This window comes from Flavobacterium piscisymbiosum (assembly GCF_020905295.1).
Lineage (GTDB): Bacteria > Bacteroidota > Bacteroidia > Flavobacteriales > Flavobacteriaceae > Flavobacterium > Flavobacterium piscisymbiosum.
The window spans coordinates 5,651,200-5,708,870 of record NZ_JAJJMM010000001.1 but is presented as its reverse complement, the minus strand read 5'-3'; the positions used below and the strand labels follow the sequence as shown (position 1 = coordinate 5,708,870).

Here is a 57,671-nt window from a genome sequence, read left to right as displayed (position 1 = left end):
AAATAGAACCACAATTTTGAAGTTCACGAGTATTTACAATCTGAAGACAATCAGCTCCGTTTGCACCTTTTTTAATTTCATCAATACTATCAAGCGGAAAGTTATTGGCCAGCCATTCTTCAATCGCCAATTCCATCACTTCGCCTTGCAATTGCATAGAACCTTGTTCCTGCTTGCGTTTCATTTCTTCAATCAGCTTTTTTTGATCGTCAGATTGTTTTTGGTATTCTTTTATTTTAAGCTCGTTTTTTTCTTCTTCCTGTTTACGAATTTTGTCACGTTCTAAAACTAAAGTCTCATTCAACTGTTTTTGAGCTTGAGCTTCGATGGCGTCCTTCATCTCCAGTTTTTCACGTTGGAGTTTCGCAATTTCGCCTTCCATTTTATTTAATTCACGAAGTTTTTCTGATTTTTCAGAAAGTTCTTTTTCCATTGCAACCAAACGATCTTTGTTTTCTTCGTCGAGTTTAGTTTTTACTTTTTCGGTTATTTCTTTTTCGGCAACCTTTTTTTCACGTTCTAAACGTTCTGCAAAAAGTTCATTTTCCTGTTTCTTTTTGGCTTCAAATTCGGTTTTTGCTTTTTCGAATTGCTCGTTTTTAAGTTCCAGCTCTTTGGCTTGAGCATTTGCTTTTTGTTGAAATTCTTTACGAATACTATCTTCCAATTGATGTTTTAGAATATCATTTACATCGATTGTAGTTCCGCAATTTGGGCACTGAATTGAAGATTGCTCTGCCATTTTTATTGATTTTATTTAGGTAATGTAATAATCTGCTAAGGTATTTAAAAGTTCGTTCTTTTTAGAAGATTTATCTGTGATAAATTGTAACTTTTTTGTACTAATTGCTTAGTGTTTTGTGTATTTGTTGTGTGCAATTTAATTCCTTTAAGTTTTTATTTTTTACGGATTTCCACAATTTAAATTAATCTCGCAAAGTCACAGAGTCGCAAAGTTTATTTTAAAGTACTGGTTAATCCTGCTGTTTGTTATTTCTAATTCCTCAAAATGACAAGATTGGGGTTACTTTGCGTTTCAAGAGATTAAAATCCCTAGCTACAAAATAAATCATTCCTACGGAATTTTATAAAGAGTTCGGGAGGAACGGATCATATTTTAGGGATGGATTTTAATCTATTCTACACATGCTAAATCGCCAATCTTTGTCGAGTTTCTCGCGAAGATTTCTCCTTCGATGAAATGACATAAAATGAGAAAAAACTTTGCGACTCTGCGACTTTGCGAGATTATTTTTAAACCAAACTTAGCGCGAAACTCTTGTGATTACTTTTTAAAATTCAATAAAAAAGCCACCGCAGATTTCGTGATTTCTGAATCGTCTTCTTTTGAAGTAATCAATGAAACATCAGTATATAAATTAACTTTTTTTAATTCGATAAAACCAATTTCCGGATCTTGATTATTTCTGGCAATATTAGATGGGACAATCGAAATTCCCAAACCGTTTTTGACCAGTTGTACAATTGAGTTAATATTGTTCGATTCGTGAACAACTTTTGGCGTAAAACCATAAAAGGCACAAAGTTCCAGTAAAACTTCATGATAATGCGGCGCGTAATCTTTATTAAAAAACACAAAAGTTTCGTCTTTTAAATTCGGAATATCTTTCTCAGAATTAATTTGGATTAAACTCTTATTGTAAACTACCGAAAATCCGTCCTGAAACCACAATTGCGATTTTATTTTGGGAGATTTTATCGGCGAACGAATAATGCCTAATTCGATTTTTCCTTGTTCTAAAGCATCGATTTGTTTGGTTGTAGAAACTTCAAAAAGCTTGAAACTGACGTACGGAAATTGCTCTTTGAGATGTTTTATTAATTCTGAAATTACAGAAGAATAAATCGAACTGATATAAGCGATTCTAAATTCGCCGGAAACATTCTCTGCTATTTTTTTTGTTTTAATTGTAATGCGTTCCAGATTCTGAAAAAGTGCTTTTACTTCTTTTTCGAAATATTTTCCGGCTTCGGTTAATTCGACTTTTTTATTATTTCTAATGAATAAGCGTGCCTGGATTTCTTCTTCTAATTCGATAATCTGGCGACTCAAAGGCGGTTGAGAAATAAAAAGCTTTTCGGCAGCTTTGGTAAAGTTTAATTCTTCGGCTACAGCCAAAAAATATTTCAAGTGACGTAATTCCATAAATACTTATTAGGTATTAATAATTGACAAAATAAGTATTTTTGAAGTATATATGAAAGAAATACTTTTACTAAAAAAATATATGCCCACAGGTTTTACGGATTAAGCGGGTTTACACGGATATTTTATTTTATTGAAGGGAAAAGGATTTATTGCCACAGATTAAAGGATTAAAAGGATTTTTAATTATGCTTGAAAATAATAATCTGTGTTAATCCTTTAATCTGTGGCAAAAAAAAGATACAGATTATTAAGATTTAAAAAGAAAAAATCCGTGCAAACCAGTTTAATCCGCGTCATCCGTGTGCCATAAAAAAAAACAAAAACTATGAAAAAATCAACTATTACAGAAATCAGAGAGCGTTTTGATAATGATGTCGAAAGATTCTCAAACTTAGAAACCGGACAAGTCGCGACAATCGACGCGACTATTTCTTTGGAATTAATTACAGAAGCTTCTAAAAGGATTGTTCCTAATGCGAAAAACGTTCTGGATATTGGCTGTGGAGCAGGAAATTACACTTTAAAAATGCTTTCGAAAGTTCCGAATTTGAATTGCACTTTAGTCGATTTGAGTTTGCCGATGTTAAACAGGGCTTTTGAAAGAGTATCAGAAGCAACGAATGGAAGTGTAGAAGTGAAGCAAGGTGATATTCGCGAAGTCGATTTGCCTGAGAATCATTTTGATATTATTTTGGCCAGCGCAGTTTTGCACCATTTGAGAGATGATCAGGATTGGGAAACAACTTTTGCTAAGATTTTCAAGTTACTGAAACCCGGAGGATGTTTTATGATTTCAGATTTGATTACGCAGGATACCGAATTGTTGAACGAATATACCTGGCAGCGTTATGGTGATTATTTAGAAGGAATTGGCGGGGCAGAATATCGCCAGAAAGTTTTGGATTATGTAGAAAAAGAAGACACGCCAAGATCTATGAATTACCAATTGGATTTAATGAAAAAAGTGGGTTTTACAAGTGTTGAAATTTTACACAAGAATATGTGTTTTGGTGCTTTTGGCGGAATTAAATAATAGTTTGCCACGAATTTCACGAATTTGCACTAATTTTAAAGCGTCAAGAGTAAATAAATTCGTGTAATTCGTGGCAAAAAAAACTTAAACGATTTCTACAACAATTTTACCAATTGCAGAACCATCGCTTACGGCATTATGTGCTTCTATAGCATTGTCTAAAGTGAATTTTCTTGGGTCAATTAAAGGTTTTAATTTTCCTTCTTCGATTAGTTTTGTGGTTTGTTTTAGAATATCTCCGTGGTGTTTTCTTCCTTCATTTTCATTACCAATCATGGCGCGTAAAACAAAAACACCATGAATACTGGCAGAACGAAGCGAACTTGTTGCTAAAGTATGTGTCCCGAAAGCGTAACAACTCGCAATTTGCCCGTAATGACGAATGGCTTTGAAAGAATTATCAAGTGATTGACCACCAAGTGTATCGTAAATAAGATCAAATCCTTTTCCGTCTGTATATTGATTTACATAATCCTCAACGGGAGTGTTTTTATCAATTGGCGTTGCTCCGAATCCTTTTACAATAGCTGATTTTTGCTCAGAAACGGTTGCATAAACATCGGCACCAACAATTTTAGCAAGCTGAACTACCATATGACCAACTCCGCCAGCTCCGGCATGCACCAAAACTTTGTCGCCTTTTTGTACTTTGGCTCTGTCAATCAAACCTTCCCAAGCGGTAAGCAATACTAACGGAATTGCAGCGGCTTCTTTCATGCTTAGGTTTTTTGGTTTTATGGCCAATAAATCTGCATCGACAGCGGTGTATTCGGCTAAAGTTCCCTGAACTCCTAAAACTCCTCCGGCAAGTCCATAAACTTCATCGCCAACTTTAAAATTAGTAATGCCTTCGCCAATTGCTTCGATAACGCCGGCAAGATCTGTTCCTAAAATAGCTGGTAAAACAGGAGATGCGTAAGGAGAAAGTCCTAATCTGATTTTGTTATCGATAGGGTTTACGCCGCTTGCGTGGATTTTTATTAAAACTTCTCCTTTTTTAGGAGTTGGTTTTGCTGTTTCTGTGGTTACAAAATCAGATTCGTATGTGTTTGTGAAAAGTGCTTTCATTTTTTGAATTATAATATTTGAACCGTTTTGTAAACCTGAATAGGTGATGAAACTAAACTTTCGCTTTTGGCGATAAAATCTAATAAATAGGGTTGATTATTATGAATGTCTAATCCTGGTTGATCCTGCCATTCTTCCCAAATGATAAAAACATTTTCAGAATGATGAAGGTCGTATCGTACACAAGCATCTTCTTTTCTGGTTTCGGTCACCAAATGATTTAGCATGCTTTGTAATTGTTCTTTATTTTCTGGTTTACTTTTGAATAGTGCTGTAATTGAGATCATAATAGTGAAAGTTAAAGGTTAGAAGTTAAAAGTTTTTTCTAAGTGTTTGGTGTAATTTTCTTTAAAGATGTCAATGTTTTCTGCAGTTGCACCTTTTTCAACGTCATGAAAATGGAAGCCGTCTAATTTTTCCATACCTGTAAATTTATTCATTTTATGGAAACCAAACATCGCTCCATCATCTACAGATGTTTCTTCGAAGAATTCTCCCGGAAGTGTAAAGGCTGTTGCAGGTGCATTCCAGCTTGTGGTAAGCATGTATTTACGACCGTGTAATTGTCCGCCGGTTCCGTAATTGATGTCCGGATTTGTTCTGGTTCTTCCGTCGCTTTTGTAGATTCCTTTGTTGTGTCCGGCTGTAAAAACGTCGTCGATGTATTTTTTGAAAAGGTTTGGTAACTGAAACCACCAAACTGGCGTGTGATAAATGATAACATCTGCCCAAACGAATTTTTCGACTTCTTCGTCAAGATCAAAATCTTGTTTGATGTCGGTTGTTTTTATTTCGAATTGTTTGGTGTTGGTTAAGTATTCGATTGTCCAGTCGGTAACGGTTTCGTTGAATTTCCCGCCTGAATGCGCGAAATTTTGACTTCCGTTGATGATAAATATTTTTTTCATTTTTCTTGTTTTCTTATGAATTCGTGAGTGTGAGGGATAGCAGTGGAAATCCTTTTGTGCCGGGGTTCGGCATAAAAGATTGTAACGAATAGCCCGGCCCGCTTTTTCTGCGGGTCACACCCTAATTATTTTTATTGATTGAGTGTAATTTTTTTAAACACATAGAAACATTGGTTTTGAACTGATTTCTCAAACACTGTCCTCACAGTTTGTCATTCCGAGGAACGAGGAATCTTCGCAAGTAACTCCGCATAGTGAATTGCCAATCTTTGTAGAGTTTCTCGCGAAGATTCCTCGTTCCTCGGAATGACAATATTGCGCAAACTATGTTTGTTTAAACAAGTGAAACGCCTTTATGCATTCCTTTTGGCTATGTTTCTATCTGTTTAAAATTTTAAAGAATGCTATTGTTTTACTTTCGCAATAGCCTGATTAATAAAATCTAGTTCTGAAAGTGATAAATCAAAATCCAATGCTTTTGCGTTTGAAATGGCTTGTTCTGCGTTTCTTGCTCCGGCTAAAACGATAGTGATTCCTTTTTGTAAAGTCGTCCAGCGTAAAACCAATTGTGAGATTGAAATGTGTTTTGTATTTGCCAGTGAGCTCAATTCTTCAACTAAAGTTTTTACTTTTTGAAGATCAAACTGACCGAAATATCCGTTTCTGTGGTCGTTGTCTTTTAGTTTGCTATCTGTGAAATATTTCCCGGTTAATAAGCCTCTTTCCATCGGGCTGTAAGCAATGATTCCGATGTTTTCTGCAGTTGTGTACGGTACTAAATCTGTTTCGATACTGCGATTCAACATACTGTACGGAACCTGGTTTGATGCTAATTGTATTGTTTTTTGTGCTTCCTGAATTTGTTCTGCGCTATAATTACTAACTCCTGCTGCTCTGATTTTTCCTTGTTTTATTAAGGTTTCCAAAGCTTCCATAGTTTCGTGAATTGGAGTAGTGGAGTCTGGCCAGTGAATTTGCAATAAGTCGATATAATCGGTTTGAAGGCGTTTTAAGCTATCTTCGACTTCTTTGATAATGTTGGCTTTTGAGGCGTATTTGTAAACCGGAATTTCTTTTCCGTTGTCTTCTGCATCAAAAAAAAATTCTCCTTTTTGGTTGTTGCTTCCGTCCCAAACCAAACCAAATTTGGTTAATAATTGAACTTTTGATCTATTTTGTGTTTTTAATGCTTCTCCAATCATTTCTTCGCTTAAACCGAATCCGTAAAAAGGAGCGGTGTCGATTGTGGTAACACCGTTGTCGATTGAAGCGTGAATAGAATCGATTGAATCTTTCTTTTCGTTTCCGCCCCACATGTTTCCGCCAATAGCAAATGCACCGTATGTAATAGTTGATAATTCAAGTTCAGTGTTACCTAATTTTCTATATTCCATAATATTATATTTTTGATCCTTAAAATTTGTTTGGCAAAATTATACCATTTTTAAGAGTGTTAAGTTGTATATATTTGTCTTTTTTATGTAAATTTGTAGCCGAATTAATAAAGACTATTATGAAAAAAGAAAATTTATACGAGCCGTTTACGGTTTCTTTTGAAACTCTGGATGAATATCCGGATGTTGGAGATCGTCATAATTTCTTTGAACTGGTGTATATTTTAGAGGGTACGGGAAGGCAATGTATCAACAAAAATATTTTTGAATATGATGCCGGTCATATGTTTTTATTGACGCCTGAGGATTGTCATAATTTTACGATTGAAACGGAAACAAAGTTTTTCTTTTTGAGGTTTAATGATATTTATTTGAAGAATTCGAGTTTGCAGAATGAGAATATTCAGCGTTTAGAATATATTCTACAAAATGCGAATCATCAGCCGGGTTGTATTTTAAAGAATCAAGCTGATAAATGTTTGGTAAAAGTGATGGTAGAAGCGATTATTCGCGAACGTCAGGATAAGGATGTTTATAATAAAGAATTGATTCAGCAATTGGTGAACACGCTGATTATTGTGGTTGCGCGAAATATTGCGAAGTATTTACCGGAACAGGTAAATATTGGCTGCGAGGCTAAGGCAATGGATATTTTGCAATACATTCAGAATAATATTTATTATCCGGAAAGGATTAAAGCGGAATCTCTTAGTGAGTATTTTGGTATTTCGAATACATATTTAGGCCGTTATTTTAAGAAACATGCTAATGAAACCATGCAGCAATATATAAGTAATTATAAAACGAAACTGATTGAACATCGTTTGCAGTTTAGCGATAAACGCATTAACGAAATCGCCTATGAATTTGGCTTTACAGATGAAAGTCACTTTAATAAATTCTTTAAGAAACAGAGAGGGAATAGTCCTTCTGAATTTAGGAAAGTGATTCGTGTTAGTGCGTGATGAATTGGCACGCGGATGGCGCGGATTCGCAAGCGAAAACACGGATTGTCGCGGATTTTTTTAGCCACTGATTCCACTGATTAACACAGATTTTAAAATCATTTTTAATCCTATAATCTGTGGCTAAAAAAAAAAAAAAAATTAATTTATTTCTTCTTTGCCGATTATAAAATCGAAATGTTGGTTTTTGCCGGTTTTTAGGTTGTTTATTTCGTTTTTTAGAAACTCTTCTAAAGATTCAGCTACTATGTTTCGTTCCCAGGATTCGTTTTGAAGTTCTATGATTTGGCCGAATTTTCCTTTTTCTGCCGGATCTGTATTGTAGAGTAAGTAATCTCCATTTCGTCCTGTTGCAAACGGAATCCATTTTGGATTTGCGTAATTGTCTGTCTTGATTTTTTCTAAGTCTATTTCTAATTCGGGAAGATCGTCTTCGTCAAATTGTAAATCTTGTATCGAATTCCATTCTTCTGCAATATCTTCAAACGGAATAAGATCATATGTCCAATCTCCTATCAAAAACTGAAAAGCAGAAGTTACGGCATCATATTCTACATTTTGAACTTTGTAAAAATTTTGAAGTGCGGGCGGAATTGTGATTTCATTTTCTAAGGCTGAATGTTGTTCTAATTCTTCTGGAGAAATACCATCTGTAAGATTGTAATAATCATTATCAGTTGCAACGATTTTATTAATTTCGGTAATCCATTCCTGCCATAAGGATTCAAATTGCTTAAATTCAGGATCAATAGGTGTTTTGGCTTTCTTTTCTTTTTCCTGATATGAAGAAATGTCAAGTGCAGTTATTTTACCATCTTCTTTATCAAACCAAACGCTGATTCCGTTAAGGATAAGAGCTCCGGTTTTGTCTCCTTTAAAAAGTTTTACTGATTGATTTTTGTTGGATTCGTAAAATTTAAAAAGTTCTTGTCCGTCAAAAAGAAATTCTCCGTTAAAAGGATTTTTCGAGCAATAATCATATTCATTGCACTTTAGCTCAAGCATTATGTTTTCTGCTTGTATTCCTTCTTTAGAAAATGCTATGATACCAAGATTATCCCAAGTATAAATATGGTTGTATTTTTTCTTTATATAACGATACTCTCCCAAAGCCTTTTTTAAATTATCTATATCAATTGGAAATTGAATATCAACATCGTTGATTGTGAAATCTGTTTTAGATAATGAAATCTTTGTCAAGGTGTTTTCTTTAAGGGTTGCTGAAAAGAATTATATTATTTTTTTAATCACACGTAATTTATGTGTGTGTTTGTTTAATTCAGGATTGTAAATTCCTAAGTGATCTAAACGGTCAATACGGACTTTTCCACTTGCGTGAATGATGTAATTGTTGTCCATAATGATGCCTACGTGAATGATGTTTCCTTCGTCATTGTCAAAAAAGGCTAAATCTCCCGGCTCGCTTTCTTCAATAAAACTTAAAGGTTCTCCTTCAAGCGCTTGCTGTGAGGCATCGCGGTGAATTTTATATCCGTTTAGTTTGTATACCATTTGAGTAAAACCGGAACAGTCGATTCCAAAAGGTGTTTTTCCGCCCCAAAGATAAGGTGCGTTTAAGTACATGAAAGCGGTGTTTATTAAAGCATTTTTAGGTTTTACGCCACTTGTTTTTGTGCCTTCAAATTCGAAATTAGCAGTATTGATTTCGTTATTATTCAAAAAAGATAAGGACGCACCAAGCGGAATTGGTAATAATAAATTTTCGGGTGCGCTGATATAATCAATCAAATCGGCATTCAAAATAATGGCTTCATTGCTTAATTGCTTATAATTTGCTTCTGAAATTACCTGATATTGTTTCGAATCTACCCAGCCTTCATAATCATCAAACTGAATTTTTATTCGGGCCCATTGATTTTGACGTTCTAAAATCTCGATGTGTTCGCCAAACAAAAGTTGTGTGACGATTTCACTTCTGTCACTTGGCTCAGATCGAACGGGTACTATGGCTAGATTGCAAATTCCGAACATTTAGGGTAATTTATTAGTTGAAAATTTGGAGTTGTTTCATTTGCAAACAACTCCAAATTTAATATTATTTAAGCTCTTTCGATAACAATTGCTGATGCACCGCCACCACCATTGCAAATTGCAGCAGCTCCGGTTTTGGCATTGTTTTGTTCTAAAACATTTAGCAAAGTTACGATGATTCTGGCTCCCGAACATCCTAGAGGGTGACCTAATGAAACAGCTCCACCATTTACGTTTACTTTATTGTTATCAAGACCAAGGATTTTTGAATTGGCTAATCCAACAACGGCAAATGCTTCGTTGAATTCGAAATAATCTACATCGCCAATTGCAATTCCTGCTTTGTCTAAGGCTTTTGGTAATGCTTTTGCCGGACTTGTTGTAAACCATTTTGGTTCTTGAGCAGCATCGGCATAACTTTTTATGTAGGCTAAGGGTTTAAGTCCTAACGCGATTGCTTTTTCTTCAGACATTAAAATTAAAGCTGCAGCTCCGTCATTGATTGTCGAGGCATTTGCGGCAGTAACAGTTCCGTCTTTTGTAAAAACAGCTGCTAACGAAGGGATTTTATCCAATTTTACGTTGGTGTATTCTTCATCTTTAGAAACAATAACTGGTTCACCGCGTCTTTGCGGAACTTCTACAGGAACAATTTCGTTGTCGAATTTTCCGGCATCCCAGGCTTTTGCGCTTCTTTCGTAAGACTGAATAGCAAAATTGTCTTGTTCTTCACGGCTAATGTTGTATTCAGATGCACATAAATCAGCGCAAACTCCCATTGCGTTGTTATCGTAAGCATCTGTCAAACCATCTTTTTGCATTCCGTCAAGCATTGTTGCAGGGCCAAATTTAGTTCCGTTACGCATTTGCACGTAATGCGGAATCAAACTCATGTTTTCCATTCCACCGGCAACGACAATTTCGGCATCGCCACAAGCGATAGCCTGAGCAGCAAACATTACTGCTTTCATTCCAGAGGCACAAACTTTGTTTACTGTTGTTGCAGCAACTTCTTCAGAGAGACCTGCGAAAAGTGCAGCCTGGCGTGCTGGAGCTTGTCCAACTCCTGCTTGTACCACATTCCCCATGAATACTTCATCAACTAATTTTGGGTCAAGGTTAATTTTTTGAAGTGCGCCTTTAATAGCGGCAGCACCTAATTTTGGTGCGGGTACGGTAGATAAACCTCCCATGAAACTTCCGATAGGTGTTCTAACGGCAGAAACGATAACAACTCTTTTGTTCATTTTCTGTTAATATTAGTTAATCAAGCAAATTTACTCTTTATTTGAATAAATTCAAATTTTGGTGCAATTCGATTGGATTTTAAATTTAATATGAAATTTTTGTTAATTCTATTTGTTTGATTGTTAAGTGTTTTAAAAAAAAGATTGAAAAAAGATTAAAAAAAGCGCAGAAATACTTGTGAGATATGGAATGTTGTCTTACATTTGCAACCGCAAAACAGAACACGTTTCTTGAGCTTGGAGAGGTGCCAGAGCGGTAATGGAGCAGATTGCTAATCTGTCGACGGGTAACCGTCGCCAGGGTTCGAGTCCCTGTCTCTCCGCTTAATAATTTGCTTATTGAGTATTGAAGAAATTCGATTATCGTGTTCCAATTAAAAATTGGGAAGAGCACAGAAAGAATTTTCGGGGTGTAGCGTAGCCCGGTTATCGCGCCTGCTTTGGGAGCAGGAGGCCGCAGGTTCGAATCCTGCCACCCCGACGAAAACTTTGCCATAAAGTTTTAAAACAAATGGACGCATAGCTCAGCTGGATAGAGCACCTGCCTTCTAAGCAGGCGGTCGAAGGTTCGAATCCTTCTGCGTTCACGAAAAGCCATTCAATCGAGTGGCTTTTTTGTTTTTATTAGCGTGGTTTTAGTTTAGGAAGTTAGTTATATAAAATTCTAACTTTGCCATAAAGTTTTAAAACAAATGGACGCATAGCTCAGCTGGATAGAGCATCCCGATTTCCAATCGGGACGGTCAGAAGGTTAAGTTTTAAAATAAATGGACGCATAGCTCAGCTGGATAGAGCACCTGCCTTCTAAGCAGGCGGTCGAAGGTTCGAATCCTTCTGCGTTCACGTAGAAAGCCACTCATCAATTTGAGTGGCTTTTTTTGTTTATTTTATTTGTTTTCAAAATTGCTGAAAAAAATGTGGCAAAACTGTGGCAAACGGTTTTTGAAATTACTGAAGTTAAGAAATGACGCGGGTTTGCGGCTATAGTTGCAATCCTTCTGGGATCACTGAAACCGATTTTTATAATTGGTTAATACATTGAAACCCGCACTTTACAAGGATGCGGGTTTTTTTATTCTTCTTTTTAGATTCAAAAACACTCATTCTTTCACTAATTTTTATGGCACATTCGTGGCAATTTATTTTGGTAAAAAAAACTGCCACAAAAAAAGGCGTAACAACTTGTTATTCAACATGTAAAGCTCGTTAACGACTTGATTTAGAGATATTATAATTCGACCTTTATTAACTTATTAAATTGTTGAATTATGTTAGAAAGCAGTTTTGGAATTACCTTCTTTTTGAAGAGTTCCGTAAAAAGTACCAATGAAAAATACATTTATCTAAGAATTACTGTAGATGGCGTTCCTAAAGAAACTTCCACAAAAAGAAAGTGGGATCTAAAACGATGGGAGCAAAAGACTGCAAGGGCTACAGGAAATAAGGAAGATGCCAAGACTCTGAATTTGTTTTTAAACTCACTTGAACTTAAAATAAGCCGGTACAGGGACGAACTTTCTGAAAAAGGTGAAACAGTTACCAGTATAAAGCTCATTAATTATGCTTTAGGTAAAACAACAGAAAAAAAATCTACAGTACTGCAGGAATTTCAGCTTCACAATGATCAAATGCTGGCTTTGGTAGAAAAAGAGGAGTATGCTATAGGAACCCATGAGCGTTACAAGATATCAAAAAACCATGTCAGAGAATTTATGCTTTATAAATACGGTGTTGAGGATATGGAATTTAATGAGCTTAATTTTGAATTTGTAAAAGATTATGAGTTCTATCTTAAGACAGTAAAAAATATCAGTAACAACACTGCCCTTAAGTACATTACTAATTTTAAGAAAATCGTCCTTAGTGCCGTTGATAAGGAAATTATTGCATCTGATCCATTTAAACGTTTCAAATCTAAAAAAACGAAAGTTCCTAAAAAGCCTTTGACTAATCATGAATTGGACTCACTGGAAAAACATCATTTTTCTACAGCCCGTCTAAGTGTGGTTAGAGATGTTTTTGTTTTTCAGTGCTACACTGGTCTAGCGTATGTTGATGTTTATAATCTGAAACAGTCTGATTTAAAAGTAGGTATTGATGGTGAAAAATGGATAATGGCAGGGCGGCAGAAAACCGGGAGCCCTATTAATATTCCACTATTGCCTAAAGCGGTTATGATAATGGAGAGATATCGAAATCATCCACTTTGCTTGGAAAGGAATTCAGTATTGCCTGTAAGTTCAAATCAGAAAATGAATGAATATCTTAAAGAAATAGCTGATTTATGTGGTATAACAACTGCTTTAAATACGCATAAGGCGAGAAGGACTTTTGCGAGCACTATAACGCTCAATAATGATGTGCCTATACATGTAGTAAAAGAAATGCTAGGGCACCAGTCTGTCAGCCAGACCGAACAGTATGCAATGACCGAGCAGCTGTCAATAGGTCGCGAGATGCAGGGACTAAAACACAGACTGGCAGATAAGGACGATGTTTCTGGTGAGTTAACTTTACAGACAATTGAGCGAATGGAGAACGAGTTAAATGAAATGAAAAAGAAGCTTGCTTTAATTAAAGCATAATCTAATATGAAGGTGTTTCTATTGAGATCAAGTGTAAAAAGGTGCTAGCAACATTGAATGCGATCTCGTAGATTATTCCAAAGGTTTTTTGTTTTTATAGTGCATAATAGGACGTGAATTGTTCCAATTATTATAGCGCCAGGTATAAGGTTAATAATGACTACATGAAATAATTCAAAGTTTTGATACTGATAAATGTTTGGAATGATAACTATATTCTTGTTTTCATACTTTAATTTTAGAGATAAAAATAATGCTATGGATGAAAAATGCAGTCCGTTGACAAAAAGATGAAGAATATATTCCCAGCGGGGAAGTCCTCCCATAAATTCCCTGCTGTCTTTTTCCATATATGCATCAATGGACATTACTAAAATGTCAAGAAAGACAATGATTATTCCAATTAAAAAGCTGATAGTGCAATCTTGTTTTAAAAATAAGAAATATAAAATTGCAGGAAAGAAGATTGCTCTTATTGTATGGATATAATGTTCTGTTTTACTTTCTGGATGATTGTGCAGTTTGTATTTGAAAATATGAAGATAAAATCCATCATACAATGCTAGAATAGAAAAAAGAATAAGTAAAATTGTGATGATAATAATAGCTGTTTCCATTTATTTTTGAATTTGTTATAAGGCAAAAATAATGGGAGGCTAGAATTTATCATAGGACAAATGTCCTCGAAATTATTGCGTGATTTCTTTTCGAATCCGGCTGAGTGTTCTACGGGTTACACCAAGATAGCTGGCGATATCATTTACGGAAGCTTTGTTTAGAATCGATGGCTCCTCTTTTAATAAACGGAGATATTTTTCTTTAGCTGTCTCATTGCAAAGAACACTGGCATACTGTTCCATTACCATGTATTGTCGCTCAGCAATTATCCTCCCGATATTCTGCCAAACTGAACTTTTTTGATAAAGATTTTGTAAATCACGGTAATCAATAACCAAAAGCTCAGTATCTTCGATAGCCTGAATAGATAGTTCTGAAGGCTGTTGGGAAACAAAACTTTTATAAGATGTTGTTAAGTTGTTTTGGGTACAGAAGCAAGAAGTTACTTCCTCAGATTTTTCATTAAGATAATAATTTCGGAGTGTTCCTTTTTTTATAAAAGCCACTTCATGACATATTTTGCCCTGCACTGCAAAATAACTGTTTTTAGGTAAACTACGGACTTTAAAATATTGGCTGTAATTTTCAAATTCCTGATCGCTGACAGGAGTAAGACTATTCAAAAATAATTTAAAATTTTCCATGAATGATTTTATTGCGGCAGTTTTTAATATGCTTTTCGAAGCATAAGTGCGTAAACGTTTGGTAGTGGACTTTCTTCAATAGCCATCGCAGTTTTTTCAACATCATAGTCTACTCTTATGAATTCTACCTGTACACCTTCTTTTTTTGAGAGATTACTGCTTTTGTCCATAGTCAGTACTGCATAACAGCATTTAGGATTTCCGTCCTTTGGTTTTCCTACTGATCCTGCATTAATAGCATGGAAATAACTGCCTTTTTTATTCGGGTTTTCTAAAACTCTATGATAAGGCTTGTGCGAATGGCCACAAATAATAATGTCAGCGATGGAGTCAAGAAAAATAGCAGTAAAATCATTTTCCTTTTTATCCTCAAGCAAATATTCGGTATTGCTGTAAGGACTGCCGTGTACCATTAAGATCTTGATTAGTTTATCCGTTGTCTGAAATTCTAGTTTAATATGGGCAGGAAGAGCAGAAAGATATTTAATCTGCTCTTTGCCCACTATTTGATATGCATAACTTTCTGAGTCATTAGAACCCTCATTATGTATTTCTACAGCTTTAACATCATGATTTCCTGCCAGAGTCGGAATATGTCTTTTACGAATTTCATTTATCACGGCGTTAGGACATAAATTATAACCTACCAAATCTCCTAGGCAGTAAACAGCGTCAATATTCTGCTGTTCGATACTTTTTAAGGTTTGTTCCAGTGCCGGAAAATTGGCATGTATATCCGATATTATTGCAATTCTCATCTTTTAGAAATTAGTATTGGAAACTATGCTGTTTTTAAATAATACTTCTTTCTGAACCAGAAAGCAACATTAACCAGTGCAATGAGCGCCGGAACTTCTACTAATGGCCCTATAACTCCTGCAAATGCCTGACCGCTGTTTATGCCAAAGACACCAATGGCTACTGCAATAGCAAGCTCAAAATTATTACCGGTAGCCGTAAAAGCTATAGCAGTCGCTTTCGAATAGTCAGCACCAAAATATTTTCCAACAAAGAAGCTGATGATAAACATGATGGTAAAATATATTACCAATGGAACTGCGATACGAACAACATCCATAGGAATATGGACAATAAGCTCCCCTTTAAGGCTGAACATCACTATGATTGTAAAAAGCAACGATATAAGTGTAATAGGAGAAATAAATGGTACGTATTTAGTTTCAAACCACTCAGAACCTTTCAGGGCAATAAGAGCATAACGGCTTATGATTCCAAGAGCAAAAGGAATTCCTAAATATATCCCCACGCTTTCGGCGATCTGGCCAATACTGATGTTAACTTCAAATCCATTATAGCCAAAGTAGGGAGGAAGAACAGTTATGAAGATATAAGCATATACACTATAAAGCAGAACCTGAAAAATGCTGTTAAGTGCAATAAGGCCTGCAGCATATTCCCTGTTTCCATCTGCCAAATCATTCCAAACGACAACCATTGCAATACAACGGGCCAAACCTATCAGAATGACACCGATCATATATTCAGGATAGCCATTTAAAAAAAGCAAGGCTAGTAAAAACATTAAAATTGGTCCAACAACCCAATTTAAAAATAAAGAGGCTCCCAGGATTTTTGTGTTTCTAAAAACTTGTCCCATTTGCTCGTATTTCACTTTGGCAAGAGGGGGGTACATCATAAGAATAAGTCCAATAGCCAAAGGAATATTAGTTGTCCCGCTTGAGAATGAATTTATAAAATTACCACTGGACGGAATGAAATATCCTATTGCTACGCCAAGAGCCATAGCCAGGAAAATCCAGAGGGTTAAAAATCTATCCAGGAAACCTAATTTTTTGCGTCCTGCGGCATGCGCACAGTTATTTACTGACATTTTTATTGTTTGATTTGTGAGAATACATAAAACATTTCAGTCCCAATCTGAAGGCTTCGCTCCAGATATACTTCTTTTTGCTGTGCTGTGCCGTCTGAAACTTTTGGATCTTCAAAAGTAATCGGTATACGCTTTTCGGCACCTGCAATAAAAGGACAGCCTCCATCAGCCTGTGAACAGGTCATTATAGCAACAAATTCACTCTCGGGATTAAAATCATCATCATAGGTTTTAGAAAAACCGATAACGGGTAGTTCATTTGCTGAAAATTTTATAGAGTAAACCGGGTTTTGACTTTCAGAAATAGTTTTAACTTTAAATCCATTGCGTTGCAGGGTTTCGGCTACCATTGGGAAAAGTGCAGTAGCTTCTGTACCTCCTGAATAGCAGGAAACATTCTGTACATTATAATGTGCAGCAGCAGTCTGTGCCCAGACCTGGGACAAGTGACTTCTTCTGGAATTATGTGTGCAGATCAGATTAAGTCTAATCGGCAGTTTGTTGTCGACTTTATTTTGAATATAGTCCACTAATGGCTGCAGTATAGTTTTACGATCTTCTGAAATCTGATTAAAATCAAATGAGTTTAGGGTGTTTTTTATTTCAGTAAATAACATAGTTTTTGTCTGGTATTTATAATAGATGTTTAATTGTCATTAAAAATTAACAACAGCCTGATCCAGGTGCGCATGAACTTGCAATATCAGCATTTAATTGAGATAATTTTACTTTTGATTTGTCGGACGGGATTCCACATTGCTCCTGAGCCAAACATGCAGTCTGTTTATTTAATAGAATAAAGTTTTTGCCATTAAAATCAAGATCATATTTACCGATTGTGGTATCCTGATATTCAACTTCAATTTCATGGTCTTCAATGCCTAAAACCTTTTCTGAAAGTTCAATTATATGAATCAATTTTTGTGGTTTAAGTCTGTGTTCATAATCATTAGCATCCCAAAGCTGAAAGTTTACAACAGTTTCTTTTCTTACTGTTCCGCCACAATCAATAAAGTTTTTAGTAATTAGACCAACTTCTGTTACATGGAAATATTCCGGAACAAAATTTCCGTTTGGCAATTCAAAATTTACAGCGTCAACTGTTTTTAATACTTCTTTAATTTCTGAAAGTTTCATAATTTATGTGTTTTAAAAATTTATAATATTTTTTTGCAGCGGTGGTAATAACTATGATTAAGCAATTATTGCTGCTATTGTATTTTTAAGTAAATATTTATTTAATTAATTAATTTGCTTCTTCTTTCCAAAAGGACGTTATCTCTCCAGATTCCATTTTGCTTCCCGATCTTTTCGCGAATGCCTAAGATCCTGAATCCGGCTTTTTCATGAATACGCAGACTTGCTGTATTTTCAGGAAATATACCAGCCTGAAGCGTCCATATGCCTTCAGCTTCACTTAAATGAACAAGCTCGTTTAAAAGTAAAAGACCAATTCCTTTGCCTGACTGTTCAGGATCAACATACACGCTGACTTCAGCTACGCCTGCATATACACACCGTGAAGAGACTGGTGTTAGTGCTGCCCAGCCTAGAAGCTGCTCATCTTTTTCTGCAACAACTCTGCAGGAGGCCAGATGTGATGCATTCCAATCTTCCCATGAAGGACTACTGGTCTGAAAAGTAGCATTGCCAGTATTTATGCCTTTTTCATATATCAAGCTAACCTGTTCCCAATCAACTGCTAACAAATTTCTTATTTCCATCTTTTTTCCATCTTTATAAAATTAACAGCACTCGTTTCTCTTTTTTTCCAAATGAGTGGTGATATGTTCGAAAAAGCCTTTTATTTTTTCTAATCCAGGTTCATTAATGCAATAACAAATAGAGTTACCATCAATGCTTCCTTTTATTAAACCAGCATTTTTAAGTTCCTTAAGATGCTGGGATACTGTAGGCTGGGATAGTGGTAATTCATTAACTATATCTCCGCAGATACAAGTGTCTACTTTTAATAAATATTCCATAATAGCAATTCGGGCTGGATGTCCTAATGCTTTAGCCAAAACAGCAAGTTCGTTTTGACTGTCTGTAAAATAATCTGTTTTTGTAGCTCCCATTGTTTTATATTTATATTGCAATATTACGATATTAATTTTATAAATAAAAATAATTCTAATTAAATAATTTGAGAACAATTAAAGAAGAAAGCCTTTAAACTCGTATGTTTAAAGGCTATATGAGGCTTTTTTGCAATTTTAGTTATGGATTTAAAAAGAGGTCAAGTCTAAATATCTAATATAGAAAACCTGTTTAAACCTAAATAGAGTCGCTGATTAAGCCTATCGTATTATGTTAATTTTAATATTTAAAGCCTCGTCCTACATTACAAAACGGGTATATAGATTAATATCATTACAGGAAGTGAATTAAGATCAATTACATAAGGTATTAATTTGCCATCGCTTCACAAGCTTCCGCACATTTGCGACAAGCTTCCGCACATTCCTTACAGTGACCCATGCCCATTGCGGCATGTTTTTCACATTCCTCGGCACAGGCCTTACAGATTTCTGCGCATTCAGCACATAAATGGGAGGCATGTTCGCCTCCAATACTCATAAGGTTTGCGGCGGCAAAACATACCACTGAACATTGCCTGTCGAGCTGTATGCATCTTGCAAGCATTTTTATATCGTCTTCATTCAGACATTCCGTTGCGCAGTTGTTGCACGCTATACCGCAAGCCAGACAGGCTTCGATACAATTTCTAAATTTCTGATCCATAATTTATTTATTTTGTATTAAAAGTTATTCATACTGAATTAATTTGCTACAAGCCAGTTGCCAAAATCAATTATTTCCTGGGTCTGCATTTCTACCATCATATTCGCCATTGCTTTGAGTTCTGCGTTTTTTCCATGATGTAGATAAGCCGATGCATTATCGAGTGCACTTTGGTGATGGACAATCATTAGTATGGCAAAATCATGGTCCGTATTTCCGGTGATTAATTGCGTGTCAGCAGTAATTCCCATTTTGTCCATTGATTTCATAAGCTCCATAGCAAAAGCATTATCGGTTTCATCAGCTGGCATGCCATTTATAATTGCTTTCATATGCTCTATTTCCTGCTGTTGGGTATCAATCACATCTTGTGCCATTGCCATAATCTGGGCATCAGTACCATTTTTCAGTTCATAATTAGCCATATCTATAGCACCTTGATGGTGCATAATCATCATATTGGCAAAATCCAGATCTGGATCTTTGCTCATGGTCATTGCGTCCATTTGATCCATCATTGTGTGCATTTTATTCATCAATATGTTTTTATCATGCTCCTGAGGATGTATTCCGTTATCTTCATCATTTGAACAAGAGCCAACTATTAGCCCAATTACTATCAAGGTTGTGAATGCTGCTTTTTTCATAATTTTCACAGTTATAAATTATACTAAAGCTAAAATAATTATACCATTTGTCCTTTATTTATAAAATTTAGCCCAAGTTTTACATTATTATTACTACTGCACTCAGGCATCGAGCGTTTGAATGATACTAGGCAACATAAACCGTTAATAATTCAAAGTGAATCCGGCCCCAAAACCCATATCGCTGTCATAATGTGAGGAAAGTGATCCCCATCTGGTTACTATGTAACGAAGCCCCGCCATATATTCCTTATCTGTATTCCACATTAAATTCATTCGAAGCCTTTTAGAAACTGGAATGTCCTTACGTTCAAACTGTAGTCTGACTTTACCGTCTGTGAAAACTTCAGCCTGTGCTACTATTAACATAGGAAGGGTATAGTTGACCCCTAGACTCGCCACTGCACGTTTATCTTTAGTATTTTTTTGTCCAAAGAGATTTCTTTCCTGTTCATCTTCTCCCATTTTTCTATATCTCCAGTCAAATCCTATAAATGGCATTAGCCATTGCATTTTTCCAATATAGCGTCCAATATGTGTTTCAGTTTCATAGCCATGCATATCATTGTAGCCTAATCTCCATTCGGTCCCTATACTCCAGCGTGTCCCCTGATACATTGCTTCGCCATCGTTTCCATTAGTAGCAAAATCGTTTTCAGCCATGAAATGGAATTCTCTATCATCAGCAAACAATTTTCGCTGAGCCAGTTTAGGGTCTGGTATTTCTGGATTTGGAGGTGAATCTTCATAAGAAAAAATTCTGCCCATACCAGCCATCATATGGTAGAGAATGTGACAGTGGAAAAACCAGTCGCCACCATCTTCGCTTGCGGCGAATTCAATAATATCTGTTTCCATTGGCATGATGTCGATGATGTTTTTCAATGGCGCAAAATCACCTTGCCCATTGATTACCCTGAAATCATGTCCATGCAAATGCATTGGATGCCGCATCATTGAATTATTATGCAGAATAATACGTAAAATTTCTCCCTTCTTGATCAGTATTTTATCAGCTTCGGAAACGACCTTGTTATCCAGGCTCCACACATAACGATTCATATTTCCCGTAAGCTCGAATTTGAGTTCTCTTACGGGAGCATCTTTTGACAATGCCGTGTTTGTAGGAGATCTTAGCATAGCATAATTTAATGTGACAATATCGGCAAGGGCATTGGCATTGTACTTATTTTCCATATTGTGCATATCGTGCATTTTATCTGGGGCATCCAATTTGGTTTCTTCTTTGTCCATCTCCATTGGCATGTCTTTGCTTCCTTTTGTTTGTGGGCCTGTAATTTCAGGGTACATTACCGAATTCATGTCCATCTGATTCAGCGACATCTTCATCCCCATATCATTTAGGTCTCCATTCATTTTCATCATACCGTTCATCATTTGCATCCCTTCAAAGTATTTCAGTTTTGGTAAAGGGGAGGCGAGCAGTTTAATGCCATTTCCAATGTAGAGAGAAGCCGATTTTGTCCGGTCTTCCGGTGTTGCCAAAAATTCATAAGATGTGTTTTCTGCCGGAATGCTCAGGACAACATCATAGGTTTCAGAAACTGCAATTAGCAGACGGTCTACTTCAACAGGCTCAACATCATTACCATCACTGGCCACTACTGTAATTTTGCCTCCGGCATAGGTAAGCCAAAAATTACTGGATGCACCGCCATTAGAGACGCGTAATCTTACCTTATCACCGGTTTTGAACTGCGAAAGCTGGCTTTCGTTTTTCCCGTTAATTAAAAATTTCTCATAATAGACATCGCTTACATCCATAGCGTTCATACGCTTCCACTCATTGAGGACCTTGGTTTTTAAATAGCCTTGTTTTATAGCTTCGCCATAACTTTGGGTCGTGCCTTTTTTTATCGCAAACCAATCGGAGGCATTATGGAGCATTCTATGAACGTTCTCCGGGTTGATATCGGTCCATTCGCTCAGCACAATCGGAATTGTGGGAAGATCGTCTATTCCCTGGCGGAAATTCGGATCGGAGTTTCGTTTGTTCATCACAAAAGATCCATACATTCCTATTTGTTCCTGCAATCCCGAGTGGCTATGATACCAATGGGTCCCATGCTGCCTGATGGGAAAAGAATATTTGTAGGTACTGTGCGCTTTTATCGGCATTTGGGTAAGGTTAGGCACTCCATCTTCTTTATTGGGTAGAAACAAACCATGCCAGTGTAATGAGGTTTCTTCGTCAAGTTCATTATGGACATAAATTTCTGCGGTATCACCTTCTGTAAAGGTTAACGTAGGCATTGGTATCTGGCCATTTACCGCTATTGCTCTTTTTGATTTCCCTGAAAAATTTACCACCGTATCGCGAACATATAAATCGTACCTTACAACTTTAGGTGGCTCATCATTTATCATCATTTTTTTTACTGGGGGATCTACTGTTTTCTTTTCCATGTTTGTCATGTCATGCGCCTGGTGACTGTCGACCTTATCCGTAGCGGAAGATTTACCCTTTTTAGGCATTTCCTCTTTAACAGGAGTTGCAGCTTTAGGTTTTGTGCCTGCTTTCGGCTGAGTTGTTTTAGCCTTTGCTTTTACTAATGTCATGCCGCATTTTGGGCATTTTCCCGGTTTGGATTCATGGATATCGGGATGCATTGGACAGGTATAGGTAGTGGGATTTGACTCTTCTTTTGCTGGCTTTTTATCCATTTGCATTGTTTTCATGTCCTGGGCCTGAATTAAAACAGGAAGCATGATAAATACGAGTATTGTCAGTATATTTTTCATATTGTTTTTTAATAAATATTACTGTATTATTTTTTTTTCATCTCTTTCAACTTGGCTTTCATCTGTGCAATTTCATTCTGTTGAGCTTTTATAATGTCTTGGGCAAGCTGGCTTACTTCCGGATCTTGAAGAGAAGCCTCTTTAGCCATCAGGATTGCTGCTGCATGGTGTGGTATCATTGATTTTAAGAATTGTTTATCATCAACAGTTGCCTGCTGTCTGATGCAGGAAAAAAAAAGGATTGCAGCAAGGCTGCCTGTGGTAAGTAATACCAGGTTCCATTTTTTATTCATATACATACTGCCCATTACAATAATCTCAATTATGAGCATTGGCATAGTCATTAGTGCTGCCATGTAAAATTGGTTTATATTAGGAATGACATTAGCAAAAATATCGACCATTGAATACATTAGGACGTACATAGAAATAAATGACAATACGATCATAAGAGCTAATTTTTTGTACATTTTGGAGTTTACCTCTTTTGAATGTTGCTGTGTTGCGTGTTCCATTTTCATATTTTTTAGCTTTAAAAATTATTTTGATTAATCGATTTCCCAGCAAAACAAGTCTAATGTGCTACAACATAGTATTGGCTTTAATGACAGGGATTCTTTCTGTGCCTGTATTTTTCAATAGGATATTGTAACAGCAGTTATTTATTTGCTTTTAAGTAATAATTCCCATTCTATGATTTGTTTTTTTAATTTTTCGGCACTTTTCATTTTTTTCTTCTCCGCGATGACTAGAGCTTTTTTTGCGGCTGCAATAGCATTGGGGTAATCCTTTAGGCCTACAGATAGTTTTTGTCTCAAGCTGGGATAATAAAAATTTTCCGGATCTAATTTTTCAGCTTCAATTAGCCAGGCTATGGCCTGATTACTATCTCGGTTGGTAGAGGAATAATAATTTGCAGCCTGAAATAATAAATTGGCATCGTGGCTCTTCTCTTTGATGATATAGGTATCAATTAGGGCTAAAATTTCTTTGTCAGCTTTGCTTTTCATTGGTATTTTAACCATGGTATTTTCCCATTCTATTTTAAGGAAACCTTCCCCTTTACTATTGATATCGTTTAATTCGATAGTAAAAGTTTCGTAAAAATTAGTCGTTTTTTCTGTGGGAACGCTAAAACGCATAACATCTTTTTTCTCATCATAGCCAGTTTCTCCATGTAAAGTAATATCACTATTTATGATGATAGTCCACTCATTTTCAGAAGGAATTGAAAATATAGAATAGGTTCCTGTTTTTAAAATATTTTCTCCAAAGGTGATGTCCTCATTAGTACTGATGGTCGTGCAGTCACTGGCACCTGTTCGCCATAGTTTACCAAAGGGCACCAATTCACCAAATATTTTTCGTTCTCTTGCCAAGGGTCTGCTATAGGCCATTTTAATTGTTGAACTTCCGATTTCTTGTTGAAATGATGCCGAAGGACTTGCAGGAGTGAGTTTAATTTGAACTTTTTCTTGTGCAAAAATTAATAATGATTGCATAATAATGAAGCTCAGTAGAATTATTTTTTTCATAATTTTTTAATTTTAATTTTAAATTGATTTTGATATTTTTTCCATTATTGAATGGTCTGTTCCAAACTTGCAAATCGCATCGCAATTAGCTCTTAGTTCAGAAAACAGGATGTATTTTATATTCATTTTAGAATTTTTTATAACAGGTCTATTTAGCTGCAGAACTACATCCTTTTCACGGTTATTTGGAATAATAATATAAAAAACTTCTTGACCGCTTGATAGGGTGAAGTATAGGTCAGATAACCGCAGTATGCCTGAGTAGATACTGGTGCTCTTTTCCACTTCAAAGGCTCCTATAATTTTATTTGTACCTTTTTTGAACCAGAGTACATCAATAAGCTTGATCGTATTTTGAGTATCCTTGTCTGTAGGCAGCTCAGGGAATTTTCCAAGTGAAATAAAGGAGAAATTTTGTCCATTAAATGATTTGTTTTTATCATTGCTTGCCGGGGTAACATCGAACCCCAGAGAAATGCCTATTTTTAGCAGATGGTATTGCATCTCACTATGCAGATTTTCCTCCAGTTTTTCTTCGAGTATTTCTTTTTGACGCTTGTGTACGTTTTTTTCGAATCTTGAACGTTCTGCCTCGCTTAAATACTCATCGTTACCGATTAGCATTTTCTGAGTTCCAATTTCAAAACACAATCCTGCAATGGCACCCAAATCATTTGACAGCTGAGATTTATGCAAAGTGTTAGTTTCCATCAAAGTTTCTCTTATTTTAAGATATTCTGTCCAACTTCCCAATTTTTTTTTGTCTTTAAAAAGAAAATTAAAACCATTGAGAATAGCAGTGTTGAATGGCGGGAACCAGGTTGGGTGTATAAAATATAAAATACTGGCAACCGCAGGTCCTAATCCTTTAATTTTTAATTCATCGAGTTTTATGATTTCTTTTACAACCTGTTCTTCAGACTTGGCATTGATACAATTTTCAAGGAATTGACCGAAAGCCAATTTATTGTTTTGATTTTCATAGATATCGGGAATGCGCAATTTGGGTTTCCAATAAAACGGATGGGAAACACCTGCAAAGACTTGTTTTTGTTCAGCAATGCAACTCAGAACAAATTCTAAGCTGCTTTCTTTAAAATCATTAGGAAAGGTTTTCTTTTTAATATCCTCAATGACTTGTAAAACACCTCGTCTTATAGTCCGAAATGCCTTTAACCGTTGGTTGTTATCTATAAACCAGGTATTATAGACACTTTCGTTATCGTTTTTATACTGCAGAATAATTTGTCCTAGATTGGTCATTTGTTTTTATAATAAATTATTATTCTTTAGAGTTTTAAGCTTCTCAATCGCAATGCATTGACAATAACAGATACCGAGCTAAAACTCATTGCCAGGGCAGCAATCATAGGAGAAAGTAATATTCCGAAAAACGGATATAAAACTCCCGCAGCAACTGGTACGCCTAAGACATTATAAATAAAAGCAAAGAATAGGTTTTGCTTGATGTTGCGCATTACAGCGTGGCTCAAATTTTTTGCTTTTACAATTCCTTGCAAATCTCCTTTTACCAAAGTAATCTTGGCACTTTCTATCGCAACATCTGTTCCTGTTCCCATCGCAATGCCAATGTCCGATTGTGCCAAAGCTGGCGCATCGTTTATACCATCTCCTGCCATAGCAACAACTTTTCCTTCAGCTTGTAATTTCTCTATTACTTTTAATTTGTCTTCTGGTAAACAACCTGCTTGGAAAGAGGTTAAATGCAAATCTTCGGCAACAGCTTTGGCAGTATTTGCATTATCTCCCGTCAGCATGATCACTTCAACTCCTTGACGCATTAATTCTTTTATAGCAGCAGCACTGGTTTCTTTTATAGCATCGGTTATCGTTACAAATCCCACTACGTTCTTATCTACAGCGATATAAGAAACTGTTTTTCCTAGTTTTTGTTCGGCAATAATTTTCTCTTCAATTGTGGCAGAAATAGATGCGCCTACTTGCTCCATTAATTTTTTATTCCCTAATGCGATCTTTTTATCAATAGCAGTTCCAATAACTCCTTTTCCTGCAATATTTTCAAAATCATCGACTTTCGTTAAAGAGACATTTTTAGCTTTTGCAAATTTCACCACGGCTTGTGCCAAAGGGTGTTCGCTATACTGATTTAAAGATGCAATGTATTGCAGCAGTTCATCTTCTGAATATTGTAATGCAACAATTTTTTCTACCGAAGGTTTCCCTTCTGTAATTGTTCCTGTTTTATCAGTAATCAGAACATTTACCTTATTCATTTTTTCTAAAGCTTCAGCATTTTTTATCAGAATTCCCGATTGAGCGCCTTTTCCAACTCCTACCATTACAGACATGGGCGTTGCCAATCCTAAAGCACAAGGACAGGCAATAATCAATACCGCAATGCCATTTATAAACCCATAGACCAATGCCGGTTCGGGACCAAATTTTGCCCAAATGAAAAAGGTAAGAATGGAAATTACAACAACAATTGGTACAAAATATTTAGCAATACTATCGGCTAGTTTTTGAATTGGTGCTCTGGAACGGCTTGCATTATTAACCATTTGTATAATTTGCGAAAGCAAGGTTTCCGAACCAACTTTTTCGGCAATCATTATAAATGATTTGTTTCCGTTTATAGTTCCGGAAGACACCATATCGCCTATTTTTTTATCTACAGGAATTGGTTCACCTGTAATCATCGATTCGTCTATTGTACTTTCACCATCGGTTATTTTCCCATCCACAGGAATTTTATCTCCGGGTTTTACCCGTAATAAATCACCTTTTTTTATATCATGGATTGAGATTACTTTATCACCGCCATCAATTACCAAAGTAGCTTCGGTAGGAGCCAATTTTAATAATTCTTTTATCGCACCACTGGTTTGACTGTGCGCCCTGGCTTCAAGCAATTGTCCTAACAAAACCAAAGTTAGAATGACTGTTGTGGCCTCGAAGTATAATAGTACTGTTCCGTGTTCGGTCTTAAATTCACTTGGAAAAATGTCTGGAAAAAACATTCCAACTAAACTAAATAAAAATGCCACTCCTGTACCAATTCCGATAAGGGTAAACATATTTAAATTCCATGTGATTATTGATTTCCATGCTCGTACAAAAAATACCCAGCAGGCATAAAAGACAACAGGCAGTGATAAAATAAGCTGTACCCAATTCCATTTAGCCGCATCCATTAGTTGAAGTAGAGGATTGTTGTGTGCCATTTCTATCATGGCAATGGCGAAAATAGGAACTGTAAATACAACCGCTATTTTCATTTTCTTAACCAAACGCTTATAAATCCTTTGCTCTTCGCTTTCGCTTGGCTGCATTGGTATTAGATCCATCCCGCAAATAGGACATGATCCAGGAGCATTGGTTATAATTTCCGGATGCATAGAGCATGTGTATTGCTGCACCTGCACAGCGGCGGGTTCTTGTACCAAATGCATTCCGCATACAGGACAATCTCCCGGTTTATCATACATTTTATCGCCTTCACAATGCATCGGGCAATAGTATTTTCCACCCGCATCATTATGAGGCACAGCTAACTTTTTATGATCATGATCGTTAGCAGTACTACAGCATGATTTCTCAGCTGTTTTTTCTTGCGAATGAGTAGTGTGGGTCATTTCAATAGTGTACTTTCCAACTGCAGCCAATGCTTCCTGCAGTTGCTCGGTCGCAATATGTTTTTCCATTATAATGGTTGCCAATGGGGGATCTAGTGTGACATTTGCCTTTACTCCCTCCACCGCATTTAATGTTTTTTCGACTTTTGTACGACATCCATCGCAAGTCATTCCCGATATTGTATAGGTGTGTGTCATAAGGTTGTTTTATTTATAGTTCAGAAGCGTTATTTGCTTAATATATAGAAAGTTAGTGTTTTTTTTTAGTAAACGTTTGATTTTAATTTACTTAAAATGACTTGTTGTTCATCAGCTGTTACAGCCTATTGTTAAACACTGAAAAATAATTACAAATAATTATGTATTTAGATTCTAATTATTTAATGATTTCTTTCACCTCACCACACTTGAGCATTTTTTCTCCAAAATAAGGATTACGCACTTCTTTGGTAGAACTAATCCATACGGCTCCTTTATTGTCGAAAGCCATTGGACAATATTCAACGTATAGTTCAGCCTCGGCCATTCCTGCTTTTTTTAGCAAGACAACCATTTCATTACTTAGTTTAGAATAAGCAGCCCGCTGCTTTTCGATATCAGGAGCTGAAACGATTGATGCAGCGCTTGCTGCAAGATTACTGTTGTTGCTGATTTTCCGTGCTCCCGCTTCAATCGCATTGGCCGCCAGTTTTGCTTCCGCGAGATTATCTTGGGTAAGGGCTACAGTTAAATGGGCATACTGGCCGTATATCGCGTTTAAGACATCATCGTTTATCCTGATTTCGGCTTCCTTTGAAATTGGGACAGAAGTTTCACTATCCTTAGGATTCTCTTGCTTTTTGTTTTCATTATTACCGCAGGCAATAAGTAAGAAGATTGATAATATTGGAATTCCTATTTTGATTATTTTTTTCATTGTCTGTTGTGAGATTGGTTATTACATTTTCATTCCTGACATTGGGTTTTTGCCCTTCTTTAATATAAATTCACTGTATAGGAGATAGGCACCAGATGCAACAACGACATCACCTTTTTTTAAGCCACTAGTAATTTCGACTTCATCGAAGTTTTCCGAACCAATCGCCACCATTCTAGGCTGATATTTGCCTTTTCCAATTTCAATCCAAACATGTGTGCCGCTTCCGTCTCTTATAACAGCATCCACAGGTATGGTCAATTTCATTTTCTGTTCTGAGGAAGGCAGTAAAACGATCGCCTGCTGACCTGCCTGCCATTGATTGTTTGGATTGGCAATAGTACCGCGCAGCTGTATTATCTGCTTGCTTGTTTGCAGGGCAGGATTTATAAAATCTACGGTCATTGTTTGGGGCTGATCTTCATAACCCGAGACTATAACTTTAACCTTTTGACCGGTTTTAATTTTACCTGCATCGGCTGGATAAACATCAGCTTCGACCCATAAACGATTGTAATCTTCTAATTTCATAATAGAGACTCCTTCTGCTACATATTGGCCTTCTGTAATGGAAAGTTCCGCAACTATTCCTGAATTTGGAGAATAATAAACAGCATAAGGCGATGCTTTTTGTTTTTTGAATAATTCATTAAGCTGGGCTTCGGACTGACCATACAATAATAGTTTTTGTTTTGCAGCATTTTTTATTTGGGCAAAGCGTCTATCCTCGGCAAAGCTTGTGGCCTGTGCTGTGGCGATGAGGTACTCCTGTTGCATGGCTGATAGCTGCTCTGAATATATCCTGTATAAAGGCTGGCCTTTTCGAACGGGAACACCGGTTTCCTTTACATATAACTCTTCAATCCTTCCTGCCACTCGGCTTGAAATGTAAATAGTTTGCTCAGGGTCTGTAACCAAACGTCCATTGAGACGGGACGCATTTGAAAATTCATTTTCTCCGGCAGTTATTGTCGTCAAATTGGCTAGTGCTTGCTGACTTGGCCCCAAGGTTAGAAAGTCCTGTGCGTTATTTTTTTCGAAGGGCACTAAATCCATTCCACAGATTGGGCATGAGCCAGGACCATCTTTCACAATTTGCGGATGCATGGGACAGGTGTAGGTTTGAGCTTTTTCCTGACTGACTTTTTTTTCTTCTTTTTGGGCACATGCTGTAAATAGAAGTGGAAAAACCATTGCAATGAGCAAAATAGTACGAATTATTGATTTACTGTTCATGACTTAATTTTTTAATTTATTTTCTGAAGCTATCTTGATAAAACTCTCACTGTCTATCATATAGGCCGCATTGCCGGCAATATCCCAATCACTGATGTCTTGATCTATTAGGACCATTCCATCAGCATTGTTTTTCGTTTTAACTTCTCTGGGAACAAACACGTCTTTTTCTTTTTTGAACACGATGGATTTATTTCCTAGGTTGACAACGGCGCTTTGCGGGAGCCACCATCCTTTACTTACAATAGGAATGGCTGCAGTTACTAATTTTCCAGTTTGAAATTTATTATCCTGCAAATAAACCCTTGCTATAGTAAAGTTGCTTCCCTCTTTAAAGACGGGCTGAATGAGTCCGATAGTACCAGTATATACGGTTTGCTTATCTGATGGTTCATAAAATACCAGCTTTTGTCCTTTTTTAATCTGGGGGGATACCGATGGATCAAAAGCAAACTCAGCGATAAGGTTTTTGTTGGTATAGATTCTAAAAAGTGATTGTCCAGCACCAATATATTGCCCTTCTCTTAGCATAATAGCAGAGGCAGAAGGGGTGGATGCGTTATTATTTGATGCTGCATTGCCACTTGAGCCCATACCGCCCATGCCATCATCTGACACGGAGCTTTGAGGTGAAGCCGCCGGAGCTGCTGCAGAAGCGTTTGCTGTCGCAGTATTGTCTAAGATGTACCCGGTGGCATTACTATAAACAGGAATGCGATAGGAAATTTCACCTGTCTTTAATACCTGTTGTATTTGTTTCTGCTGCATACCTAGCAGAGACAGTCTCTCTTTTGCTTTTTGAAGCATCGGATTGTTTGCATCAGATTGATAAATAAACAACAATTCTCTTTGCGCGGCAGCGAGGTCAGGGGAATAGATTTCCATGATTAGCTGTCCTTTTTTTACGGGCTGGTAATTGTACTTAATCAGCAGGCGCTCAATCCTTCCGCTTACCCTGCTGGAAATGCTGGTCTGCTCACGGGTATCGTAAGTAATAATTCCCTGCACCTGCATAGAGAATATTTTAGTGCCTCCCTGAGGTTTTATGACAGATATATTAGAAATGACCTGTTCGTTGACGGGTTTTAAAAGATGTTTTAGGCTGCTGTCTATAGCTGTTTCTGTACCAGGGGTATGTCTTGGAACCAATTCCATACCGCATATTGGGCAGTTGCCGGGCTTATCCTGAATAACTTCAGGATGCATCGGACAGGTATATTCCTGATTTGCACTATGCTGATGGGCGGGCTTAATGTTATGCTCGGTTTTCTTGTTACAGGCTGTCAATAATAATATCGAAACGAATAACAATGCGACTAACTTAGCGATAGAGTTCTTTTTCATAATCGACAATCATTTGATATAGTTTTAATTTTTCATCTAATAAGTTATTCTGCAGCATATTTAAAGCTTCCCAGGAATCAATTACTACAGGAATCTGCAGTTTGTTTTCCTGATAGTTCAGAAAGTTTACATCCAGGGACTTTTGCATAGAAGGGATTATTTTTGTTTCGAGTCCCAAAATCCTTTTTTGCATGGTCAGTATTTCATATTGCATACCATATAACATACCTTGGGTTTCCTGCAGCATGGCGGATTTCTCTTTCTCCATTGCCTGCACATTATATTGCATTGCTTTGGTATCTGATTTATACATTTTGGATGACCAAGGAGCAATAGGAATAGACATCATTGCCATTACCGAATATGCTTTGGGCATCATTTTATCAAAAGAATTCATATGATCAAACTGGATTTTAAAAGAGGGATTTTTCTCTGCTTTCATGGCCTCAATACTGAGCTGCATCGATTCAATCCCTGCATCCATCTTCTTAATATCACCACGCACTCCTGCAAGACTTGTGGTGTCGTGCAAAGCAGGGTTAAAGACGGGGATAATACTCGTGTCTATGGCAAAATCAGCATTGCCGGGCTGGTTCATCAAGCTGTTGAGCCATGCTCTTGCTTTTGCGATTTCACCTTCCTGCATGCGGACCATATTTTTATTTTCTTCAATCCTTGCATCGATCTTGTATACATTGCCCAATTGCGATTGGTTGTAGGGATAGCGCACTTCCTCAATCTTTTTCATGGTGAGCATTATCTTTTCGTTTTGATCCAAAACTTTCATTCGCTGCTCGGCTACCATCCAACCGTAATATAGTTGTTTGGCCTGTGCTTTATAGTCGTTAAGGGTAACGGCACGGGTAGCGTTCTCAATATTTCCCTGAGACTGGATGAATTTTTTCTTCTTGTTTAGCTTTCTTACATTGGGAATGTCCTGTTCAATTCTGAACATTAAAGATCCTTTGTCGCGGTCATCCATAACTTCCTGAAAAGGATAGGGGGTCATAAAGGTTCCCACACCCACCATTGGTGCCATCCATGCTGTTGCGGCATCGGCACTGTATTTATATCCTTCTGCCTTTAAACTATAGCTTTGCAGGAGCACATTTTTTTTATCAATCCTTTGCAGGATTGTATCGAGAGACAAGACCTCTTTGGTCTGGCTCAATAGCTGTAATGGCAGTAAAAGCAATAGTACTGCCAGTATTTTAATGTTTGACATCATGTACTTCGAGTTTGCCATATTTTCTTAGTTCATATTCTTTGGACATTAGGAAAATAAGCGGGGTTACTAATAAGATATGTATGGCAGAGGTAAATACCCCGCCAATCATAGGCAATACAATTGGTTTCATTACATCCATTCCAACACCATTGGACCACAGAACAGGTACCAATCCAAATAATGAGACGCAAACGGTCATTAGTTTTGGGCGCAATCGTTTTGCGGCGCCATGTACCACATATTCCCTTAGATCCTCTTTAGTAATGGTTTCTCGTGAGTTTCCTTTGGCCTTGATAAGCTGCTCCATGGCATCATTGAGATAAATAACCATTACAATACCGGTTTCCACGGCAATACCAAACAAAGCAATAAAACCTACAGCTACCGCCACTGATAGATTGACATCCCAGAAAAAAATTATATAGGCACCTCCAATTAAAGCAAAAGGAACTGTTATAAGACTTAAAAAGGCTTCTCTAAGGGAATTAAAGGCAAAATAGAGGGCGAAGAAAATAATAAGCAATACGAGCGGCGCAATGACTTTAAGGGTCTTTTCTCCGCTGATCAGGTTCTCATATTGTCCGCTCCATTCTATAAAGTACCCTTCAGGGAGTATGTTTTTGGCACTTTCTAATTTTTTCATCGCTTCCTGTACGGTTCCTCCCATATCACGATCCCGTATATTGAACATGACTGCTCCGCGAAGCAGAGCATTTTCAGAACTAATCATTGGAGGGCCATCTACGAATTTAATATCAGCAACGGCAGATAAAGGCACTTCTCCAAAGGTAGGAGACTGTAAGGGAATGCGTTTAATGCGTTCCACGCTATTTCTATAATCCTGTGCCATGCGCACACTTATTGAAAAACGTCTTCGTCCTTCAACAGTATTGCCAATGGATGCACCACCTAAAGCAAATTCCACCGTTTGGTTTACATCATCTACTGTTAATCCATATCGGGCCAATTCCTGGCGATTAACATCCACATCAAGGTATTTACCTCCCGTAATAGGATCTACAAATAAATCAGACACTCCTGGAGTTCCTTCTAAAGCCATTTTCACCCTTTCCGATACACGAGCAATGGTGTCGAGATTTTGTCCGTAGACTTTAATTCCTACATCGGTACGAATTCCTGTTGCCAGCATATTGATTCGGTTGATAATGGGCTGCGTCCAACCGTTTACTACACCAGGTATCTGGAGTTTGGTATCGAGTTCCTTAATAATATCTTTTTTATCTATTCCTTCACGCCACTGTGATTTTGGTTTTAGCATGATAATGGTCTCAATCATGCTCATTGGGGAATTATCCGTAGCTGTGTTAGCTCGCCCTGCCTTTCCCAAAACACTTTCTACTTCAGGAACCGATTTGATTATTTTATCCTGTACCTGCAAAATGCGTTTGATTTCTCCATTAGATACATCAGGGAGGGTAACAGGCATAAATAAAATACTCTGCTCATCCAATGGAGGCATGAACTCCGTTCCCAGCCGCATCAATAATGGTATAGAAATCAATAATGCCAGAATATTGACTGCAAGAGTTGTTTTTCTCCATTTCAGAACCCAGCGTATAATTGGTTCATAACCTCTTTCCAAAAACCGATTGACCGGATGTGAATCGGTTGGACGGAATTTTCCTTTCATAAAAAAAGAAATCAGTACCGGAGCTAATGTAAGTACCAACAGGGCATCCACAATCAGTATGAATGTTTTAGTATAGGCTAAAGGATGGAATAGTTTTCCTTCCTGTCCGGTAAGCATAAACACAGGCAGGAAAGAAGTAATTATAATTACAGTGGCAAAGAATACGCCACGAGAAACCTGCTTGCTACTTTTCTCAATTATTTTGAGCCTTTCCTCTTCGGATATCCACTGTGGTTTTTTGCGAAATATATTTTTAATTCTTTTCATCAGAGTTTGTTTCATTTTTTTGTTCAGATTCCCATTGCGCATACCGTTGTGAGAGATGCTGGTAGGCATTTTCACTCATAATAATACCGTTGTCAACTATTACTCCAATGGCAAGTGCGATACCGGTAAGGGACATAATATTGGATGATATGTCAAAAGCATTGAGCAGTATGAAACTTGCTGCAATTGTAATTGGTATCTGGATGATAATACTTAGTGCGCTACGCCAGTGAAAAAGAAAAATAATAACTATAAGCGACACTACAAGCATTTCTTCAATTAAGGTACGCTTAACCGAATCAATAGATTCTTTAATCAGATGTCCCCGGTCATATACAATATTGAATTTTACCCCTTTTGGAAGCCCTTTAGCAACTTCTTTCATTTTTTCTTTCACATTGTCAATTACAGCATCTGCGTTTTCACCATAACGCATTACTACTATACCGCCAACGACTTCACCAGTACCATTATGATCAAAGATTCCCAATCGGGTTTCCCCGCTCATCTGAACAGTTCCTATATCGCTGACTTTTATAGGAATGCCATTTTGGTTTTTAAGTGGAATATCCTCAATCTCTTTGATAGATTTCAGATAACCGGATGTCTTAATGATATAGCCAATATCACTCATGTCGAATTTTCTTCCGCCACTTTCATTATTATTGGCACGTACAGCACTTATAACCTCCGGGACAGACAGCTTATAATATAGTAGTTTGTTTGGATCAATGGTAACCTGGTATTCTTTTTGAAATCCTCCAAAAGAAGCAATTTCACTCACTCCGGGAACATTTTGCAAAGCAAACTTGACGTACCAGTCCTGTAGGGCTCTTTGTTCGCCAAGGTCAATACCGGGTGCCTCCAAAGTATACCAGAGTATATGCCCAACCCCAGTTCCATCGGGTCCTAATTGCGGGGCAACTCCTTTGGGCAGGGTGCTGCTAATAGTACTGAGCCTTTCCAGTACTCTTGATCTTGCCCAATATACATCAACATCATCTTCAAAAATGACATAGATAAAACTCATACCAAACATGGAAGCAGCTCTTACATATTTAATTTTGGGTAATCCCTGAAGGTTGGTAACCAAGGGATATGTGATCTGGTCTTCAACGAGCTGTGGGGCACGTCCCATCCATTCTGTAAAAACGATTACCTGATTTTCAGATAAATCGGGAATAGCATCAATAGGGTTTTTTTGAATGGAGATGATACCCCATACAAATATTCCTGCCGATAATAGTAAAACGATATAACGGTTTCGCAGCGACCATTCTATTAATTTGTGTACCATAGATTTAATTTATTTGTGCAAGACTATCTCTTACTTTTTCAATCCAATTGAGCAGCTGTTCTTTCTGAACTGTATTCAGCACTGCATTTTTATGGATCAGCGTATAGGAAGCCAAAGGCATTTCGTTGGCTTTTATCTGCTTGGCAATTCGGTCTAATTTATTTTCCTGTTTTCGTTTGGAATAACTTCCCCATTGGCTAAAATTCAAATTTTCTTTTCCTTCTTTGATATGCCCTTCCATAAAGCTGCGTGCTGGCTGTATATAGGAATACCATGGATATCTCGTGGCATTGCTATGGCAGTCATAGCAGGAGTTTTCAAGGATTGTTTGCACATTTTGTGGAATGGTGTACACCTTGGAAATATGAATTGGTAAAACCTGCCCGTAATCGGAATTTCGGGCAGGCTGATACAATTGCATCAGTAGAAAAATAATTAACCCAATAAAAAGAATCTTTCCGATGAATCGTTTCATTTTACAATTGTTTTTTCATTGAACCGCAGGTAAGCATTTTTGAACCATAGTAAGGGTTTTTTATCTCTTTTGTTTCACTAATCCAGATAGCTCCTTTTCCACCATCATACATAGGACAAGAATCCTGATATAGTGTTTTTGGAGCTCCAAAAGTTTTGATCAAATCATTTACGTCTTTACTCAGTAGGGCAAAATGCTCTCTTTGATGCTCAATATTACCACCATTAGCCCCAATATGTTCTGCATGCTCTTTGGCATCGTCGGCTATATCAAGATATGCTGCTTTGGATTTTGGATCTATCGATTTTACATTTACGCTTTTGAAAGTCGCATATAGTGCTTTTCCAGCTTTAGCAGCTCCGTTGGTGTCATCTTTTGCAAGTGCATTTTTTAATGCTAAATAATTTGCTACAATTTGTTCAGTTGAAAATTTAGTTTCTGTTTTTTTGCTTTGTGCATTACCTGAAACCATTACAAATACCATAACTATGGCTGAAAGAATTACATTTTTCATTTTTATTGAATTTTAATTGTTAAAAAACAGGTTACTATTGATGTGTCTGAAAATATGTCCTATCAACTTACCTACATGAAAATACATATCATAAGCGAATATTTGGTTAAAGAATGGATCAAAGGGCAGTCTAAAAAATTAGATGCATTTTTTCCATTTCAATAAATTCGGAAAATCAGTAGTCACCGAAACATTGAGTGGTCATTATGTAAATAACCCGATATATTTATAAGTAGTTAACTGCTTTACAGTTCTTTTTTCATAGAACCACAGCTTAACATTTTTTTTCCTTGATATGGATTCTTGATTTCCTTGGTTTCGCTTATCCAAATAGCTCCTTTCCCACCATCATACATAGGGCAAAAATCTTGATACAATTTTTGCTCTGATTTAAAAGATTTTATCAAATCATTCATGTCTTTACTTAACATGGCGAAATGCTCTCTTTGGTGTTCGATATTTCCATCGTTAGCTCCAATATGTTCTGCGTGTTCTTTAGCATCATCAGCAATATCTAGATATTCTGTCTTTAATTTCGCATCTATTGAATTGGGATTTACATTATTAAAGATTGCATACAATGCTTGTCCGGCATTTGCAGCTCCTTTTGTATCATCTTTTGTTAATGCATTTTTTAGAGTCAGATAATTGCTCACAATTTCGTTTATAGAAAATGTTGCTTGAGCTGCTTGGGTTGTTTTTACTTCTGCGTTTTTTTCAGTAGTTTGCTTTACTGGTTCGGTTAATTCCATTCCGCATTTGGAACATTTGTCTCCTTTTTTTCCTGTAACCTCAGGATGCATGGAACAGGCATACAATTGTGAATCACTCTGAGCTGTCTCAGAAGCTTCAGGAGCTGCAGTTTCTTTGTTTTTTGAATTACAGGCTGTAAATACAATTGCCATTATAAGGGTCGAGAAAATTATTTTTTTCATTTTTTTTAGTTTTTGATCTCTTATAAATGTTGTTTTGTCCAACATTCTTTTATTTGAGTGTTATACGAATTATTTTTTTTTGATTGTGCAAATTCAATCACCAGTTGGCATTTTGAATACCTCTTTAGGATAGGATTTACATTTTTAGCACCAACCCGTTGGGTTTTCGGCCTACATTAATAGTTTTAGAGACAGTGTGATTTGACACATTGACTACAGAGACTGTATTGGCTGTCTGATTGGTCACATATGCTGTATTGCCATCTGCTGTAAATGTTATTGCATGGGCACCAGCGCCAGTAGTAAATACACCTCCATGCATCCACATCATCATAGTCTGGTCCCAAGTCCAATAATGTACTTTTGCATTAGCAGGATCGCTTACCCAAAGTTCTTTCTTATTGCCATTGTGAGACGCTATTCCAGGCATAAATCCTAAATCAATGGTTTGATCTACAGCATCCGTTGCCACATTGATTACCGAGATAGATTGCCCGTCTTCATTATCAACATACATTCTGCCGTCACTTCCTGTCCAAGCACCCACAGGGTTGTTCCCTACAGCAACAGTGCTTGTAACTTGTTTGGTTGTCGTATTTATAACTGACACAGTATTATCATCTCCATTAGCGACATAAGCCTTAGTGCCGTCAGAAGAAAAGGTAAGCTCGGCAGGCATCATGCCCACTGCAATGGTGTTTGTCAATGTGTATGTTAAGGCATCATAAACCAGAACTTTTCCATTCATGTCCATTTGAGGCACCCAAATTTCTAAACCATTTGGACTATAGATCGTGTTGTGGTTCATCATTGGCAGGTTAATGTTTTTTACTGTTGTTCCATTGGAGGCATCAATTACTAGGAGTTTACCCGTCATTCCTTCCATGCCGGCAGTATGACCGGCAGAGAAGTCCATTCCGGGCACTCCAATGGCCAGGTGATTAGAATGTAAAGAAATGTGGTGAGGCCACATGATCATATCAGTTCCAGTCCCCATAAGGCTGACGGTCTCTGTAACTTCATTGGTTGCCAATTTGATTACTGAAATTGTGCCGTCCTGACCGTTGACCACATAAGCGGCAGGATAGTTTATGTTCAATTTAGGATCGGACATATTCATATCATCTGATTTACTGCAAGAAGACAGCCATAGTATTCCTAATATTAATGCTCCAAGGATTGAAGTACCTGTAATTATATTTTTCATTTTTTGATTTGGGATTATTTGATTGTTTCTATAGTTGATCCACAGCTTAGCATCTGGGAACCGTAATACGGATTTTTGATACCACTTTCTTTACTGAGCCAATTCGCATCAACCATTGGGCAATGATTATAATAAACCGGTTGTGGCTGATTGGTAGATTTTATAAGATCGTAAGTGTTTTTAGATAAGCTTTTAAAAGATTCTCTTTGTTCCTTAATATCTTGGGTTTCAGAAATGTTTTTTGCATCTGTAGCTAAACTTTTCATTACATTCATCCATGCCGTATGTTCTTTTGGCTTTAGGTTGTCCATTTTAACGGCATTGATTGCAGTAAGAAGCTCTTTAGATTTGATTGCAGTAGTCTTGGCATCTGTTTTCACCAAAGCATCTTTTAGCTCAAAGTAGTTATTGAAAATTGTTTTAAATGGACTGTCTTGCTGAGTATCTGGGAAAACTGCGGCTGTATGCTGGGAATGATCCATCTTCGCCATATCCATTTTTGATTCTTTTATTGCAGCAGCTGTCTTATTTGTTCTTTCGTATTGGCAGCATTGAGGAAGTTTTGCATATGCATCGGCAGGAGCTAGGAACTGCTCACTGTCATATCCCGCTAACGCAATTCGCTTTAGGATCTCATCCTGATTTGTTTTCTTCTGGTCGTAGGTAATGGCCGCAATTTTGGTGTTCTCATCCCAGTTTACCGAAGCGATATTTTTGATGTTTCCAGATTTTTCAATAGCAGTTTTGCACATTAGACAATTACCATAAATTTTTGTGTTTACGGTTTTGGCATTTTTTATAGGTGCGCCATACACTATGACTGATAGCAATATTGTAATTGCCATCAATCCTTTTTGAATTGATTTCATTTTAAAATGTATTAGAATTGAATGTAGCCTTATGAGAAATAATTGTATATACGAGGTGTATAGACTATTATTCTATATAAGCGAAAAATTTAAATAATGAAAAGCAAATGCCTTCCTTTTTTGACACACCTATGGCTATCAAAAAAGGTATTTAGCTTATTTTAGGTATAAGCCAAATAGAATAGAATCCTGTTAAAATTGAGGTTTCTGAATTGTAGAATCGTTGTTTTTGAGAAAAAATACTGAAAGTAATTTTTTTGAATTCAAGCTGGTTTAAGAAAGAGATTCCTCCATTGCACACTGAAGCACAACCACACATTGAATGTCCGCATTTTCCGCCACAACCATCATGATTTTTATTACCTGAATGATTCTTTTTAGAACAACAATCATCTTCATCAGACGTAGACGTTTTTTTTGTGCAGGAATGATCTGCCACATTTTTTCCACAAGCAAAAGTGTCTGTTGGCATTAAGAAAAAGCCAAGCATGACAATCAATATGATGTGAAATCGGTTCATATAAAAGAATTATGAAAACAAATTTACATATATTTTTTGAATTTTTTAAAATAAAATGTTAAAACACTTACAGATTCAACGGCATTGTAAACTGTAAAACCACTCACATTGATAATTCTTTCACCATCGGCCTGGGCTTATAATTCTTCCCTGCCAAACACTTTACTAATTGCTATTGTGGAATTGAAACACAGATTTACCTTTGTATTGTGGCGACTAAAGACTAAAATATCATAGAGAATATTAATAATGACACGGGCTGCCCCAAGTGAGAAACAACCAGAATCGCTGGAAGTTTTTAATAATTCACAGCAATGAGATCAAAATATTTTTGCTGTAAAAACAACTGTTATTTAAAGTTACTAACCTAAAGTCAGCTGCCCTTTTGCTGGATTCTTAATAATTTAAAATTGCTTGTGCCACGATTTTGCCGCAAATTTCAAATAGTAAGTTTTTAAAGGAAAAGATAGCTTGCGCTATCTTTTGGATTGAATTTTAACTAAATCACTTAGTTTATATCTTTTTCTATTACTAAAAGGACGGTACACTTTAAGTTTTCCATCCGTTTCGTATTTGCCGATTGTTTAATTTTTAAACCAGCATTTATTACAAATCCATCAAGAGGGGCATAAATATCCTTAAAGACAGGATTTGAAATGGGGCCAGTATAAATACTTCCAAATTTCGTTTGTCTGGTGTCAGTAAAGTTTTCAAAATTAGCAAAAACAGAAAAATTAATTTTCAACCATAAAACCAAAAACCCAGTATTCTCTTCCTGTAGTCCCATCATTTAATTTTTGATGACTGTAATAGTAAGCCTCCAAACCGGCTTTCCATTTATCCTCTATTTCATACATCAAAACATTGTTCGATCGATGTTTGGCTGTTAAAGGATTTTCAGATTTAATCCTGTTGTCATCTATTGATGCATCTGTGTAGGTATACCTTTTGGGAGTTGCTGTAAAATATTGGTAGTACAATAATAAAACATACTAATAATTAATAATCATTATAAATAAGTATTGATTATAAAAATAAAATCTTATTTTTACAGTCTTGAAATTTATAAACCTCATATTATCAGTTATCATTCTGGCACTTTCCTGTATGCCATGTAACGATATTGATGATGGGTCTGACTCTCATATGTCAACCGAATTTTCTTCAAGAAATGATACACGTGATAAACAAATCGAGTTATGTTCTCCTTTTTGTGCTTGTAATTACTGTAGCACGCATGTATTTATTTATTTTGCTGTAACGGCACTTTATTTACTAATAGTTACTCGTGTTATCAAAATATCTTTACCTACTTATAAGTCAATATCGTCTTCCAATTTCTTCGGAAGTATATGGCAACCGCCACAAATAATATAATGATGCCCGAGTAATTTCGGGTTAACAAGTTGTGGACTTCCACGAAATTTTAGGATTATGTCCTGAGAATATCATTCATTATACAATAAAAAATGTTAGACAAGATAATTGCGTTCAGCATAAAAAACAAAATCATCATAGCAATGATGACACTAGCACTTGTAATTGCAGGTATTTACAGTGCTGTAAAATTGCCCATTGATGTGATTCCTGATATTAGCAACAACCAGGTACAGGTTATTACATTAGCTCCCTCTATGGGTGCTCAGGAAGTAGAGCAATATATTACTGCTCCTATTGAGTTAGCGACAGGTAACATTCCCAATGTTACTGAAAAAAGATCAATATCAAGATCGGGTTTGTCGGTTGTAACTTTGGTTTTCAAAGATGAAACTGATGTATATTGGGCTCGTCAACAAGTAGGGGCGCAACTTAAGGAAGTAGAAGGGCAAATAACCAAAGATATGGGAGAACCAATGCTTGCCCCTATTACAACAGGTCTTGGAGAAATATATCACTATGTTATTCATACGAAACCAGGGTATGAAAAAAAGTATTCCGCCACAGATTTGCGTACCATTCAGGATTGGATTGTAAAACGACAAATGGCGGGTGTTGAGGGCCTGGCAGAAGTAAGCGGTTGGGGAGGCTATATAAAACAGTATGAAATTGCATTAGATAATGATAGGCTTAATGCTATGAATATTACAATTTCTGAAATATATGAAGCCCTTGAAAAAAATAATGCAAATACTGGCGGGTCATATATAGAACAACAAAGCAATGCTTATTTTATTCGGGGTTTAGGCCAAGTTAAAACTTTGGATGATATTGAAAAAATAGTCATTAAAAATATTAATGGTACTCCTGTCCTTATTCGTGATGTGGCATTAGTGCAGTTTGGAAAGGCTACCCGTTACGGGGCAGTTACCCGAAATGGTAAGGGCGAAGTAGTAGCTGGTGTCACGCTAATGCTCAAAGGCGAAAATTTTAACCAAGTTAGCAAAAATGTAAAGGAACGCATGGCACAGATTCAAAAAACACTTCCTGAAGGAGTGATCATTGAGCCTTTTATAGACCGCTCTGAATTAGTGGGCAGAGCTATTGGCACGGTTGAGAAAAACCTGATTGAAGGAGGTTTGATTGTTATTTTGATTTTAGTTTTACTTCTAGGAAATCTTCGAGCTGGATTAGTTGTCGCTTCCGTAATACCTCTTGCAATGCTTTTTGCATTATGCATGATGAGGCTTTTCGGTGTTTCAGGAAATCTTATGAGCTTAGGTGCTATTGATTTTGGGTTAATTGTTGACGGTGCAGTAATTATAGTTGAAGCAATAGTGCATCGAATAACATTAAGTCGTAAGCACCATCAAGGTTTAGAAAAACTAACCCAAGAACAGATGGACTCTGAGGTTTATGGTGCTGCTTCCAAAATAAGAAACAGCGCAGCGTTTGGAGAAATCATTATCATGATTGTTTACCTACCGATTTTAGCCCTTGCAGGTATTGAAGGAAAAATGTTTATTCCAATGGCGCAAACAGTAGCATTTGCAATTCTGGGAGCATTTATTCTTTCGCTGACTTATGTTCCAATGATGTCAGCGTTATGCCTTAGTAAAAAAACAGAGCATAAAAGAAACATTTCAGATAAGATTATGGATTTCTTACAGCGTGTTTATTCCCCTGTGCTTGAACTTGCATTGAGGTTTAAAAAATCTTTAATAGCTATATTTGCACTTTTATTTTTAGTTAGTATATGGATTTTCAATACTATTGGAGGAGAATTTATCCCAACCCTTGAGGAAGGTGATTTAACAGTGGAAATATCAATGATGCAGGGAGCCTCACTATCGCAAACAGTTGAAACTTTCACTGTAGCAGAAGGAATGCTGAAAAAGAAATTTCCTGAAATTAGACAAATTGTAACGCGTATTGGTAGTGCCGAAATCCCTACAGATCCAATGCCTATTGAAAAAGGCGATATGATGCTGCAAATGAAGGACAAGAAAGAATGGACTAGTGCTGATTCACGTGAGGAAATACAAGAGAAAATTGAAGAAGTTTTGTCTGTATTGCCTGGTGTCAAAGTTGAAGTAACCCAGCCAATGCAAATGCGATTTAATGAATTAATGACAGGAATACGACAAGATGTCGCTATAAAAATATTTGGAGACGATCTTGACGAGTTAGCAAAACAAGCAAAAATTGTCGGTACATTAATAGCACCTGTAGAAGGTGTGACCGAACCGACCATTGAAAAGGTAACTGGTTTACCACAAATAGTTGTCGAGTACGATCGCAACAAAATTGCACAATATGGCTTATCCATTTCTGATGTCAATATGGTTTTAAATACTGCCTTTGCAGGAAATGTTGCTGGTGTTGTTTTTGAAAAAGAAATGCGCTTCGATATGGTGGTGCGTCTAAATAGTAATTTGCGTACAGATATACACAATATTGAAAACCTCTACGTTCCTTTGCCTTCAGGGAGTAAGATTCCACTAAACTGCAAATTCCGGTTATATTGATCACCCCATTCCGTTTTAAAGTGAGCACCTGATTCCAGTTCAAAATGACCACCTAATTCCGGAGCAAAATGACCACCTCCGTTTTGATTAAAAACTATATTTTTTCATCTGTTAATTAGTATTCAAATATAATAAAATATCACTCTTTGTTTATTCCTCTTTTCTTTCTCATCGATTCTCCATGTAATTCAAGCCTGTGAGATTGGTGTATAAGTCTGTCTAATATTGCATCGGCTATCGTTTTTTCTCCAATTATATCATACCAGCCCTGAACTGGGATTTGTGATGTCACGATTATAGAGCCGTTATTATGCCTGTCCTCTATGATCTCTAAAAGAGTAATTCGGTTATGGCTGTCAAGTGCCTGGAGTCCAAAATCATCAAGTATTATAACATCCTGTCTTTGTATTTTGGTAAGTTCCCGCAGATAAGTGCCATCTGCTTTAGCCATTTTTAGTCTAGCAAACAATTTTGAGGTATTAAAATAACTTACCTTAAAACCCTGTATACAGGCTTGATAACCTAATGCGGTACCTAAATAACTTTTACCGACCCCGGTACTTCCAGTGATTAAAATGTTTTCATTTTTCTCTATAAATTCGCATTCTGCCAGACGCAGTACCATGTTTCTGTCCAGATTACGTGATACATCAAAATTGATACTTTCAATATTTGATTTGTAATGGAATTTGGCATTAGTGATACTTCGTTCAATACGACGATTGTACCTTTCATCCCATTCTGCATCAATAATCATCGATACAAACTGGTCAAGGGTATAATGATCTGTTTTTCCGCTTTCAATGGCTGTTTTAAAAGCATTAAACATGCCATAAAGCTTCATTTGTTTCATTTTGGTTACTGTGGATTCATTCATTTTTTCAAGATTTAATTTAGTTATAATAGTGTTTTCCTCTTATGTTACTGTGATCGGGAAGTTCCTGCTCAGGTTCTTGATCAAAATCAATATGATCCAAGTTGTTTTCTAAAATATTTTGTATGGTCTTAAAATTGTAAATTTTAAAATCAAGTGCCCGCCTGCAGGCATTTATTAATCGCTGTCTGCCTACCTTTTTTTCAAAATTCAGTATTCCTAAACAACTTTTATAAGCCTGTTCCGGATGATTTCTGCTTTCGATTATCTGCATTATATATTCTCCCACTGACTCATCAATATTATTAGCCCATTCAATGAAGCGGGCAGCACTCCATTGAGCTACAAATTGATGTGTACTTGCTAAATGCTCAGGGGTTGTTGTATAGACATAAGGTTTGTAGTTTCTTGGATGTACAGCTATTCGATTGTATTTATAATAAATCTCTACCGTTGATTTGGTATATAACAGCTTTGCTTTCTTTTTTACATATTGATACGGAACGCTGTAATAGTTTTTGTCCTGGCTTAATTGAACATGACCGTTTTGCATTACTGTTGCAAAAGATTGATATTTAATTTCAAAACGATCTTGTGGCAGTGGACGTAGTTTTTCTTTTTCGTCTTCTAAAAATAATTCAAAGCGGGAATAAGGCCGTCCTGTTAGTTTTCTGTTATTATGAGAGTCAAGTAAATCCCAGATCTGCTGGTTTAATTCTTCCAGAGAAAAGAACTTGGTTTCTTTTATGGTTACATAAATCCTTCGATATAATATCTTAACAGCTCCTTCAACTAATGATTTGTCTCTGGGCCTGTAAGCTCTGGCAGGTAAAATGGTAGTTTCGTAGTGTTCTGCTAAATCAGCCAGGGTTTCATTGATTGTCGGTTCAAAACGACTGCTTTTTATTACTGCAGATTTTAAATTATCCGGAACAATGGCAGCAGGAGTACCTTCAAAAAAGCGCATGGCATTCTCTACTGAGTCAACAAAGTTTTCCTTTTGCTGGCTCATGGAAGCTTCAGCATACGTGTATTGGCTAGCGCCTAATATTGCTACAAAAAATTGTACTTCCTTGACTTCTCCGGTATCTATATCAATAATTGAGAGTGTCTTTCCGGCATAATCAACATACATTTTATCACCAGCCTTATGGTTCATATGCATGACCGGATTAACTCGTTTGCCCCATATATTGTAGTGATAATGAAATTGTGAAGTTCGATAACCATCAGGATTTACAGCAATATATTGTTCCCACATATGCTGTACGGTAACGCCAACTTTTTTTAGTTCACGTTCCATTTTAGGAAAAAAATCATAAAGTGTCTGTAATCTCGGGCCAATGGCCTCTACACTAGTCTGGGAGAATAAAAGTTCCAGCTCTGCATCGGTTTTTTGGTCGATTAATTCAAAGCTTAATCCGAGAACTTCAAATAAAGAAATATATTTCTTTACCGTATTTCTTGAAAGGGATAAGTAGCTACTTATAAATAACTTACTCTTTCCATTACAATAGAATTTAATTACTTTTCTAATTTTACTCATGTCTGTTATTTTGTTTGCCATAATCCGTATATTTTTAACGAATGTATGGTTCTAACAACATGAAAAAATCAATAGTTTTTAATCGTTAATTAACCACAAAACTTGGTGGTCAATTTGTTCCGGAATTAGGTGGTCAGTTTGCTCCGGAACGGGTGGTCAATTTACTCCGGAATTAGGTGGTCAAATTGACCGGTTTTTCCAAGTTGCAAAAAATCATTCAATTCTACATCATTCAGTTTAAGATCATCATGATGCAAATGTTTGACTTTAGTACTTACACCATTAATTTTTTCAGTTTGACTGTAAGTTAAGAAATCATCTTTAAGATTTTGAATACTTAATGGTAGTGATAATTTCGATTGACCTGATTTATAGAAGCCTCTTAGGTTGTATTTTATCTCAGTTTTCTTGCCTAATTTTACATCTTTAAAATGATTAAGCATTAACATTATTGGCTTTTTAATAACTGAATGATTATACTCTGTATTCTCGTAGTATTTGCATTGTATTGCAGTTGTTTCCGTTGCTGTCGTAATATCAACATCTTCTACACCTTCAACTAAAATTGAATCAGTATCTTTTAATAAATTAAGTACGGAAATTATCGAGTAATCAAATTGATAAAAATATCCTCGGATTGTATCTATTGCTGCTCTGTCTGCCATTTTATTTTGTTGTATTTTTTTTTTAGAATGAGGCATAACGCCCTGCTATTACACTTTTATATTCCGTAAATATTTTGTCTTTGAATAAATGCTCTTTTTCCACCTTCTAATATTTCACAACAAATTTCTCTAGTTTCTTTTCTATCGATTGAGCCAGAATTTAATACGTGAGTTTTAATACTTGTACTTTTTAGAGGAATAATTAATTCAGCATCTCCTAAAACTGCAATATTTGCATTGTGCGTAACAATTATAACTTGTCGTTGTTCTTTAATTTTTCTTAGATTTTTTACTATTGTTTTATAGATAAATTCACTATCTAAATTATCCTCGGGTTGATCAATAATTAATGGTTTGTTGCTGTCTGAAAGCATTAAAATTCCCAAAAGTACTGAATGCTGTTGTCCTAGTGATAGTTGAGAAATGGGTTTGCTATAATATTTTACATCTCCATTGTCGTCGGCTACTGATTTTGTAACTATTATTGAAGGAAAGTCTTCAAAAGCTAATGCTTCATAATCTTCATAGTTGTAATCTTTTATTGTTTTTTCTATAATAGTTGCTGCATCGAAATCAGATAAAATTGGACTTCCTTCTTCATCTAATATTTTTATTAAAATATTTTTATTACCACTCTTACAAGCTTCAACAAATTCAAAGGGAGATAATTGTTCTGAGATTAGCTTAGATTTTTTAAGGGTTCTCCAGTCCATTTTAGATCTTAAAAGCGCATCAAAATCAGGTGAGAATTTACCTTTTTTATATTTTATTGATATAAAAAAACCATCAATAGTATTTCTTAAATCTGCATTAGCTTTTTTTGCGAATGTATTTCTCTCTACATAAATGTCATTTTTTATAGCACTTCTTTTAGCTAATAGTCCATCTCTTTCGGTAGATAAATCTATGAGCTTTTTTTTATCTAAATTTAATTTCGTTATGATTTTTTGATAATCGACGATATCTTTAGAAATTTGATTTATTTTACCTAAGTCAAAAGGGATACCTTGTTTTTCAAATTCTATTTTTTTAGTATCAATTTTATCTTGTATTGACTTTTCTTTTGCAGTCCAATTGTTAAGTTGTTCGTTAAGTTCAGCTATTTTTGCAGTTAGTTCAGCATTTAATTCATTTGATTTTGTTTTGACAACTGCTGAAAAATCTGCTACTATTTCCTTAACTTTCTTAAAAAAATCTTTACCAACTATTATATCTGTATCGACCAAAGATTCAAAATTCTTGAAAGTATCGTCATCACTTAAAATCTCCTTGTAATTTTTAATCAATTTGTTTAAGTCGATTATTAACTCACTTCTAATTCCACGTTCTTTAATTAATGCATTTTGATATTTTACAAGTTCACCAGCTTTTTCTTTTTCAAGATTTTCTAATTTTTTTTGTTCGTTTTTTAACGCTTTTTCGGTTTCTTCAAAACTTAACAGCCCGATTCTTAATTTCTTAGCTTCACTTTGGTTTTCAAGAAGTAATGAAACTAATTCTTTGTCCTCAACTAACTTTGCATTCAATCTTAAAAAGCTGTCAAGAAAATCTATTAGTACTTTTGGATTATCATCACTATTTTGAATTGTGTCAGCAGTTTCTCCCTGTCCGTAAGTTTCAATATCAACTTTTGATATGCCATTTATTGGGTCAGTTACATTTTGTAAATTACTATTTTTTTCGCGCGTGAAATCAATAATTTGATTGGCTTCATCAACATATTTTAATTTTATTTTCTGGGGCCAAACGTCAGAATCAACAACAGTAGATTTTGAATTATTACCAGATGTTTCACGAATTGCCTCTAATAGCGTTGATTTTCCGGCACCACGACTTCCTATTATACAGGTAAGGTTACTACTTAATTTAATTTCAATATCATCAAGAAGTCCTCCTTCAATTGTTATGCTTTGAATAATTGGCCGCATTTCTGGAACTTCATTTTCTAATCTTACTCTTGATTCGTGAGTAAGTAATGCTATTTTTATAGAGTGAAAATTTAATTCATCTACTTTAAATCGAGTTAGTTTATTTTCCCCCTCTGCATTTGTTCCTAATCTGTTTAAAGAATGTGAATCAGATGACATTAATTTGGGTAAAGTATAACTGTCGTCATATCCTAAATGTTCTTTACGCAACTTTAAAAGTCTTTTTCTATCAAGACTCTCGTCTAAATCTGTATATAAATTTATACTAGATTTAGAGTTAATTTCTAAACCCAGTAAATACTCGTGTTTTAATATTTCTTCTATTGGAGGTCCAAATCTACCAATAGTTTGTTCAAACCCAGAGGATAACTCTATATGAGCTAATATACCAAAGCCATTGTATATTTTAGCAAGCTCCAAGCACTCTAGTATACCTTGGTGGCAAATTTTTTTGTCCTCACTTACTGTTAAATTGCCAAAAAAATCTCTTAGGTTTTTGTAAGTTTCAAAATACACTAATAAATGACCTTGAGTTGTACTAATTTCTACACCAGGTAAAACCAGTATGTTTTTTTCTTTAGCATATTCAATTGCTGTATATGAATTGTGGATTTCATTGTGATCTGTTATACTAATGATACTTAATTTTTTTTCAATTGCGGTATCTACAATTGCTGTAGGTGTCATTGTGGTATCAACTACATCAAATGAGCCAAATTCTCCGAAAGAATGTATATGTAAATCTGCTCTTAAAAATTTCGCGCCTGCACTCATTCTTTTTTATGTTTAGATTTTTGATGATTGTGATTAAAGCTTGCCGTCAACTTGTTTGTTTTTACCATAAAATTGCCTATTAACTTATATTTTCTAAGTCTTTATGGCATTAATAGGTTTTAATACCAAACATACATAACCACATCCAGTTTCTTTTACGGTTTTCCATAATCTATGTAATTAATGAGGTGCAAAATAGTTCTTTTAACAATAAATAGGCTACCGTATAAATACCTGTTTTTAATTTTTTATTAAGCATAAAAAAAGATGCCAGTTGGCATCTTTTCTACTATTTTTTTATAATTATAGATATTCCCTTTCACACTCTATAAAGAATTGTGATAATGTCATCTCTTCTTTCCGCAAAATTTTTATTAGTGTATTTATAGGGATATTATAACCCTCATCACTGGCAATTTTTGAAATAGTACTTGTTACAAGATCACATTGGTTTCCGTATGACGTAAAACTAATATCTTTACCGTACTCATCTTTTTTGTCTACAATCCATTTTTTCGCAATAAAGTTACAGATATGCTTTTTTGAAAGCATACCTTCAGGTCCTAAAGAGATAGATTTATTTGTAGCCAATTTGTCTTTATATATTAACAAAATAAATTCATTTGTCGAAAAAAATCGTTTGCGATAGCAAACGTTAGAATAATTTTCTTATATTTGCTTTCAATCCATTAGGATTGTATTTTTGCGATTCTTCATAAAAAATATTGAAGCATTCGCTTAGAATCTCGGCTCAAAACTTGGCAGTTTAAACCACGAGATGATAAGTAAGATGCTCACGTCTACTGGCGTGGGCTCACTTATTCGTGGTGGTCATGCCAAGTACCAGAGACGTTTAAGATGAGTACCACGCTTTTTTATGCTCAGAACTCTCTGCTTATTCTTAGCGTATATTCTATTTTTATTTTAAGTTTTGGATCATTAAGTCGAACCTTTTAAACACGTATGTCTGTGAAATAAATAATTTATCCTCTTTATGACCATTGAGACGTCTACTTAATGCATAAAAATGGCCCTCTGCTGCAGCGACTAAACTAGTGCAGAGGACCATAGCTAATCAAATCTTCGTTTAACTAACCAATCCAATATTATGAATATTTTTTCATTTTACAAGGATGGGAAAGCTTTTTATTGCCTGTTTTTTATATGGCTTTGTTTATCTTTCTCATCTCTTTTTGCCAAATCTTCTTATCGGTACAATACTACTTTTTTACAACAACATCAAATTCAGGGAACTATAACTGATGGAAGTAATCCTTTGCCGGGTGTGACTATTGCTGTAAAAGGAAAATCTAATGCTGTAGCTATTTCTGATTACAGCGGTCAGTACACCCTTTCAACTTCTCCATTAGATTCTCTGATTGTTTCTTTTATAGGATTTAAAACTATCATAGTGCCGGTTCAAGGGCGTAAAATTGTCGATGTACAATTGTTTTATGATACAACAACCCTGCAGGAAGTCAGGGTTAATGCAGGATATTATTCTGTAAAAGAAAAAGAACGCACAGGAAGTATTGCAAAAATAACTTCAAAAGACATAGACAAGCAGCCGATAGGGAATATTCTGGCAGCGATGCAGGGTAGGATGGCAGGTGTGGAGATCATTCAGGACAGTGGGTCGCCCGGTGGAGCCTTCCAAATTAAAATAAGGGGGCAGAACAGCCTGCGTGCTGATGCCAACCAGCCATTGTATATAATTGATGGAGTGCCTTATTCTTCCGAGACAATTGGCTCAACGTTAACCTCAGGAAGTTCACCCACAATGACAAGTCCGTTAAATTCTATAAATCCCTCAGATATAGAAAGTATTGAAATTCTTAAAGATGCTGATGCAACGGCAATCTACGGTTCAAGAGGAGCCAATGGTGTTGTTTTAATTAGTACTAAAAAAGGTATTTCAGGAAAAACAAAATTTACTGTAAACGCTTCTACAAGTATCGGAACCGTTACAAAAATGCTTGATCTGATGAAAACAGAGCAATACCTTGACATGCGCCGGCAGGCATTTGCTAATGACGGAATTACTGTCTATCCTAAAAATGCTTATGATGTTAATGGTACTTGGGATCAGAACCGATATACAGACTGGCAAAAGGAATTTATTGGCGGGACTGCTGAAATTACCAATTTACAAGCCACCGTTACAGGAGGTTCCGCTAAGACACAGTATCTTTTAAGTGGAAGTACAAGAACAGAAACAACAGTATTTCCTGGGGATTTTAAATATAACAAAGGAAATATTCATTTCAGTTTTAATCATGTATCTGATGATGAAAAGTTCAGGTTAAGTTTTTCAGCCGGTTATACATCCCAGAAAAACTTTCAGCCCGGAACAGACTTGACACGAATATCGAGACTTTTAGCACCAAATGCACCAGCATTGTACGATAGTGATGGGGACTTAAACTGGGCGAACAACTCTTGGGAGAATCCTTTGGCTGCTTACGAATCAAAGTTTAATTCAAAAATTAATGACCTGACAGCAAATGCTGTATTATCATATAATATTCTCAGAAACGTTCAGATTAAATCAAGTTTTGGATATACCGATTTAAGAAATAATGAAAAAATGGTTATGCCTTCTACGATGTACAATCCGTCTTTAGGACTTGGTAGTGAGGTTTCAGGAATCAGCACTAATCTCACGCTAAGAAGTTCATGGATAGCTGAGCCTCAGATTAATTGGAACTTTGATTTGGCAAAGGGTAGGATGGAAGCGCTTTTTGGCGGGACTTTTCAAAGCCAGACCAGTAATCGCCTGTTTCAATCAGGATATGGCTTTTCAAGTAACAGCCTGATCAATGATATTGCTTCAGCGACACTCAAAGTTATCGACTTTAGCGATGAAAGCGTTTATAAATATCAGGCCTTTTTTGCGCGTCTTAATTACAATTATGATGATCGATATATTCTGAATTTTACTGGCAGGCGAGATGGATCAAGCCGCTTTGGGCCCGGTAAGCAGTTCGCTAATTTTGGGGCAATAGGAGCTGCATGGCTATTTTCGAACGAGTCTTTCCTTAAAAATAATACACTGCTTAGCTTTGGTAAACTGCGTGCAAGCTATGGCACTACAGGTAATGACCAAATAGGGGACTATCAATTTTTAGACACCTATGTTTCATCGGGCAACTCTTATCAGGGAACAGTTGGTTTGCAGCCTAGTCGATTATTTAATTCAGATTTTGGATGGGAAACAAATAAAAAATTTGAAGTCGCACTTGAAATGGGTTTCTTTAAAGACAGGCTCTTTTTAACTACTGCTTACTACCAAAACAGTTCTTCGAGCCAGCTTGTGGGTATGCCCCTGCCAGCAACTACAGGATTTAGTTCCCTAACAGCGAATCTTGATGCAGCAGTTCAAAACAAAGGTTTTGAATTTACCCTAAGGACCGTCAATTTTCAGAATAAAAAGATTGAATGGAATACCAGTTTTAATATTTCAGCCAATAAAAATAAACTGATATCCTATCCCGGGCTGGAAAGTTCAGTTTATGCCAACCGTTATGTAATTGGTCAGTCAATCAATATTACTAAGATTTATGAGTTTACTGGGATAAATCCTCAAACAGGGGTTTACAGTTATAGGGATCTTAATGATGATGGGGTAATTTCTGCAATAGCAGACAGGCAAGCATTTGTCGATTTAAGTCCCAAATATTTTGGTGGATTACAAAATCAAGTAACATACAAAAAGATTCAACTCGACTTTCTTCTGCAGTTCGTGAAGCAGGAAGCGTTTTCATATACACCTGGAACTCCCGGAACAGCAGTAAATCAGTTAGCTTCGTTGACTAATTTTTGGGAGCAGGCCAGTGATACTGCAGATTATCAAAAACTCACCAGTGGCAGAAACAGTGCCCTTACTACTGCTTATTCACGCCTTAGAACAAGTGATGGTGCTATAGAAGATGCATCTTATATAAGACTGAAAAGTATATCACTCAGTTATGATGTCCCTCTTGATATTTCTAAAGGGATGCAGTGCCGAATTTATTTACAGGGGCAGAACCTGTTGACATTTTCAAATTTCAAAGGCGGTGATCCTGAGTTTAAGTTTGCAGGATATTTACCTCCTCTTAAAACCTATACCGCAGGAATACAATTAACTTTCTAAATCTGATATCATGAAAAAAAGTATAACATATCTAGTCTTATATATGATAACGGCAACTCTCTTAAGTTGCGACAATTTTGTTGATGTAACACTCCCTGATTCCCAGTTAACAGGTGAAAAAGTATTTGAAGATGCAACAACTGCAAATGCCGCCATGGTAGATATTTATTCGAAGCTGCGTGACACAGGAATATTAACAGGTCTCCTAAATGGAGCATCTGTAAGTCTTGGCATGTACTCCGATGAGCTCATTTACCATGGTTCCGGTGTAGAGCAGGGATTGCCCTATACTAATACTATAATTGCGACAAGTGGTATAACTTCAGATCTTTGGAATCAGAGTTATCATCAAATATATTGTGCAAATGCCGTGATTGAAGGGGTGCAGAATTCGGTTTCTTTATCCTTGAATGATAAAAACCGTCTTACTGGAGAAGCCTTATTTGTTAGGTCGCTGGTGCATTTTTATCTGGTTAATATTTATGGAGATATTCCATATATTACAAATACTGAATATGAAAAGAATAAAATAGCAGGAAGAACTCCTTCTGCAACTGTTTATTCTAATATTATTTCAGACCTCGATCAGGCCATTAAATTGTTACCAGAACAGTATCTAACTGCGGAACGTGTAAGACCCAATAGATCAGCAGCTAATGCTTTACTTGCCAGGGTGTATCTCTATAACAAGCAATGGGCTGAAGCATCAAACTCGGCTTCTGCTGTGTTGAATAATCCAGCATATGTAATAGGAAATAATCCGGACAAAACATTTTTAAAAGAAAGTGTTTCAACTATATGGCAGTTTATGCCAAAATTAAATGGGAATAATACAGATGAAGGAGGATCCTTTATTTTTCTTAGCGGCTCTTCTACTTTCGTTGCCTTAAGCCCGGATTTGATTGATGCTTTTGAAATTGGGGATCTTCGAAAATCGCACTGGATCAGGGAAGTAAACGATGGTGCGAACATCTATTATCATTCTTTTAAATACAAACAGCATACTAAAACTGACCCCAGTGTGGAGTACTCTATTATTTTCAGAATTGCAGAACAATATTTAATTAGGGCAGAAGCTCGTGCAAGGCAGGGAGAACTTATTGGAGCCAAGGAAGATTTAAATAAGATTAGAAATGCTGCAGGCTTGGCAAATACGACTGCAAGTACAGCTAACGAAATAATTAATGCAGTGATTAAGGAAAGGAGGGTTGAACTCTTTACGGAGTATGGTCATCGTTTTTTCGATCTCAAACGTACCGGAGAACTTGATGCTGTTTTATCACTTGTTAAACCGGGATGGCAGACTACGGATCAATTATGGCCTCTTCCTGAAACAGAACTAATTGCAAATCCAAACCTTTTTCCTCAAAATGAGGGATATTAATATTCATAAAATGAAAAGACATTTAAGATTTGTTTACGGAATTTTCTCTGTACTCATACTTGAATTAGTAACCTGTCCCGCGATGGGGCAGGGACTAATTAAGAGAGATATCACCTCTGAGGATTATAAACTTTGGAGTAAGCTTTACAGTGATAAAATCTCTGATGATGGAAATTGGATTAGTTATGAACTACGCTACGAATCTCATCACGATACGTTATTTGTCAAAAATACCATTACAAATAAAACATTCGATTTCCCAAAATGTTCCAAATCTAAATTTGGTGCAGAAAAAGTATTTGGCTGTATGGATTCCAATAAAAATTTGAAGGTAATGGATTTGGTTAAAGAAACTTTATTTTTAATAGAAGATGTTATAAGTTATGAGTTTTCGAATGATGGTCAATTTATCATTTCTTTGGAAACTAATAACAACAAGCAGTCAAATCTTTGTATTAGGTATATTGATGGGAAGCTGGTTCGCAGGATTGAAAATGTTACTGAGTGTAAATTGAATAAATTAGGGAATAAAGTGATTTATGTGTCTTCAAATGAACAAACATCAAATATTGGTCAGATTGCTTTTACCAGCAAAGTATCCGTTGTGGAAGTGCTTTCTAATTTGCCTCCCAAGATTCAGAACATAACATGGGCAAAAGACGAAAGTACTATTGCATTTTATGGATTAAACAAGACATGGGAGCTCTTTATGTATCAAATGGAAAATAAGAAAATATTCAACATAAAAGATCTGCCTGTGAGTTACTTTGGAAGCAGTCAGATTGCTGTTGGTAATAATATTAGTTTAGAGATTTCAAATGATAACACAGCTGTTTTTTTCTATTATAAAAGTGCTAAGGAAAAAGTTCTCGATAAACCAATTGTTGAAATTTGGAATGCTAATGATAAATCGCTTTATATAGATCGCGAATTAGCGCAAACTTACAACAAACCCTTTCTTGGTGTCTGGTACCCGCAAATGCAAATTTCAAAACCAGTTAGTGACAAAAAATATCAATGGGTAACTCTCACAGGCGATCAAAGATTTGCCATAGTAGCTGATCCACTTCGGTACGAGCCGCAGTTTCTTCTCTTTGTAGACGTGGACTATTATATTGTGGATATAAAAAATGGCAGCAGGGAACTTTTAGTGGAAAAGATATCAAGTCATCCCTCAAACATTCAAGTATCTCCCAATGGAAAGTTCGTAAATTATTACAAAAATCATGGATGGTGGATTTATGATATTAAAAAAAAAACGCATACTAATATCACAGCTGGTCTTGCGACTGCATTTGACAATAGATTTGAGGATCCTAATCCTGAATTATACGGATGTGCAGGATGGACAAATGATGGAAAAAGTATTTTAATTAATGATCAGTTTGATGTCTGGAAAATTTCAACAGACGGAAAAAATAAATCCAGATTAACAGATGGAAAAGAGAAAAAAATCTGCTTTAGAATGGTTAATAAAGATTTGAGTAATATACCTTCAGCCAATTACTCAGGTATTAGCAGCAGTGTTTATGATTTAGATAAAATAAATATCCTTTCTGCTGAAAGTACTGTAAATGCTGATTCAGGATATTTCACTTTCGATCAAAAAAAAATAAAACCTTTAGTTTTTAAAGACAGGAAAATAAGCAAGTTATTAAAAGCCAAAAATAAAGATACTTACGTTTTTACAGAGCAAAGTTTTATGGATTCTCCAAATATTGTTTTGAAGTCTTCATTACAAGATCAGGATAAAACGGTAGTAAAAACCAATACACAGCAAAAGCACTTTTATTGGGGAACAACCGAAATGATTCATTATTACAGTTCAAAGAATAAGCCCTTGAATGGTGCACTTTTTTATCCTGCACATTACAACGCCTCAGTAAAGTATCCGATGGTTGTCTTTATCTATAGTAGCCCCTCTGGAGCAATTAATGATTATGTGAATCCCACCGATCATAATGGGATTGGATTTAATATTACGACCATGACGGCAAGCGGCTATTTTGTATTGCTTGCCGATATTGCATATGAGAAGGGAAATCCTGGAATTTCAGCAGTTGAATGCGTGAGCAGTGCAGTAAAAAAAGTGGTGGAAAAAAACTTGGTGGATCCGGCAAAAGTGGGACTTCTTGCACAGTCCTTTGGAGGGTATGAAGCTAATTTTATTATCACCCAAACAAACCTTTTTGCGGCAGCAGTTAGTGGTTCAGCAGTA

General features: G+C 36.1%; 49 protein-coding genes, 4 tRNA genes and 1 pseudogene (2 of these 54 only partly in view). 12 read left to right on the top strand and 42 right to left on the bottom strand.

Annotated elements, in window-relative coordinates; genetic code table 11:
- Both LNP81_RS24035 and LNP81_RS24030 read right to left on the bottom strand, forming a co-directional pair.
- On the bottom strand, window positions 1-742 hold the 5' portion of the coding sequence (locus LNP81_RS24035) for a DUF2130 domain-containing protein (protein WP_230039775.1). Its footprint begins 536 nt before the window's first position; only the first 742 of its 1,278 coding nucleotides appear in the window; it begins with the start codon at window positions 740-742; the stop codon falls past the left edge of the window.
- 543 nt (window positions 743-1,285) lie between these two features.
- Window positions 1,286-2,167 (bottom strand): LysR family transcriptional regulator, encoded by an 882-nt coding sequence (locus tag LNP81_RS24030; RefSeq protein ID WP_230039774.1) that lies wholly within the window; start codon window positions 2,165-2,167, stop codon window positions 1,286-1,288.
- Between the two features lie 328 nt (window positions 2,168-2,495).
- Between LNP81_RS24030 and LNP81_RS24025 the strand changes: the two genes are divergently transcribed.
- Complete coding sequence (locus LNP81_RS24025) at window positions 2,496-3,203, top strand: class I SAM-dependent methyltransferase (protein ID WP_230039772.1); 708 nt, start codon at window positions 2,496-2,498, stop codon at window positions 3,201-3,203.
- An 84-nt stretch (window positions 3,204-3,287) separates the two neighbouring features.
- Here LNP81_RS24025 and LNP81_RS24020 read toward each other — a convergent pair whose 3' ends face one another.
- From LNP81_RS24020 to LNP81_RS24005, 4 genes are all read right to left on the bottom strand, one after another.
- Entirely contained in the window at window positions 3,288-4,271 is a 984-nt protein-coding gene (locus LNP81_RS24020; protein WP_230039771.1) for a zinc-dependent alcohol dehydrogenase family protein, read from the bottom strand.
- An 8-nt stretch (window positions 4,272-4,279) separates the two neighbouring features.
- On the bottom strand, window positions 4,280-4,558 hold the full coding sequence (locus tag LNP81_RS24015; protein WP_230039768.1) for a putative quinol monooxygenase: 279 nt from the start codon (window positions 4,556-4,558) through the stop codon (window positions 4,280-4,282).
- Window positions 4,559-4,576: 18 nt separating this feature from the next.
- The gene (locus LNP81_RS24010; RefSeq protein ID WP_230039766.1) at window positions 4,577-5,179 is read right to left on the bottom strand and encodes an NAD(P)H-dependent oxidoreductase; all 603 of its coding nucleotides are present in this window, start codon (window positions 5,177-5,179) and stop codon (window positions 4,577-4,579) included.
- Between the two features lie 404 nt (window positions 5,180-5,583).
- A complete protein-coding gene (locus LNP81_RS24005; RefSeq protein ID WP_230039764.1) occupies window positions 5,584-6,573 on the bottom strand; it encodes an aldo/keto reductase in 990 nt (329 codons plus the stop codon).
- 119 nt (window positions 6,574-6,692) lie between these two features.
- Here LNP81_RS24005 and LNP81_RS24000 point away from each other — a divergent pair, with 119 nt between their 5' ends.
- The gene (locus LNP81_RS24000; RefSeq protein WP_230039761.1) at window positions 6,693-7,538 is read left to right on the top strand and encodes an AraC family transcriptional regulator; all 846 of its coding nucleotides are present in this window, start codon (window positions 6,693-6,695) and stop codon (window positions 7,536-7,538) included.
- A gap of 141 nt (window positions 7,539-7,679) precedes the next feature.
- Here the strand turns inward: LNP81_RS24000 and LNP81_RS23995 are convergent, their stop codons facing one another.
- The 3 genes from LNP81_RS23995 to LNP81_RS23985 form a co-directional block, all read right to left on the bottom strand.
- Window positions 7,680-8,738 carry an SMI1/KNR4 family protein gene (locus LNP81_RS23995; protein ID WP_230039759.1) on the bottom strand — a complete coding sequence of 353 codons (1,059 nt, stop codon included), beginning with the start codon at window positions 8,736-8,738 and terminating at the stop codon, window positions 7,680-7,682.
- Between the two features lie 30 nt (window positions 8,739-8,768).
- Window positions 8,769-9,530 (bottom strand): C40 family peptidase, encoded by a 762-nt coding sequence (locus LNP81_RS23990; RefSeq protein WP_230039758.1) that lies wholly within the window; start codon window positions 9,528-9,530, stop codon window positions 8,769-8,771.
- A 68-nt stretch (window positions 9,531-9,598) separates the two neighbouring features.
- On the bottom strand, window positions 9,599-10,777 hold the full coding sequence (locus LNP81_RS23985) for an acetyl-CoA C-acyltransferase (RefSeq protein ID WP_230039757.1): 1,179 nt from the start codon (window positions 10,775-10,777) through the stop codon (window positions 9,599-9,601).
- Window positions 10,778-11,016: 239 nt separating this feature from the next.
- Between LNP81_RS23985 and LNP81_RS23980 the strand changes: the two genes are divergently transcribed.
- From LNP81_RS23980 to LNP81_RS23960, 5 genes are all read left to right on the top strand, one after another.
- Window positions 11,017-11,100: transfer RNA gene (locus tag LNP81_RS23980), tRNA-Ser, on the top strand.
- 83 nt (window positions 11,101-11,183) lie between these two features.
- A tRNA-Pro gene (locus LNP81_RS23975) sits at window positions 11,184-11,258 on the top strand.
- A gap of 32 nt (window positions 11,259-11,290) precedes the next feature.
- A tRNA-Arg gene (locus tag LNP81_RS23970) sits at window positions 11,291-11,364 on the top strand.
- 182 nt (window positions 11,365-11,546) lie between these two features.
- A tRNA-Arg gene (locus LNP81_RS23965) sits at window positions 11,547-11,620 on the top strand.
- Window positions 11,621-12,045: 425 nt separating this feature from the next.
- The gene (locus LNP81_RS23960; protein ID WP_230039756.1) at window positions 12,046-13,362 is read left to right on the top strand and encodes a site-specific integrase; all 1,317 of its coding nucleotides are present in this window, start codon (window positions 12,046-12,048) and stop codon (window positions 13,360-13,362) included.
- Between the two features lie 44 nt (window positions 13,363-13,406).
- Here LNP81_RS23960 and LNP81_RS23955 read toward each other — a convergent pair whose 3' ends face one another.
- The 28 genes and pseudogenes from LNP81_RS23955 to LNP81_RS23825 all read right to left on the bottom strand — a co-directional run.
- Window positions 13,407-13,979 carry a hypothetical protein gene (locus LNP81_RS23955; protein ID WP_230039755.1) on the bottom strand — a complete coding sequence of 191 codons (573 nt, stop codon included), beginning with the start codon at window positions 13,977-13,979 and terminating at the stop codon, window positions 13,407-13,409.
- A 72-nt stretch (window positions 13,980-14,051) separates the two neighbouring features.
- Window positions 14,052-14,624, bottom strand: a complete 573-nt coding sequence (locus tag LNP81_RS23950; protein WP_230039754.1) for a Crp/Fnr family transcriptional regulator — start codon at window positions 14,622-14,624, stop codon at window positions 14,052-14,054.
- A gap of 23 nt (window positions 14,625-14,647) precedes the next feature.
- Window positions 14,648-15,382, bottom strand: a complete 735-nt coding sequence (locus tag LNP81_RS23945) for a metallophosphoesterase family protein (protein WP_230039753.1) — start codon at window positions 15,380-15,382, stop codon at window positions 14,648-14,650.
- Between the two features lie 23 nt (window positions 15,383-15,405).
- The gene (arsB, locus tag LNP81_RS23940; RefSeq protein ID WP_230039752.1) at window positions 15,406-16,476 is read right to left on the bottom strand and encodes an ACR3 family arsenite efflux transporter; all 1,071 of its coding nucleotides are present in this window, start codon (window positions 16,474-16,476) and stop codon (window positions 15,406-15,408) included.
- A gap of 2 nt (window positions 16,477-16,478) precedes the next feature.
- The gene (locus LNP81_RS23935; RefSeq protein ID WP_072973577.1) at window positions 16,479-17,093 is read right to left on the bottom strand and encodes an arsenate-mycothiol transferase ArsC; all 615 of its coding nucleotides are present in this window, start codon (window positions 17,091-17,093) and stop codon (window positions 16,479-16,481) included.
- Window positions 17,094-17,139: 46 nt separating this feature from the next.
- Window positions 17,140-17,613: a DUF6428 family protein gene (locus LNP81_RS23930; protein ID WP_230039751.1), complete on the bottom strand. Its 474-nt coding sequence runs from the start codon at window positions 17,611-17,613 to the stop codon at window positions 17,140-17,142.
- 101 nt (window positions 17,614-17,714) lie between these two features.
- A complete protein-coding gene (locus tag LNP81_RS23925; protein WP_230039750.1) occupies window positions 17,715-18,200 on the bottom strand; it encodes a GNAT family N-acetyltransferase in 486 nt (161 codons plus the stop codon).
- A 21-nt stretch (window positions 18,201-18,221) separates the two neighbouring features.
- A complete protein-coding gene (locus tag LNP81_RS23920; protein WP_072973580.1) occupies window positions 18,222-18,554 on the bottom strand; it encodes an ArsR/SmtB family transcription factor in 333 nt (110 codons plus the stop codon).
- A 331-nt stretch (window positions 18,555-18,885) separates the two neighbouring features.
- Complete coding sequence (locus LNP81_RS27570) at window positions 18,886-19,221, bottom strand: four-helix bundle copper-binding protein (protein ID WP_487318662.1); 336 nt, start codon at window positions 19,219-19,221, stop codon at window positions 18,886-18,888.
- Window positions 19,222-19,259: 38 nt separating this feature from the next.
- A complete protein-coding gene (locus tag LNP81_RS23910; protein ID WP_160374881.1) occupies window positions 19,260-19,868 on the bottom strand; it encodes a DUF305 domain-containing protein in 609 nt (202 codons plus the stop codon).
- A gap of 144 nt (window positions 19,869-20,012) precedes the next feature.
- Complete coding sequence (locus tag LNP81_RS23905; protein ID WP_230039749.1) at window positions 20,013-22,631, bottom strand: multicopper oxidase domain-containing protein; 2,619 nt, start codon at window positions 22,629-22,631, stop codon at window positions 20,013-20,015.
- 26 nt (window positions 22,632-22,657) lie between these two features.
- The gene (locus LNP81_RS23900; protein ID WP_230039748.1) at window positions 22,658-23,146 is read right to left on the bottom strand and encodes a DUF305 domain-containing protein; all 489 of its coding nucleotides are present in this window, start codon (window positions 23,144-23,146) and stop codon (window positions 22,658-22,660) included.
- Window positions 23,147-23,293: 147 nt separating this feature from the next.
- Window positions 23,294-24,166 (bottom strand): DUF2911 domain-containing protein, encoded by an 873-nt coding sequence (locus LNP81_RS23895; RefSeq protein ID WP_230039747.1) that lies wholly within the window; start codon window positions 24,164-24,166, stop codon window positions 23,294-23,296.
- Window positions 24,167-24,184: 18 nt separating this feature from the next.
- Complete coding sequence (locus LNP81_RS23890) at window positions 24,185-25,429, bottom strand: hypothetical protein (RefSeq protein WP_230039746.1); 1,245 nt, start codon at window positions 25,427-25,429, stop codon at window positions 24,185-24,187.
- Between the two features lie 26 nt (window positions 25,430-25,455).
- Complete coding sequence (locus LNP81_RS23885; protein WP_230039745.1) at window positions 25,456-27,981, bottom strand: heavy metal translocating P-type ATPase; 2,526 nt, start codon at window positions 27,979-27,981, stop codon at window positions 25,456-25,458.
- Window positions 27,982-28,159: 178 nt separating this feature from the next.
- On the bottom strand, window positions 28,160-28,699 hold the full coding sequence (locus LNP81_RS23880; protein WP_230039744.1) for a DUF3347 domain-containing protein: 540 nt from the start codon (window positions 28,697-28,699) through the stop codon (window positions 28,160-28,162).
- Between the two features lie 21 nt (window positions 28,700-28,720).
- A complete protein-coding gene (locus LNP81_RS23875) occupies window positions 28,721-29,935 on the bottom strand; it encodes an efflux RND transporter periplasmic adaptor subunit (RefSeq protein WP_230039743.1) in 1,215 nt (404 codons plus the stop codon).
- Window positions 29,936-29,938: 3 nt separating this feature from the next.
- Window positions 29,939-31,279: a heavy metal-binding domain-containing protein gene (locus LNP81_RS23870; RefSeq protein ID WP_230039742.1), complete on the bottom strand. Its 1,341-nt coding sequence runs from the start codon at window positions 31,277-31,279 to the stop codon at window positions 29,939-29,941.
- Window positions 31,257-32,507 carry a TolC family protein gene (locus LNP81_RS23865; protein WP_230039741.1) on the bottom strand — a complete coding sequence of 417 codons (1,251 nt, stop codon included), beginning with the start codon at window positions 32,505-32,507 and terminating at the stop codon, window positions 31,257-31,259. The genes LNP81_RS23870 and LNP81_RS23865 overlap by 23 nt, the downstream gene beginning before the upstream one ends.
- Window positions 32,491-34,440 carry an efflux RND transporter permease subunit gene (locus tag LNP81_RS27410; RefSeq protein WP_255700766.1) on the bottom strand — a complete coding sequence of 650 codons (1,950 nt, stop codon included), beginning with the start codon at window positions 34,438-34,440 and terminating at the stop codon, window positions 32,491-32,493. Before LNP81_RS27410 ends, LNP81_RS23865 begins: the two co-directional genes overlap by 17 nt.
- Complete coding sequence (locus LNP81_RS27405; RefSeq protein ID WP_089055911.1) at window positions 34,412-35,722, bottom strand: efflux RND transporter permease subunit; 1,311 nt, start codon at window positions 35,720-35,722, stop codon at window positions 34,412-34,414. Before LNP81_RS27405 ends, LNP81_RS27410 begins: the two co-directional genes overlap by 29 nt.
- 4 nt (window positions 35,723-35,726) lie before the next feature.
- On the bottom strand, window positions 35,727-36,197 hold the full coding sequence (locus tag LNP81_RS23855; protein ID WP_230039740.1) for a heme-binding domain-containing protein: 471 nt from the start codon (window positions 36,195-36,197) through the stop codon (window positions 35,727-35,729).
- 1 nt (window position 36,198) lies between these two features.
- On the bottom strand, window positions 36,199-36,711 hold the full coding sequence (locus LNP81_RS23850; RefSeq protein ID WP_035650034.1) for a DUF3347 domain-containing protein: 513 nt from the start codon (window positions 36,709-36,711) through the stop codon (window positions 36,199-36,201).
- A 245-nt stretch (window positions 36,712-36,956) separates the two neighbouring features.
- The gene (locus LNP81_RS23845; RefSeq protein WP_230039739.1) at window positions 36,957-37,646 is read right to left on the bottom strand and encodes a DUF3347 domain-containing protein; all 690 of its coding nucleotides are present in this window, start codon (window positions 37,644-37,646) and stop codon (window positions 36,957-36,959) included.
- A 136-nt stretch (window positions 37,647-37,782) separates the two neighbouring features.
- Window positions 37,783-38,853, bottom strand: a complete 1,071-nt coding sequence (locus LNP81_RS23840; RefSeq protein ID WP_230039738.1) for a YncE family protein — start codon at window positions 38,851-38,853, stop codon at window positions 37,783-37,785.
- A gap of 14 nt (window positions 38,854-38,867) precedes the next feature.
- Entirely contained in the window at window positions 38,868-39,722 is an 855-nt protein-coding gene (locus LNP81_RS23835) for a DUF3347 domain-containing protein (RefSeq protein ID WP_230039737.1), read from the bottom strand.
- A gap of 151 nt (window positions 39,723-39,873) precedes the next feature.
- A complete protein-coding gene (locus LNP81_RS23830; protein ID WP_230039736.1) occupies window positions 39,874-40,242 on the bottom strand; it encodes a hypothetical protein in 369 nt (122 codons plus the stop codon).
- A gap of 583 nt (window positions 40,243-40,825) precedes the next feature.
- Window positions 40,826-41,186 (bottom strand): annotated as a pseudogene (locus tag LNP81_RS23825) (TonB-dependent receptor); the annotation flags it as partial.
- Between the two features lie 112 nt (window positions 41,187-41,298).
- Between LNP81_RS23825 and LNP81_RS27550 the strand changes: the two are divergent.
- Together LNP81_RS27550 and LNP81_RS23820 are read left to right on the top strand one after the other, a co-directional pair.
- Entirely contained in the window at window positions 41,299-41,619 is a 321-nt protein-coding gene (locus tag LNP81_RS27550; protein ID WP_428979536.1) for a DUF6660 family protein, read from the top strand.
- A gap of 92 nt (window positions 41,620-41,711) precedes the next feature.
- Window positions 41,712-44,147, top strand: coding sequence for an efflux RND transporter permease subunit (locus LNP81_RS23820; protein WP_230039735.1), 2,436 nt, complete (start codon window positions 41,712-41,714; stop codon window positions 44,145-44,147).
- 139 nt (window positions 44,148-44,286) lie between these two features.
- Here LNP81_RS23820 and istB read toward each other — a convergent pair whose 3' ends face one another.
- The 5 genes from istB to LNP81_RS23795 all read right to left on the bottom strand — a co-directional run bounded on the left by istB (window position 44,287) and on the right by LNP81_RS23795 (window position 50,525).
- Complete coding sequence (gene istB, locus LNP81_RS23815) at window positions 44,287-45,024, bottom strand: IS21-like element helper ATPase IstB (RefSeq protein WP_056251131.1); 738 nt, start codon at window positions 45,022-45,024, stop codon at window positions 44,287-44,289.
- Between the two features lie 16 nt (window positions 45,025-45,040).
- Window positions 45,041-46,588, bottom strand: coding sequence for an IS21 family transposase (gene istA / locus LNP81_RS23810; protein ID WP_230039702.1), 1,548 nt, complete (start codon window positions 46,586-46,588; stop codon window positions 45,041-45,043).
- A gap of 140 nt (window positions 46,589-46,728) precedes the next feature.
- Complete coding sequence (locus LNP81_RS23805; protein WP_230039734.1) at window positions 46,729-47,232, bottom strand: hypothetical protein; 504 nt, start codon at window positions 47,230-47,232, stop codon at window positions 46,729-46,731.
- Window positions 47,233-47,288: 56 nt separating this feature from the next.
- Window positions 47,289-49,934 carry a TrlF family AAA-like ATPase gene (locus tag LNP81_RS23800; RefSeq protein WP_230039733.1) on the bottom strand — a complete coding sequence of 882 codons (2,646 nt, stop codon included), beginning with the start codon at window positions 49,932-49,934 and terminating at the stop codon, window positions 47,289-47,291.
- Between the two features lie 303 nt (window positions 49,935-50,237).
- Window positions 50,238-50,525: a hypothetical protein gene (locus LNP81_RS23795; protein WP_230039732.1), complete on the bottom strand. Its 288-nt coding sequence runs from the start codon at window positions 50,523-50,525 to the stop codon at window positions 50,238-50,240.
- A 517-nt stretch (window positions 50,526-51,042) separates the two neighbouring features.
- Between LNP81_RS23795 and LNP81_RS23790 the strand changes: the two genes are divergently transcribed.
- The 3 genes in view from LNP81_RS23790 to LNP81_RS23780 are tightly spaced (at most 10 nt apart) and all read left to right on the top strand, a layout consistent with a single transcriptional unit that may run on beyond the window.
- Window positions 51,043-54,069, top strand: a complete 3,027-nt coding sequence (locus LNP81_RS23790; protein ID WP_230039731.1) for a SusC/RagA family TonB-linked outer membrane protein — start codon at window positions 51,043-51,045, stop codon at window positions 54,067-54,069.
- A 10-nt stretch (window positions 54,070-54,079) separates the two neighbouring features.
- Window positions 54,080-55,453, top strand: coding sequence for a RagB/SusD family nutrient uptake outer membrane protein (locus LNP81_RS23785; RefSeq protein WP_230039730.1), 1,374 nt, complete (start codon window positions 54,080-54,082; stop codon window positions 55,451-55,453).
- A gap of 10 nt (window positions 55,454-55,463) precedes the next feature.
- Window positions 55,464-57,671: the 5' portion of a S9 family peptidase gene (locus tag LNP81_RS23780; RefSeq protein ID WP_230039729.1), read on the top strand. 399 nt of this gene lie beyond the right edge of the window; only the first 2,208 of its 2,607 coding nucleotides appear in the window; the start codon lies at window positions 55,464-55,466; its stop codon lies off the right edge, out of view.

Coding starts and splice junctions, on each gene's coding strand:
- LNP81_RS23935 (WP_072973577.1), bottom strand. CDS start 17,093: ATGTTATTTACTGAAATAAAAAACACCCTAAACTCATTTGATTTTAAT.
- LNP81_RS23865 (WP_230039741.1), bottom strand. CDS start 32,507: ATGATGTCAAACATTAAAATACTGGCAGTACTATTGCTTTTACTGCCA.
- LNP81_RS24000 (WP_230039761.1), top strand. CDS start 6,693: ATGAAAAAAGAAAATTTATACGAGCCGTTTACGGTTTCTTTTGAAACT.
- LNP81_RS23950 (WP_230039754.1), bottom strand. CDS start 14,624: ATGGAAAATTTTAAATTATTTTTGAATAGTCTTACTCCTGTCAGCGAT.
- LNP81_RS24030 (WP_230039774.1), bottom strand. CDS start 2,167: ATGGAATTACGTCACTTGAAATATTTTTTGGCTGTAGCCGAAGAATTA.
- LNP81_RS23845 (WP_230039739.1), bottom strand. CDS start 37,646: ATGAAAAAAATAATTTTCTCGACCCTTATAATGGCAATTGTATTTACA.
- LNP81_RS23900 (WP_230039748.1), bottom strand. CDS start 23,146: ATGGAACACGCAACACAGCAACATTCAAAAGAGGTAAACTCCAAAATG.
- LNP81_RS24025 (WP_230039772.1), top strand. CDS start 2,496: ATGAAAAAATCAACTATTACAGAAATCAGAGAGCGTTTTGATAATGAT.
- LNP81_RS23830 (WP_230039736.1), bottom strand. CDS start 40,242: ATGAACCGATTTCACATCATATTGATTGTCATGCTTGGCTTTTTCTTA.
- LNP81_RS23790 (WP_230039731.1), top strand. CDS start 51,043: ATGAATATTTTTTCATTTTACAAGGATGGGAAAGCTTTTTATTGCCTG.
- LNP81_RS23800 (WP_230039733.1), bottom strand. CDS start 49,934: ATGAGTGCAGGCGCGAAATTTTTAAGAGCAGATTTACATATACATTCT.
- LNP81_RS23875 (WP_230039743.1), bottom strand. CDS start 29,935: ATGAACAGTAAATCAATAATTCGTACTATTTTGCTCATTGCAATGGTT.
- LNP81_RS23870 (WP_230039742.1), bottom strand. CDS start 31,279: ATGAAAAAGAACTCTATCGCTAAGTTAGTCGCATTGTTATTCGTTTCG.
- LNP81_RS23985 (WP_230039757.1), bottom strand. CDS start 10,777: ATGAACAAAAGAGTTGTTATCGTTTCTGCCGTTAGAACACCTATCGGA.
- LNP81_RS24020 (WP_230039771.1), bottom strand. CDS start 4,271: ATGAAAGCACTTTTCACAAACACATACGAATCTGATTTTGTAACCACA.
- LNP81_RS27410 (WP_255700766.1), bottom strand. CDS start 34,440: ATGAAACAAACTCTGATGAAAAGAATTAAAAATATATTTCGCAAAAAA.
- LNP81_RS23835 (WP_230039737.1), bottom strand. CDS start 39,722: ATGAAATCAATTCAAAAAGGATTGATGGCAATTACAATATTGCTATCA.
- LNP81_RS27405 (WP_089055911.1), bottom strand. CDS start 35,722: ATGGTACACAAATTAATAGAATGGTCGCTGCGAAACCGTTATATCGTT.
- LNP81_RS23945 (WP_230039753.1), bottom strand. CDS start 15,382: ATGAGAATTGCAATAATATCGGATATACATGCCAATTTTCCGGCACTG.
- LNP81_RS27570 (WP_487318662.1), bottom strand. CDS start 19,221: ATGGATCAGAAATTTAGAAATTGTATCGAAGCCTGTCTGGCTTGCGGT.
- LNP81_RS23890 (WP_230039746.1), bottom strand. CDS start 25,429: ATGACCAATCTAGGACAAATTATTCTGCAGTATAAAAACGATAACGAA.
- LNP81_RS23920 (WP_072973580.1), bottom strand. CDS start 18,554: ATGGGAGCTACAAAAACAGATTATTTTACAGACAGTCAAAACGAACTT.
- LNP81_RS23955 (WP_230039755.1), bottom strand. CDS start 13,979: ATGGAAACAGCTATTATTATCATCACAATTTTACTTATTCTTTTTTCT.
- LNP81_RS23785 (WP_230039730.1), top strand. CDS start 54,080: ATGAAAAAAAGTATAACATATCTAGTCTTATATATGATAACGGCAACT.
- LNP81_RS23805 (WP_230039734.1), bottom strand. CDS start 47,232: ATGGCAGACAGAGCAGCAATAGATACAATCCGAGGATATTTTTATCAA.
- LNP81_RS23905 (WP_230039749.1), bottom strand. CDS start 22,631: ATGAAAAATATACTGACAATACTCGTATTTATCATGCTTCCTGTTTTA.
- arsB (WP_230039752.1), bottom strand. CDS start 16,476: ATGTCAGTAAATAACTGTGCGCATGCCGCAGGACGCAAAAAATTAGGT.
- LNP81_RS23820 (WP_230039735.1), top strand. CDS start 41,712: ATGTTAGACAAGATAATTGCGTTCAGCATAAAAAACAAAATCATCATA.
- LNP81_RS23850 (WP_035650034.1), bottom strand. CDS start 36,711: ATGAAAAATGTAATTCTTTCAGCCATAGTTATGGTATTTGTAATGGTT.
- LNP81_RS23895 (WP_230039747.1), bottom strand. CDS start 24,166: ATGAAAAAAATAATTCTACTGAGCTTCATTATTATGCAATCATTATTA.
- LNP81_RS23990 (WP_230039758.1), bottom strand. CDS start 9,530: ATGTTCGGAATTTGCAATCTAGCCATAGTACCCGTTCGATCTGAGCCA.
- LNP81_RS23930 (WP_230039751.1), bottom strand. CDS start 17,613: ATGAAACTTTCAGAAATTAAAGAAGTATTAAAAACAGTTGACGCTGTA.
- LNP81_RS24015 (WP_230039768.1), bottom strand. CDS start 4,558: ATGATCTCAATTACAGCACTATTCAAAAGTAAACCAGAAAATAAAGAA.
- istA (WP_230039702.1), bottom strand. CDS start 46,588: ATGGCAAACAAAATAACAGACATGAGTAAAATTAGAAAAGTAATTAAA.
- LNP81_RS23910 (WP_160374881.1), bottom strand. CDS start 19,868: ATGAAAAAAGCAGCATTCACAACCTTGATAGTAATTGGGCTAATAGTT.
- LNP81_RS24010 (WP_230039766.1), bottom strand. CDS start 5,179: ATGAAAAAAATATTTATCATCAACGGAAGTCAAAATTTCGCGCATTCA.
- LNP81_RS23840 (WP_230039738.1), bottom strand. CDS start 38,853: ATGAAAAATATAATTACAGGTACTTCAATCCTTGGAGCATTAATATTA.
- LNP81_RS24005 (WP_230039764.1), bottom strand. CDS start 6,573: ATGGAATATAGAAAATTAGGTAACACTGAACTTGAATTATCAACTATT.
- LNP81_RS23960 (WP_230039756.1), top strand. CDS start 12,046: ATGTTAGAAAGCAGTTTTGGAATTACCTTCTTTTTGAAGAGTTCCGTA.
- LNP81_RS23855 (WP_230039740.1), bottom strand. CDS start 36,197: ATGAAACGATTCATCGGAAAGATTCTTTTTATTGGGTTAATTATTTTT.
- LNP81_RS23880 (WP_230039744.1), bottom strand. CDS start 28,699: ATGAAAAAAATAATCAAAATAGGAATTCCAATATTATCAATCTTCTTA.
- istB (WP_056251131.1), bottom strand. CDS start 45,024: ATGAATGAATCCACAGTAACCAAAATGAAACAAATGAAGCTTTATGGC.
- LNP81_RS23885 (WP_230039745.1), bottom strand. CDS start 27,981: ATGACACACACCTATACAATATCGGGAATGACTTGCGATGGATGTCGT.
- LNP81_RS23925 (WP_230039750.1), bottom strand. CDS start 18,200: ATGGAAATAAGAAATTTGTTAGCAGTTGATTGGGAACAGGTTAGCTTG.